We start from the raw sequence: 57,671 nt of genomic DNA, 5'->3' as shown, positions 1-57,671 counted from the left end.
AATTTCTAGCACCGTTTTGACCCTCAAAGCGACAGGTTTGTTATCTCTGGTGACAGATGAACTACCATCCCGTCTGGTTGATGATTTTATGCAGGTTTCCAACGCAATCCGTAACCGGGAAATTTATCTGGATGATAATGCACCGGGAATTAACGGTGTGTTATGGGATATGAACCGAGTTGATATTACTAGTCAGCAAGGAACTTGGGAACGTTGGCTCGTGAATACATCCTCCCCGCAACCGTTTCATATTGAGGGTGTACAGTTTAAGGTTATTAGCAACAATGGGGTGGTGCCTCAACCACAGGATTACGGTTGGAAAGATACTGTCTGGGTTGATGGTCGGGTGGAGTTGCTGGTTTATATGAACCAGCCATCTTATGAGCATTTTCCGTTTTTATATTACAGTCAGATCCTGGAAATGGCAGATCGTGGTTCTGTTGGGCAGTTAGTAACTATACCCATCAATTAGGTAAATGAAAGCTGAGGTTGGCGATAATGACCAAGCGAAATCGAAGCGCGGTATTGAGGCCGCGCAGGTTCTAATCCTTTTGCTCATTATCACCATATGACTTTTTTAAGTTAATTCTTAGCGTGGATCAATATAATCAAGAAGGTGACTGAATTCACTGAAATCAACGAATGTGTCGGGGGTTGGTCCCAAGCGTTTGCCGATATCCAGAGTAGTCATAGCGGTCAAATCTTCTTTTTCTAGTTTGAAATTGAATATATCAAAGTTCTCTTTAATTCTTGATAGTGTGGCAGATTTGGGGATCACAATCATACCGTTATCAATGTGCCAGCGGAGAACGATCTGAGCGGGTGTTTTACCGTACTTTTGTGCCAGATGTTGAACCAGTTGATTATCAAATACGTTTTCACCACCTTGTGCCAGTGGACTCCAGGATTCGGTAACGATATGGTGTGTGGCATTCCAGGCATGAAGCTGACGTTGCTGGAACAGCGGGTGTAGCTCAATCTGATTAATGACAGGGTGAACACCAGTTTCATTGATCAACCGCTGGATATGTTCAGGTTGGAAATTAGAAACACCGATACTACGAATAAGTCCCTCTTTTTGTAATTCAATCAATTGCTGCCAGGCACTGACATATTGATCCTGTGGTGGTGCCGGCCAATGAATGAGATAGAGGTCGACATAATCAAGTTGTAATTTTTCTAAACTTTCTGTTAGCGCAGCGCGGACATCATTATGTCTGTCATTCCACAATTTGGTTGTGACAAAGATCTCTTCACGGGGAATGTCTGTTTCTTGCAGAGCTTTACCTACCCCTTTCTCATTATTGTAAATAGCGGCAGTGTCAATTGCTCGATAACCTACATCCAGGGCGGTGTGGATTGCTGTAACTATTTGCTGGTTATTTGCGGCCCATGATCCCAGTCCCAATTGTGGCATATGGTTTCCATCAGCAAGTTTGATAATAGGTTGATTATCCATTACTACCTCCTAAAAAAAGATAGACAGTTAAAATATCAGCTAAAATGTATCGTTATAAATAATGGTGGTTGATATTAAGTTGATATTAAGAGTAATTGAAGAAAGTAATACAATTGGCGTGATCTAAGCCATGTATTGATTTTGTGGAGCATCAAGCACAGAAACATCATTTGGTAACTGAGCTGAAGTCCACATGCTGTTGGTTCGAAATTAAGTTAAGGATAAAAACCCAGTCTCGGTTTGTAAACCATGATGACTTTTATTTACGTTTTACCGTAGAGGCTCTGCGGTGGCGCCAATACATCAGCAGAGATGCACCCAAGCCACTTAGCAATAGTACGATGGGTAAAATCACCAGAATGGTCATAACTAGATCCTGATGGTTTTTAATAAACGGGATCTGATTGAGAAGATAACCAAAACCAACCACCGTAATGACCCATAATAAGCCACTTAGCCAATTAAACATTTGAAAGCGTTTACTGTTGAGGCCAGATATACCTGCAAGTGTAGGCAATAGCGTTCGGACAAAAGCCAAAAAACGACCAAGCAGCAGAGCAGCCAGACCATGTTTGAAAAATAGCACGTTAGCCCGTTGGCGGTACTGAATGGGAAGTTGTGCTAACCAACCTTTAACCCGTTTAGTATCACCAAGCCATCGTCCTTGAAGATAGCCAAGCCAGCAACCGATACTGGCTGCTGCTGTCAGTATAAAAACGGTTGGGATAAAGTGCATCACTCCTTTGGCAATTAACGCACCGGTAAGGATTAACAATGTATCACCGGGTAAAAAAGCGGCGGGTAATAAGCCATTTTCCAGAACCAGCGTTATGAACAAAATGCCATAGATAATCCAGAGAATATCAGGGTTGGCAAGTTTGGAAAAATCATGCTGCCATAATGCCCGCATAATCTCGTGTAGCACTTCCATTATTTATCCTATGACTGTTGTAGGTAAATTTATTACGTTTGTATATATCAAGTCAGTTTACCGTAAAAGTTTAAGTATGGCTTGGTCTTATCCATCTTAACCTTACAAAGGGTAGTACTCCTGCCGACATAAAGCGGGAGGGGAATTTGGACGGGCTCGAAAAGCCCGAAGAATCATCAGCCACGCTGATGCTGAATATATTGTTTAACCCCTTCCAACGGCGCACCAAAGCACGGCTTTTCCGTCTGCACCACGCCAGTCCAAAAATTCATGACGCAGACGCTGGGACGTGACCGCCTTGAGTGAGTTGACCCACACGGAAAGCTGAACAGTCGGCGGGGACTCAATCAGCATGTGGACGTACTCAGATTCGCCATTGCGTGCCGGGAACGATTGATTGGGTATTTTTGCATTGAAATTAAACGGATATGCCGTAGGATAGTGAACAAAATGACGACATACTGAATGCTCATACTTATCCTGGAAGCCTACAAATTCAGACTCGAATCCACAGTAGCAGCGTCTGCGGCAGTTGTGCGGTTGTGCCCGTTTTGTCTGGAATTATGGGCTTGCCGAGACGCAACGCATTCTGGGAGCGGGTGGCAGGCTCCCGTCAGCCTTTGAGCTGAACCGGATGCTCACCGTATGGAAAACAATGCCGGGGCATGCCTTCTTACAGGCCGCCTACACCGATAATCTTCAGCAGAAGCTCAAAGACTTACACGGTGCATGGCAGCGTTGTTTTGATAAAACACTGGCGGCAAAAGCCCCTGTATTTAAAAGGAAAAATGACGGTCGTGATTCGATCCGTTTTGTTAACTTTGAAAAATATTGTCGGCTTGAGCGCCGACGTGTCAAGCTCCCGGCGGGTCTTGGCTGGATGAAGTTCAGGCCGTCACGGGAGGTCAGCGGGAAAATCAAAGCAGTCAGGCCGCCCGTTGAAGCAGAAATCGGACACTGAGCAATCAGCAGTCACCCACTAACGGGAATCCCCTCCTGAGTCACGAAGTGCGAAGGGGGGGAGGATGTCAAATTAGGAAAGATTTATGGTTGGTGTTCATTAAGAAGTTCAGCTAAGTGTGGTGATTCAATTGATTCCTTTAAAAGAGAAGTCCAGTCATCTGGTGGGCGTCCAGCGTTAAGCATTTCACCAAATACTTTGTAAGCATCACGTTGATCACCATATGCCCTTTTTGTTCTGTCATCATTTACCCAGCCAAAGATAATAATTTTACTCTCGGTGTGAAAACGGAAGAAAAGGCGATATTGTTGGAAAAATTTTGCTCTGAACCAGTGTTTTCTTTTTCCGCCTAATGTGTAACCCAAACGAAAGGTTATATTAGCGGGGTCACTGGGAATAATTTCAGTAACAAGTTTTATGATTGCAGCTAAGCGTTTCGTATCATTTTTTTTCAGATAGTCATTTGGATATTTCTGCTGAAGTTGTTCGACCTTGTCTATTATTTGTTTCAGTTGTTCTATAAAGCACGGATGGGCAAAAAGAACCCATCCGTTTATTACACATACTCGATCGTACATAGTCCTTTACTCATCGTCGGCAGATAGTGGATTATTTAGATCTATGTCTGTCCCAGCAGTAAGTGACTTTGCTCGGTTAATGAGTTGTTCACTTAATTGTTGTATTTGTTCAGGATGTTTTTTAATGTCTTTTTCCAGAAAGTTCAGAAATGATTCTATTACAGGATCTTTTTCTTCTTCGCTGCTTTTACGACTGATAAGTACATCACCAGAAGATAAAATCTTATATTTGATACTATCATGTCCAGGTCTTAGTTTAAGAGCTTTACGGACTGGCGTTGGAATAGTTGTTTGGCTGCGACGGGTAAGTTTGGATTCTGCTCCAACATCGAACTCAACACTTGATGATTCGTGCATATTTCGACCTTATTTGTTTGTTTAATAATCTTTCGACAAAGTGTAATGCAAATGCATTGTAATAACAATTTATTTGTCTCTAGGTGTTGAAGTTTTCAGTTTGTTATATTTTATATTAAGTAACTATAAGATTAATCAACAGAAATTCGATTAAACCCCTCGGCTAAATCATCAATCAAATCCTGAACATTCTCCAACCCGATATGCAGGCGGAACAGGGTGCCTGTTTTTTGTGGGATAGGATATTGGCGCATCATTTTTATCTCTTCTGGTTGATAACCCAGAATCAGAGATTCAAAACCGCCCCAAGAGAATGCCATTTTAAAATGGTGAAAATTATCCAGATAATCGGTGAACTGTTGAGATGTTAATCTCTCTTTTAACCGGAAGGAAAACAGGCCATTACAGCCACTAAAATCACGGATAAAATTATCGTGACCGGGGCAGGAGGGGAGAACTGGATGATAGACTTCTGCAACTTCGGTTCTTTGTTGCAGCCAGCGAGCTATTTCGATACTGTTTTTTTCATGTTGTTTTAGGCGAATCGCTAAAGTACGCAATCCGCGACTTGCCATATAAACCGTATCGGCATCGGCCATTTGTCCCATTAAATAGGAATTTTCCCGTAGTTGTGCCCAACAACGTTCGTTAGCTACGGCAATACCCAACATAGCGTCGGAATGACCAATAATATATTTGGTGCCGGATTGAATAGAAATATCGATGCCAAACTCTAATGCTTTAAACAATACACCCGCAGCCCAGGTGTTATCTATCATGATGACAATATCTGGATTGACTCGCCGTACAGCACGGACGATAGCCGGAACATCTTGTACTTCCATGGTGATGGAGCCAGGGGATTCAAGAAACACCACTTTGGTATTGGGCTTAATGAGTTTAGCTATCTCCTCACCAATCATAGGATCGAAATAATCGGCAGTAATATTCATTCGTGACAATATCTTGTCACAAAAGGCTTGTGTTGGATCGTAAGTCGAACCGGTTAACAGAATATGATCACCGGTTGCCGCAAAAGAGAGAATGGCATTACTGATTGCGGCGACACCAGAAGGATAAAGCATACAACCGGCGCCACCTTCCAGTTCAGTCATCGCTTTCTGAAAGGAGAAATGAGTTTGTGTACCACGACGGCCATAAAATAGCTCTCCATTGGCACAATTCTTTGTCGCCTGCTTTTTAGATTCCACAGAATCGAAAATTACAGATGATGTTCTCTGAATGATTGGGTTTACTGCGCCTTGGGTAAATTTATGGCTTCTGCCGGCACTGACTAATGAAGTTTCCAATTTTTTTTCTGTCATGATCCATTGTCACCTTATTTCGATTTTTGAAATGGTGTGAAAAACATGGTTAACACGTTAAAAGATTTAGTCCTTTTTGTACAAAGGGATTAGAGCAACTTGACGAAAATTCAATCTGGTAACCTGTGAGTAGGGTTTCTTTGACTTTATTTTGTGAAGGGGTAACACTTTTTTATTAAACAATAATGATAATTACTATCAAACCACTTAATGTCTGATATTATCAGCTGGCATTTTTACTCATCTGGTGAAGATGAGTGAAGACTCCGGGTAAATTAAGGTTAGCGAGATGACGAAAGGCAATTTACAGCTAAATAAAAAGGTTTATACCCAATGGATTTCAAGATGCATCGCGACGGCCAGGGAGCGAATCCCCGGGAGCATAGATAACTCTGTGACTGGGGTGAGTGAGTGCAGCCAACAAAGAGGCAACTTGAAAGATAACGGGTATATAAAGAAAGGGAGCCAAGGCCAACTGATGCGTAATTTGACTGCTTCAATAATATTAGCGTTCGGACTGACAGGTTCAGCACTAGCTGATACAGCACCAGCATCCGCAACAGACAATAATCCCACGGCAAAAACCGCACAGGTTGCAGCGCCTGCTCCGACAGCTATCCCCGCAACTTCTGATACGACGGCACCACAAGCAAATCAGGTCGTTCCACAAACTGTATCTGCTACAGAGTCTACCCAAGTTACTCCAGTCGCAACTGATGCTGGTTTATCAAACGATCCAAAGGATGGCGCTAATCTCTCCAGTGGCTTTGCTACCGATCTGTCTATTTGGGGCATGTATCAGAACGCGGATGTCGTTGTGAAAACCGTTATGATTGGTTTGGTAATTGCTTCTGTTATTACCTGGGCTTTATTCTTCTCAAAAGGTGCTGAATTGTTGGCTGCTGGTCGTCGTTTACGTAAAGAACAACTGGCATTGGCAGAAGTTAAGAGCCTTGATCAAGCTGCTGAAATGGCAGAAGGTTTTAGCAAACTCAGTATCAGTCGTATGTTGTTGAGCGAAGTTCAGGCAGAACGCCAGCTATCTTCTGAGAGTCTTGATCTGAATAGTACTAAAGAACGCGCTTCTTTCCGTTTGGAACGTTCAGTTGCGGCTATCAGCCGTCATATGGGGCGTGGTAATGGCTATCTGGCAACAATTGGGGCAATTTCTCCTTTCGTTGGCCTGTTTGGTACGGTGTGGGGCATCATGAACAGCTTTATCGGTATTGCTCACTCTCAAACAACTAACCTTGCAGTTGTTGCTCCGGGTATTGCCGAAGCGCTATTGGCGACCGCACTTGGTTTAGTGGCGGCAATTCCTGCTGTTGTGATCTATAACATCTTCGCTCGTATGATAGCGTCTTACCGCGGTCAGGTTGGTGATGTGGCGGCACAGTCATTATTACTACTTGGCCGTGATCTGGATTTGGCAAATAGCAAGACAAGGTGATTTTATGGCAATACGTCTTAATGAAGATTTAGACGATAGTGGCGAATTGCACGAAATCAACGTCACACCGTTTATTGACGTGATGTTGGTGCTGTTGATTATCTTCATGGTGGCAGCACCACTGGCAACCGTTGATATTAAAGTGGATTTACCTGCTTCGTCGGCAAAACCGCAGCCACGTCCAGAAAAGCCGGTATTCTTGACGGTTAAGGCCGATCGCCAGCTTTATGTCGGTGATCAACAGGTAGATCATGATACTTTGGCGGCGGTATTGGATCAGACAACTCAATCTAATAAAGAGACAACCATTTTCTTTCAGGCTGATAAAACTGTGGATTATGAAACACTGATGAGTGTGATGGATTCTCTGCGTAAATCGGGTTATTTGAAAGTGGGATTGGTGGGGATGGAAGCGGTTTCATCGGGTTGATTTTTCCACTAAGCAACCGCGCTGGAAAGCGCGGTTGAGATAAAACGAATTAGTGTTACCTGACAGAGTGAATCAGCTGATGGTCGTCAGATGTGCTGTAACGCCCTGTCCCTCTATACATTTAACAGTCGTGCTCATATCCCAATGATATTCGGGGAACATCAGAGCCGCATTCTGGACTCTGGTCAGCCAAAATGCGCCTGATGCTGGGAGTTAGGAACTGACTCTACAATAAGGCTCGTCGCCGTAGTCTCGGGTTATTTACCAGTTTCTTCCTTATAATATTTAGGTAAGGTATCTGGTAATCTTTATCAATATATACCCTTCATCCTTCAAGTTGCTGCTTTGTTGGCTGCTTTCACTCACCCCAGTCACATAGTTATCTATGCTCCTGGGGATTCGTTCACTTGCCGCCGCGCTGCAACTCGAAATCTATTGGGTATAAGAATCTTGTACGTTTATCTCATCAGGCTATTTTATTTGTTGTTCTTTATATTAAAAAAGTGAACTTGATCACAATACTTATTATCTGTCTATCTACCAGCAAGATAATAGTGAATGATGGGAAGCTTAAATGTTAAAACATCTAATAGAAATTGCCTCTCTGAATATCAGAAAGGTTTCCGATATTTTGGAGGCAATTTAATCAAGCAGTCTTTTTATAAAATTATGGTCTGGCCATAATGCCAGCACCAATTACATTACCACTTTGTTGTGAAAAGTGGTTGTATTTTTCGTTTTCTTCTTTAGTTTGATGCACGGCTGCTTTACTGGAGACTTGAATCAAATCTATAATTAATTCGTGATATTGCTTTTGAAAATCTTTTTGCACATTGGCATCTTTAGACTGTACAAATTGCTGTAATAAAGCCACTATCTTTTGGGCTTTGGCTTGAAGATCTGGATTCTCGAAGTCAGCACTTGGCACACTGTTACCAAAATAATCTGTTATGGAGTCACTGTTTGCAGCAACATTGATAGTAGCTTGGGGATTAATTGGCTCGCCGGCTTCATTATGATAAAAGGTTAAAAATTCTTTTTTATTAAAGCACTTAGTTTCAATTGAACCAACGGATTTTTTGTCCCAAGATTTAATTTCATCTGGGAATGGCGTACCAATTGGGTAAGTGCAGCGAAAGAAATTATTATCAATAAATACTGCATTGGTACTGTGGATGGGACCTTCGTATACTTCGCCATTGATGACAACTTGATTGATGGGAGGAGAAAAGTGATTCGCACTATTCTCATTTGTTGCATAAACCATACTGTAGGTGTAGTACATATCTTTGTTTGGATTAATAATACCGCCTTTATTATTCGGATACACCATAAATGGAGTTTGTTGCCCGTCGGCAGTTTCCATAACATGTTCGCCTACTTTTAAATCAACTATCCCAATTTCATCTTCTTTTAAATTAAAGGATTGGTCATCAATTTTAAATTGTAGTGGCGTGTTACCTGAATTACTAAAGTAGAACTTACCGGCTTCATCATCAAGATCTTTAATTAAATCACAAGCTGTTAGCGCGAAGAAAAAAGGGATCAGTATCGTAGGATAGAGTTTAGAGGTCATAAGACAATTTTTTAACCTATTTGGAATTAAATTAATTAACTGGTTTCAATGCCAGATAAAGATAACACGTTAATAGTAAATGTGTAATGTGTTTTTGTATATTACACAAACGGCTTAATTGTTTTTTGCATACAAGTTAAGCTAGGCAGGCTGTTTAAAATTTCTTCAATCAGTATGGTATGCGTTTTAACATGATAATTGGTTGAATTAGGATGTGTGAATTACAGAATTGCCGGAGATACTTTTTCATATATAGTCAATAAGTAGAAAAGTTTTGGTCGAATTTATGTGATTAATGAATGTAGCACCAATATAATAATGTCACTTTCTACCAATTTATAAATATCACTTTTTACGGCATAAAAGAATATACCCAATAGATTTCGAGTTGCTGCTTTGTTGGCTGCTTTCACTCACCCCAGTCACATCGTTATCTATGCTCCTGGGGATTCGTTCACTTGCCGTCGCGCTTCAACTCGAAATCTTTTGGGTATATATGTTCTTTGATACTGATTTTGTTAAATAAATCACGGGATCGATTATGGGTGGAAACAACTATATCCATGTAATTATTGATTGCTGTAATAAATTAAAATTAATAGATGGTAATTTTAAAACATAGTTAAAAGTGATATTTAATTATTATCTGATTATTTGATTCATTTATTGTTGTTGAGTTTCTATAGAAATATATTTATTCTTCTATATTGTTTTTGATTTATAGCAATATCATTCATTAATGAATATAGAGGTTTATTATGACTAAGATTTTTTCATTTAATAAAAATCACCGAGATTTATCAGCAGGGCATCGCTCATTGCTTAAAGAGGTTAATGGTTTGAATGGTGTTCCTAAATCTTTGATGCCGGGTTTCCCTGATTTAGATGATCAATTTAATCAGATGGGAATTACACATATCCGGCTTCATGATGGTTTTGGTATTGGTGATATGGATAATTATGTCCATGCGGATCGGGTCAATGATAACAATCAAATTATTGTTAATGTTCCAGCAGAAAATAAACCAGCGGCTAAAAAATTATTCGCTGATATTTCAAATGTTAGAACCATATTTCCCTATGCAGCTGTCGGGATGAGAAATAATGATATTAGTCTTGCATTAAAAGAGGCTAATTATAAAATGACGGATGCTTATCTGCGTGACATTATGAATAATAACGCTGAACTGAACCCAGATAATATTCAGCGACAGATAATGTTTCGTATTGGGCGTTCCGTTGATGGTGGTTATGAAATACCAGAAGATTTTGATATTTATGCAATATTAGTTAGCACGTTGGTGAATCGCTACGCTTTAAATTATGCCAGAATTGGGCTGCCAAGAAAAATAACCTACTGGCAGGTTTGGAATGAACCTGACATAAGTTTTTTCTGGAATAATGATGATCCTAAAAAGTATTATGAATTATATGAAAAAATTGCAAGAATAATTAAAGCTGTTGATCCTTCGGTTAAAGTAGGTGGTGCCGGCATTACGTTTGTTTATAAATCAAAAGAAGATTATTTTGAAGGATTTTTACGATATTGTAGAGATAATAATGTACCGTTAGATTTCTATGCCTGGCATGGATATGTTGAAACTGGAGACCCACAAAACATTATTGATGTGGGGAATACAGTTCAAAAGGGCTTGGATACTTATGGTTTTACCAATGCAGAGAGTTTTTGTACTGAATGGAATTCCTGCCCTATTGCGACAAAAAATACGTATACAAAAATACAGAGCATTAAAAATGCGGCATATATTGCTTCCACATTTATTTATATGCAATATATAAAAGCCGACAGAGCTTATTATTATCGGGGAGATGGTTCATCTTTTGGTTTATTTAATAATCAGCCTAATCCTAAAAAACCAAGTGTTAAAAATTTTTGTACTTATTCGGCTCAATCCTTTTACCTGTTTGCCAGAATGTTCGAAACACCTTATATCTTAAGTGGCAATAGGGATTTCTCAACAGGATTAACGGTTTTGGCAACTGAGAATACTGAAGGCAATAAGATTAATATCTTAGCCGCAAATTATAAAGTTGATCAGGATTTTGCCGATGGTAATGTGGCTCCTGATTATTTATATCAACAATACTATCTGGATACTGTGCGATTACTGGATCAATTAACGGATAATTGGAGTAAGGATAAATGGTTTGGTGGCGTTGATCCGACAACAATCCATGTTGATAATGCGGTAGTGCAACATGAGCCGGCTAAGCCATTTCCGATTAATCAGTTGAAAGGTAAAAGTCGTGATTATACTGATAGCGACCATGGCATTACTGTAGTCATTAATCATATCAATTATAAAAAACTTAACGTTAAAGCTTATCGTATTCAAGAAGGTGGATCGCTGGAACAAATGACACCACCAGAAGTCACTAACCAAATTGATATATCTATCGCTGATAATAAATTAACATTAGTAGATAAAGGAGCAACTCCTTCAACGGTGACATTGTATTCATTAGAGTTAAGTAATAATTAATTTTATACCTGTTATCTTTCAAGTTGCCTCTTTGTTGGCTGCACTCACTCACCCCGGTCACATAGTTATCTATGCTCCCGGGGATTCGCTCCTTTGCCGTCGCGATGCATCTTGAAATCTATTGGGTATATATACCCTTCATCTTTCAAGCCGCTGCTTTGTTGGCTGCTTTACGCACCCCAGTCACATAGTTAGCTATGCTCCTGGGGATGCGTTCACTTGCCGCCGCGCTGCAACTCGAAATCTATTGGGTATATGAGATAAAAACATTATAGTAAATTGTTTTTCTTATTTTTTGATAAATAATTTGTTGTAATAATATTGACTGTGGCGTGATGAGATATTTATTATTTTTTTAAATTCAATCCTTTTTCTGTCAAACGATATCGTTGTAATGGGCTGCTAGGTTTTTCTGGATGGCTCATTTCAATGAATCCGGCTTTGAGTGCGGGTTGTAAATAGCGCTGACGGAATGAGTTACGGTCTTTTAATCCAAGTGCTAATTGAAGTTGCTCACGGTTCATTTCTCCTCTCAATACCATGATTAATTGTTTAACTTGTTGGGTAGCCTGATGGGTAGCCTGATGGGTAGCCTGATGGGTAGATGTCAGAATTGCATCACGAATCATGTGCAGCATAAATTCGATAAATGGCGCACAATCAATTAATTGGCTACTGAGATTAATTGCTCGGTAATAATGAGCTTGATGTTCGTAAATCAGGCTTTCAACGGGAATAAATTCAAATAATGGGTTCCAATGATTTAAAATTAATGTCTGCCACAACCTGCCCATTCTGCCGTTTCCATCTGAAAACGGATGAATGAATTCAAATTCATAATGGAAAATACAGCTGGTAATAAGTGGATGAATATCAGTAGAACTTAGCCAGTGAAAAAGGTCACCCATGAGCTTGGGAACTCGGTTTGCTTGTGGTGCCGTATGGAGGACTTTTTCCCCATCCATTACACCGACGCCACTGTATCGGTAACTGCCAGCATTATCTATTAATCCTTTCATCAGAATAGAGTGGGCTTCCAATAAGTTTTGCTCTGATGTGAAATGCCAGTGATTGAGCTTTTCATAAGCCAAGATAGCATTACGTGCTTCTTGTATTTCACTGATTGGGGCAATGACTCGCTTTCCTTCAATAATTGCTGTGATTTGGCTTGCATCAAGTAAATTACCTTCTATTGCCAGTGAGCCGTGAATTGTTCGTATCCGATTTATTCGTCTTAATCGCAGGGCTGTTATTTGTTCTTGTTCTGTACTTAACCGCCCGATATTCTCACTGATTTCAGCAACTAATTGGATCATTTTAGTTGTAATTGAGAAAGGGGGTTGATAGCCTTTTTTGCCTGGACTCATTGGATGCCTTGATTGGATTGATAGGGTTACCGTAAATCGTTTTAACGTTATTATTGGTTCTAAAATAGGTAGATATTATCGCCAGTAAAGGGTAATGAGCAATAGACTGGCGATGATCGTATGAGTTGTCTGATTATTTTCCTGCTAGCACACTGTACATTAGCGGTATACGGGGCATGCCTTCCGGTTGCGCTAGTTTGCCGCCACCAATGTGACGCATGCCTGCAAGGCCACTCCATCCGTTGGAATAAGGGTATTCATTGAATTGCTCAATGCGTAATTCTGCTTGTATCAGTGCATTTAGGACTTCGTGAATTCCCCAATAAAACTCATAACTGGGATGAGGATTCTGGAAATCGGTAATGCCTTTTATAATTTCGTTTAGACAGAGTGTTTCAGCACAATCAGCAACATAATCCACGACACCCTCCGCTTCAACGACTGAATTTTCTCCGAAATAGTCGTTACAAGGTTGCCATTGTGCATTAAGGCATAAGGTAACTGGATGAAATTCAACGAGTATAAATTTCCCCTCCGGTGCTAATAATTGTGAGATAAGTTTGGCCCAATTTTTTAGATCAGAAAGCCAGAACAATACACCATAAGAACAGAAAACTCGGTCAAATTGCAGATTTTTTGTAATAGCTTGCTCCATCCAATCGAAAATATCGGCTCGGTGAAATTGTGCTGGAATGTCACTGTCGGCGGACAATTGACGGGCGAAATTAATAGCCTCATCAGAAATATCAACTCCGGTTACATTGGCTTCATATTGAGCCAAACTCAAAGTATCCTGACCGGAATTACATTGTAGATGTAAGATATTGAGACCTTTTATGTCACCTAATAATGATAATTCCTCTGGATAGAGTGTATTACCTCCTTGCTTGAAAAAAGCAGCTTGATCACCTTTATGGCTGTTATGGGCAATAGTGGCAGCATTCCATGATAAACGGTTGGCTTCGTGAAATTTCTTATTCATCTGTTTTTTTACCTTTTATTATTTTTTACCTTTTACTAAATTGAGTAATATTGTTTACTATGATTTTTACGGTTTTATTTTAAATCGTAGAGCTGTATTCTTTAGATGAAAGATCAATGGTAGCTTATAATCTGCTTAGTGCTATCATTCAGATGAGGTATTTTGGTTTATAATTTCTAATCAGATCAAATTAATGAAATTTATGGTTGTTATCGATAACTATATTCCTGGTATAATAGTTCTCATGTGGGAATATTGTGTTTATACCCTTCATCTTTCAAGTTGCTGCTTTCACTTACCTTAGTCATAGAGTTATCTATGCTCTTGGGGATGCGTTCATTTGCCGCCGCGCTGCTACTTGAAATCTATTGGGTATATATTATTATTGGGAGAGAAACGATTTTTTATGGAATTAAAAACATTGATTTTTTCAATTCGGTAAGAGAATAAGAAAGGATAATAATGAAAATAAGATGATGTTATATAAACTATTTTTAATTTAAATGAGTTGTTCTATTGCTGTAAAATTGGCAATTTATGTAAATTTAGTGCTGTTTTTTATGGTTATTCAGTTACTAATTATCTGCCAGTTAAATGCCGCTTTGAAAGACAATTCAAAGCGACAAATAGCATTAAAGATAACGGTTATTTTTCTGCTTCGCCGCCTAGTGCTTCAATGGTGTTTTTAATTAGTGCGCTTAATTCACCTGTCATTAAAATAAAATCAGCATCAAATCGTTGGGCAAAATCTTCCCGGTCAATGTCATCATTTTGTTCTCGCAACGTATCACTGAATTTTATGCGTTTAAAAGCACCATCATCTGACAACATAAACTGAATACGTTCTTCCCAATCAAGAGCCAATTTAGTCACACATTTTCCTGCTTCTATATGGGTGGCAATTTCATCAGAAACCAAATCTTGTTTTTTACAACGGATGACGCCACCTTCTTCCAGAATAGCTTTTAATTCGGCTTCATCCATTAAAGCAAAACCGGTCGGTAAATCGCCGGAACGTACCCATTCTGTCAGCGTCAATTCTATCGGGTTTTTAAATGTTAGGGGAACAACTGGTAAAGAACCGAGGCTTTTCCTCAGCAATGCCAAATTATCTTCAGCCCGTTTAGCACTGGCAGCATCAACAATAATCAGATTATTGGCGATATCGATCCAAATATAAGTTTGGCTGAATCGGCTAAACGCCCGTGGTAACAGAGTGTGCAATATTTCATCTTTCAGAGAATCTTTCTCTGTTTTTTTAAGTTTGCGATGTTGTTCTCCTTCCAGTTTTTCAATTTTTGCCTGTAGTGCTTGCTTGATAACCGGTGAAGGCAACATCTTTTCTTCTTTGCGGGCACAAATCAGGATTTGATTATTCGCAACATGAGTGAAGGCGTCGCTGTACGAACCCATTGGCGGTACCCAGCCTGTTTTCGCCATATCCTGACTACCGCATGGGGTGAATGCTAACGGACTCAATTGTTTTTCCAGTTCATCCGCAGAAAGTGAAATTTCCCGGTTTAAACGGTAAATCATTAAATTTTTGAACCACAACATGAAGTTACCCCATATTTTTGCCCATTTAATCGGGTGAGCATCTCAAACATAAGGCAGCATGATAGCGAATCGCAGAGTTAAGCCCTAGTATCTTGTGTCAATTTATCCTGAATGACTGTCGGCCTTAGTGTAGGTAATGCGGGTGGCTCTCCGTGTAATGGAAATGCGAATACCTTTAATTATAAAAAACAAGCTTACCTTGTTGGTTTAGATAAACGTTTTTCAGTTTCTCAGTACAATAGCCTGCGTTTGTTCGTTGCAACGGAATATGATGATGCGTGCAGTGACAATCCAGCTTATGAGCATAAAAACAGACTATTTTGGCAACAGAAGCGTGTCTGTACTTCTAAGTTGAAAGGAAAGTTATCAAGGCTCTCCTGCATTAATCTAAAAAGAGGTGTGAAATGGTTAAGAGTGTGTCAAAAGTCTCAATGTTAGCCTTATTGGTCGCATTCAATCTAAATGCTGCAACAGTTGATTTGCGGGTAATGGAAACATCTGATGTTCATAGTAACTTGATTGATTTTGATTACTTTAAAGATAAACCCACTGAACAATTTGGTTTGATACGTACAGCGAATTTAATTAAAGCAGCCAAAACAGAAGCTACCAACACCATTCTGGTCGATAACGGTGACCTGATTCAAGGCAGTCCGCTAGCAGATTACATGGCAGCCAAGGGCCTTAAAAAAGGAGAATCTCATCCAGCGCATCAGTTAATGAATACGATGGGTTATACCGTGGGTAACTTTGGTAACCATGAGTTTAATTTTGGCTTGGATTATTTGAAGAAGGTTATTGCCGGTGCGAAATTCCCGTATATCAATGCCAATATCATGGATGCTAAAACTGGTAAGAACTATTTCACGCCTTATATTATCGTTGATACACCGGTTAAAGATCGGGATGGTAAAGTTCACACCATTAAGATCGGTTATATCGGCTTTGTGCCGCCACAGATTTCTATTTGGGATAAGGTTAATCTGGACGGAAAGGTCGTGGTTAACGATATTACTGAAACGGCGAAAAAATTTGTTCCTCAAATGAAAAAAGAGGGCGCAGATTTGATTGTCGCGATTCCTCATTCTGGTTTTTCTAAAGATCCATATAAAGCCATGGCTGAAAACTCTGTCTATTACTTGAGTCAAATCACTGGCATTGACGCGATTATGTTTGGTCATGCGCATGGTGTATTCCCGAGTAAGGAATTTGCAGGCATTAAAGGCGTTGATGTTGCCAACGGTACTATTAACGGTATTCCGTCGGTTATGCCAGGTCAGTGGGGAGATCATTTGGGCGTTGTTGATCTGGTTATTAATAATGATGGCGGGATATGGAAAGTGACGGAGGCAAAAGCGGAAGCACGTCCGATTTACGACAAAATAAATAAAAAGGCATTGGTTGAACGCGATGGTGAATTAGTCAAAATTATCGATAAAGCCCATCAGGGAACTCGGAGTTTTGTTGGCAAATTTATTGGTAAAGCTTCTGCCAATATGTACAGCTATTTGGCTTTGATCCAAAGCGATCCTACTGTGCAGATCGTGAATGATGCCCAGGCAGATTACACTCGGCATTTCATTCAGGGTGATCCTGATTTAGCCGATATGCCTGTTTTGGCAGCATCGGCACCATTCAAAGTCGGTGGTCGTAAGAATGCACCCGCAGATTTTGTTGAAGTTGAAAAAGGCGATCTGACGTTCCGTAATGCAGCGGATTTGTATCTGTACTCAAATACGTTGGCTGTTGTGAAGGCAACCGGTGCAGATGTGATTGAATGGTTGGAATGTTCTGCCGGCATGTATAACCAAATCGATCCAAATTCAACTCAACCCCAGTATTTATTGAATTGGAGCGGTTTCCGTACTTATAACTTCGATACGATTAGTGGTGTGAATTATAAAATTGATATAACTCAGCCAGCTAAATATGACGTGGACTGTCAGGTCATCAATCAAGGGGCTAACCGTATCAAGGATGTGACTTATCAAGGTAAACCAATCGATCCTAAAGCTAATTTCCTGATTGCTACCAATAATTATCGTGCATATGGCGGTAAATTTGCGGGTACAGGCGAAAACAATATTGCATTTGCATCACCAGATGAAAATCGCACTATCCTGGCTTCTTACATTGTCAAAGTGTCTAAAGACAAAGGGATAATAGAGACCAAAGTGGATAATAATTGGTCTATTATGCCGATCAAAACTGACAAGAAACTGGATATCCGTTTCGAAACGTCTCCCGGAGAGAAAGCAGCGAAATTCATCAAAGAGTTTTCCCAATATCCAATGAAATATCTGGAAAATGATGATGTTGGTTTTGCGGTGTATCAAATTGATCTGACTGAAAAAAAATAATTTTAATAACCACCTGCCCTCTATTTGGGCAGGTTTTTGCTTTTTTACCCACAGCAGGGGAATGATTTCCCGTAAGGAATATGATGCGTTTCTTTAACTTATTGTCGGTAGTATTCGTTTTGTTGGTTGTTGGTTGTGCGAAGCAACCAGCAGTGATTGATTCTTTAGAATCACAACTGGAGGGAGAGGTTTCTTGTTTACTGCCAGCTAGTCCACCGACAAATTATGATCACATTGCAAAAAATGACCGTTATGGGCAGAACGCAACAGCAGCTACAGATTACTTCAAACTAGCGATTAATTATTCTCCAGCATTCTGTGACAACAAAAAGAATGAGATCAAGCGCCTGCAAAAGAGTAATAAGATTGCCAAATCACAGCGTGAATATGAAAAATTTGAACTGCAATGTTTCTCAGAAAATAAATTTGCCTGGATACTTCATGGCTTGTGGGCGCAATCCTGTAACGGCAAAACGATGGATCAGTGCCGTGACTGGTCTGATGTTCGTAAGCATCCACGTCTGTGCAAGGGGGATTTGCCACAACTGGATTATCAGGTGATTAAACCTTATTTGTGTACTTCTCCGGGTGCAGATTTACTGCAAGGCGAATGGGAAAAGCATGGAGTTTGCGCGTTTGAAACGCCAGAGCAGTTTTTCAGTAAACAGCAGGAATTATTCAATGGATTGGTATTACCAAATAGTCGTCTATCTAACGAGCAATTAATTCAGTTTCTCCAGGAAAATAATCCGTCATTGAAGGGTAAAACCATTCAGATCAACCGCGATGAATTTTACATTTGCTATAGCAAAGAATTCGAAGTAATTGATTGTCCGAAGCGTGAGTCTAATGCCAAGGTGTAACATCATGGATTATAAATATAAATTGTTTGTTGTTGCAGTTGGTAGTGCTTTATTGGCAGGGTGTGTTACTAAACCCCGTCATGATGAAGTTGGTGTGGTTGATGTTCGTATCCTGGCTGTTAATGACTTCCATGGTGCGTTGAAGGCGCGGGGTCCAAACGGGCCGGGTGGCATTGAACATATGTCCACGCTGATTAAAGAGCTGAAGAAAGAAAAAGCTAACAATATCATGGTTGGTGCCGGTGATATGATTGGTGGAAGCCCGTTATTGTCTTCTTTATTTCATGATGAACCAACGATTGAAACTCTGTCTCTGGTCGGTTTGGAAGCGACAGCTGTTGGTAATCATGAATTTGATAAAGGTAAAGATGAGCTGTTGCGTAAACAGAATGGGGGCTGTCATCTGGTGACTGGCTGTCAGGGACCAAACCCATTTACTGGGGCGAAATTCCAGTATCTGGCAGCAAATGTAACAGTTAACGAAACGGGCAAAACTCTGTTCCCTGAGTATGTCATTAAAAAGTTCGAAGGGGTTCCAGTTGCCTTTATTGGCTTGACTCTGGAAGGTACGCCCGAGATCGTGATGCCAAAAGGAACTGAAGGTCTAAGTTTTGCTAATGAAGTTAAGACCATTAACGTATTAGTCCCTGAGTTACAGAAAAAAGGTGTTAAAGCAATTGGGGTGCTAATTCATGAAGGTGCAGCACAGAAATATGGTGGTGGCAATATTGATGTGAACGCCTGTAATGGTATAACCGGTAAAGTGTTGGACATTGTTAACCAATTGGATAAGGAAGTTGACTTCATCATTACTGGTCACACACATCAGGCATATAACTGTGTGATTAACGGTAAACCAGTCACTTCTGCACAGGCTAATGGTTCGTTAATAACTACTCTGGATTTGAAGCTGGATAAAACAACTAAAGATATTGTTGATTTTAAAGCGAAAAATATTTGGGTCGATAACCTTAAATATGAGAAAGATCCAGAAGTGACTAATATATTGGATGCGTATGAAAAAATAGCTACGCCGTTGGAAACCCGGGTGATTGGTAAATTAGAGCGCAATCTAGATAGGAAAATTAACAGTGCTGGTGAGTTTTCTCTGGGCAAAGTGATTGCAGATGCGCATTTGTATACTGCGACACCAAAAGAGAGCGGTGGTGCCCAAATTGCATTTATGAATAGCGGCGGTATTCGTGCTGACATGATTGCCGGTGATGTAACTTACAATGCTATCTACACTGTTCAGCCGTTCTCCAATGTGCTGTTGACCCAAACTCTGACGGGTGAGCAAATTAAACGCTTGCTGGAACAACAATGGGATCGTTCAAGTCCGCAGGTTTTGGCAGTTTCTAACAGTTTCCAATATCAATGGGATAGTGCTAAACCAACTGGCGATCGTGTTATTGTCAGCTCCATGAAAATCAACGGTAAACCCGTTGAATTAAGTGGAAAATACCGCGTGGTAGCTAACGAATATCTGGCAATGGGGGGAAGTAGTTTCTCTGTATTTAAAGAGGGGACAGATCCTGTATATAGTGTGCCGGATGTTGATGCGGTGGTGAAATATTTCGCTGAGAAATCACCGGTTGCTTATCCTACACAAGCTCGCATCGTTAATGTTGATGTAAGTAAAAAATAATCAATAGCCCTTTTGTCAGGTTATTTTGTTAATGATACCTGCTGAGATAGGCTTTGAATGAAAACGATAATATAGGAGTAATTTGAGCAAACAGGATTTCATTTCTTCCCTGTTTGCTCACCTGAGTACCTTGCTCTTTTTTACTCACTGTCTGGTATAACGAAACTCAGGTGCGAGTTTACTTATCCCAAGTCCGTTAATTTTTTTCACTTTAATCTGTACTGGTATCCGTTCTTTCATGGCTTCGACGTGGCTTATGACGCCAATCGTTTTCCCGGAAGCATTCAGACTATCCAAAGCATCGAGAGCAATATCGAGGGTTTCTGGATCAAGTGTGCCAAAGCCTTCATCCAGAAACAGTGAATTAATACAGGTTTTATTGCTGACCAAATCAGACAACGCTAAAGCTAGTGCGAGGCTGACCAGAAAACTTTCGCCGCCGGAAAGTGTTTTAGTATCACGGATAGCATCGGCTTGCCAGGTATCAATAACTTGCAGTTCAAGTCCGTCACAATTTTTGCGTTGCAAATAGTAGCGTCCGTGGAGTTTTTCCAATCGTTGATTAGCAAGATGAACCAGATGATCCAGAGTTAGACCTTGGGCAAAACGGCGGAATTTAGCGCCATCTGCTGAGCCAATCAGGTTGTTAAGGTAGCTCCAGTCATCATAATTTTGTCGGCAATGATCGATTTCTTCCAACAAAGACTTTTGCTGTTGACGGCGTGTTGCATCATTACTAAGCAGGTTTCTCAATTCCCCTTGTTGTAATGTGTTTTTTTTCAATTCTTCAGTGCTATTTTTCAACTGTTCAATGAGTTGTGGTTTTGTATATTGATCAAGCAACTTGGGCCGATTTTTCATGTGTTGTTGCAAGGTTTCTGCTGCTTTCTGACACAAGGTCTTAGCCTGTACTTGCTGTTGTTCAAGTTGTTCTTTGAGTTGTCGTAACTCCTTGCGTTGTTCTGGCGGTAATAGTGCGGCTTCAAAAATACTCTGATTGGCAAATATGCTTTTCTCTAACACAGAATTGAAGTTTTGTTCTGCCAGTTGTCTTTGGTACTCAGCTTGGCTACGGTTTTTTTCTGTCTCATAAATTGCCCCCGTGAGCTGGTTAATATGAGATTGTGCTTGTTGCAAATGTGACAACGCCTGCTGGTATTCTTCTTCTAATTTCTGAGAATGTTGCTGTAGTGCCTGAGTTATTTTTGCAACGGATTGCTCACCAAATAGTGCTTGGCGCTGTTGTTGTGCCTTTTCGAGTTGCTGTTTTTGTTGCTGCTCTTTTTGATGAAGTATGTTTAAACGGGATGCATATTCTTCTTTCTGTTTATTCAACGATTCAGTCTGATTTTGAACGACAGCTTGCTCTTTTTGGAGCTGTTGCCAGTTTTCCCGGCAGTTTTGATATATCTTCCACTCATGCTTACGTTGTTGTAGCCAGTTTTCAGCATCATTCAGCATGGGCAATAGTAAATCATATTCTTGTAATTCCGAGCGTATTTTTTCGATAACATCAGTTAGCTTGCACTGCTGTTGTTGTATCTCTGGTTGCAGTTCAGATAGATATTTTTTCCGGGCATCATATTGTTGTTTATCCAGTTCAACTCTGCGCTCAATTTCTTTAATGTGTTCTTTATGAACTGTCAGTGTTTTTTCTGTTTTTTGATACTCCTTTTCTGCTAGTTCAAATTCAGTTAATTGAGTTTGGGAAAGCTGATAAGCAGATTGGTTCTGCTGCACAAATGCTTCAAGTGCTGGTTTATCTAACGGTGAAATTTCGATTTGTAATATTTCACAAATTTGTTGCCATTGTTGAGCCAATGAATTTAGTTGTGGTTCAGCATCTGCAATTTCTTGCAAAATATGGTTGTATTGTTGTTGTTGGAATTCTTTTTTATTGACCAGCGATATTTTGGTCGTTTGCAGCTGTTCAGATTGTTGACGTAAATCTTTTAGCCGTTGTTCTGATTTTGGCAATTCAATATGTTGGTAAGCTTGAATAGCAGGATGATGTTCAGAGCCGCAAAGAGGGCAAGGATCTCCTTCCTTAAGTTGTGCACGTTCTTTTTCCAGACTGACAATCTTTTGTTCTAACTGGATACGTTGAGAAAGATCTTCCAGATGTTGCTGTTTTTCTGAAAGTTGTTTATTAACAGCTTCAATTTGAATAGGCAGTTCTTTTAATAATTTTTCCGGTTGTTGTAAGCGAAGATTGTTATTGGCAATAGTTGCTTGTAATTGCAGGATCTGCGGGGACAATACCTCTAATTTGTGTTGTAGAGTCAGTTTTTGCTGATATTCAATGAATTGTTTTTTGAGTTTTTCCTGTGAATATTGCTTTTGTAGATTAAAGAGTTGTTGTTCTGCTTGTTCAAACGCCAGTTTCAGCGGTTGGCTATTTTCAATCTGTTGTTTTAGATCTTTTTGTTGCTTATTCAGACTATCGTTGAATTGTGTGAGTTCAGTCGTGAGTTTATCTGCTTTTTGGGTCCACTGATTAATATGTTGTTGCTGTTCTTGCAACCAGGAGAATTGGTGTTGCCAAAAAGTCATTTTTTCACCGAAATATTGATGATGAGGTTGTTGCTCAAAATAATTTTCCAGTTGTTTTCTTTGGCTGGTTAATGACAGGGAATGTTGGTTTGCCGCGTTGTATTGCTGATTAGCTGTTTCGAATTCTGCTTTTTGTTCATTGATGTGTTGTTGAGTAAGATTAAGATCTTTAATCTGAATATCAATTTGATGATCCAATGGAATCACTTGTTCTGATATCAGTGTTTCTTGTTGTTGCCGATGTTGCTGATGTGCTTCTCTGACAGAGTCTGCATTAGTCACTTTTTGCTGTATCGGGGTGAGAATCTGCTGCTGCTGCTGAAGTTGCTGACGCATATCTTCCAACTGTTTGCTGATTTTCTGGTGTTCAGATTGAGTTCGGTTTTTGTCATCTAATAATGGACGAAGTGCTTCTGCTGGTTCGCTGTTTGCCAGTTTTTGGAGTTGCGGTTCTGCATGGGTGAGTGCTTTTTCTGCCTGTTGCAAAGAGGCATTATTTTCAGTCAAAAATTTCTGAAGCTCTTCTTCACGAGTTAACCATTGCTCTGAATATTGTTGTGTTTTTATCTGCTGATTCAGTTGTAATTCACAATTAGCGAGTTGTTGTTGTTGTTCCAGATATTGTTGATGTTGTTCTTTAGTTAGCAAATCAATGGCAGATGCCTTGACTTGCAAAATCTCTAGCTCTGATTGTGCTTCTTTATGTTGCAGGTAAATTTGCTGGGATAAAACACCGTAAATTTCAGTACCGGTTAATTCTTCCAATAAATCAGCCCGTTCATTCGCTTTAGCATTGAGGAAAGCGGCAAAATCACCTTGGGATAACAACATAGATTTGGTGAAACGGCCATAATCCAAGCCGGTGATTTCTGTGACTTTCTCTTCCTTATCCTGAATTTTATCAGCTAGGATTTTGCCGTTCTCTTTGTATGCGAGTTCGACTTTGGGTGTTTGCAAGTTACCGTCCGGCTGATTACGTGCTCGCCGTTGACTCCAGAAAGCACGATAGGCGACGCCTTTCACTTCAAACTCAACTTCAGCCAGTGATTCTGCTGTGTGGCGGGTCATTAATTCATTTTGTGAGGTAGAAATCGTCATCAGGCGTGGTGTTTTGTGATAAAGCGCAAGACAGATAGCATCCAGTAAGGTGGTTTTACCTGCCCCGGTAGGGCCGGTTATTGCGAATAGACCATTACTGGCAAACGGCTCTGTTGTGAAATCAATTTTCCATTCACCTTGTAATGAATTAATGTTTTTTAGCCGTAGACTCAGTATCTTCATGTCTGTTCCTCCTTGTTTCTATTCTGATATACCCGTCATCTTTCAAGTTGCCTCTTTGTTGGCTGCACTCACTCACCCCGGTCACAGAGTTATCTATGCTCCCGGGGATTCGCTCCCTTGCCGTCGCGATGCATCTTGAAATCCATAGGGTATATACCCGTTATCTTTCAAGTTGCCTCTTTGTTGGCTGCACTCACTCATCCCGGTCACTATGTTACCGGGGATTCACTCCCTTGCCGTCGCGATGCATCTTGAAATCTATTCGGTTATAGATTTCATTCAGTGTTTGTTCGAAAAGAGTGGTCAGACGTTTTTTATGTTCTTCATCGTTAAGTTCTGTTTGCTCAAGCCGCCGGGCAAAAACTTCGTTAATGCTGAGTTCTGTTAGGGTTTCTCTGTTTTCTTTTGTCAGTATATTTTGTCGTTGTATTTTAGCTCGCCGTAACAGAATGACTTCTACCGGAAGTTCTGCAACCATGGATTGAATCCGTTTTTGGATATCATGGAGGTAATCTTGCGTTGCAACTTCAATATCCAGCCAAACAGGTTGCTTACCTTGATAATCATTAAAAGTCTGTAACTGTTGCTCAATTTGTTGCAGGTTGCCTCTGATAAGTTGCATAGGCTGATATTGAGGAACGGGTAAAAGTTTAATGGATTCCAGCTTGCCTTGAGCAAATTCTACTAAACAGAGACTTTTCTCCTGTCCCACTTCATCAAAACTGAGTGGAATGGGGGAGCCGCTATAGCGGATATGTTCAGATTTCGCGACGATTTGTGGCCGGTGAATATGCCCGAGTGCAATATAATCTGCCGGTGGAAAAGCTTGTGCAGGGAAGGCATCAAGTGTACCAATATAAATATCCCGGACTGAATCTGTGACAGAGGCGCCAATAGTGGTCAGATGCCCGGTAGCAATGACAGGTAAGGGTATATTTAGTTGATCACGTAATTCACAGGCTTGCCGGTATAGTCGATTATAGTGTTCTGCAATGGCTTCCTGTAATGCCAACTGTTTTTGTTCGCCTGATTGACCTGCCTGGCTAGTCATAATATCCCTTGGTCGCAGAAAAGGGATTGCACAGAGGATTGCACCAGCATTGCCTTCCTGAGTGTTGAGTATTTTTATCTGTTTTTGTGGATTTTCTTCAGCATTAGCAATAACGGTGGTATTCAGGCAGGAGAGTAGTTCCTTTGATTCGTTCAACGTTGCTACTGAGTCATGATTACCGCCAAGGATAATTAACTGACAGCCAGTAGGTTGCAGTTCAACAACAAAGCGATTGTACAATTCACGGGCGTAGCTAGGTGGTGAGCCGGTATCAAACACATCTCCAGCAACAATCAATGCATCGACCTGGTAATTTTTAATCTGTTCAACCAGCCAATGCAGAAAATGTTTATGTTCAGCGGCTCGGCTTTTTGTAAAAAAATATTGGCCAAGATGCCAGTCAGAGGTGTGAATAATGCGCATAATTCCCCGCAATTCGTTAAGGTGAAAGAGGATTATAACGACTGTAATCTGGATATCATTCTTTAATCTGATTTCGTGAATATATCTCCGAGCCGCTTCCCATTTCTTATGAAATATGAAGATGGTTAAATTAATTATTGCGAAACAGATTGCAGGTGAGGGATAACGGAGGCAGGATTTCATAAATCTGTCATAAAACTGACGCATAATACTTTTTAAATTAAGTAGCGCTTATCTCAAGAAATTAACAGGATTGACCATGACAAGACGTATTCTGGTAGTTGAAGATGAAACTCCAATCCGTGAGATGGTTTGTTTTGTATTGGAAAAAAATGGATATCAGCCAGTGGAAGCGGAGGATTATGATTCCGCGCTGGCATGTTTATCTGAACCCTACCCTGATTTGGTGTTACTGGATTGGATGATCCCTGGTGGTTCTGGTTTGCAGATAATAAAGCAAATGAAACGAGATAATAATGTCCGAGATATTCCGGTGATGATGTTGACGGCCCGTGGTGAAGAGGAAGATCGAGTTCGTGGTCTGGAAATTGGGGCAGACGACTATATAACCAAGCCTTTCTCTCCTAAAGAGCTGGTTGCCAGAGTTAAGGCGGTATTGCGGCGTATTTCACCCATGATGATAGAAAATCTCATTGAAATGGATGGCCTGATTTTGGATATAACTTCTCATCGAGTGACTAGCCAAGATCAAGTACTGGATATGGGGCCGACTGAATTTAAGTTACTTCACTTCTTTATGACTCATCCGGAGCGGGTCTACAGTCGTGAACAGTTGCTCAATTATGTTTGGGGGGCAAATGTTTATGTTGAAGATAGAACTGTCGATGTGCATATTCGTCGTTTACGTAAAGTATTAGAAGTCGGCGGTCATGATAAAATGGTGCAGACCGTTCGTGGTACTGGTTATCGTTTTTCTACCCGTTACTGAATCCGCGCACCGGAGAAACTGACGTGTTAGAACGTTTATCTTGGAAGAAACTGATTTCAGAACTGTTTCTTTTCTGTTTACCTGCCTTAATTTTATCGATGTTTATTGGGCACTTAGCTTGGTGTTTGTTTACTTCGGTACTTTTGGTGCTGATATGGCATGGCTATAACTTACTGAAACTTTCAGATTGGTTATGGTTGGATCGCAGTATGTTGCCACCTTCTGGAAGAGGAGGGTGGGAGCCCATTTTCTATGGTATTTACCAGATGCAGCAACGAAATCGGAAACGACGCCGTGAACTGGCTCTTTTAATCAAACGTTTTCGCAGTGGTGCTGAGTCATTGCCAGATGCCATTGTTATGATGACAACTGAAGGTAATATTTTTTGGTGTAACCGTTTAGCACAACATTTACTTGGTTTCCGTTGGCCTGAAGATAATGGGCAGCATATTTTTAATTTACTCCGCTATCCTGATTTTAACCGATATGTGCTTTCCAGGGATTTTTCACGCCCGTTATCGATCGAATTAAATAATGGCTTTACTGTTGAGTTCCGGGTTATGCCTTACTCTGAGGGGCAATTATTAATGGTTGCCAGAGATGTAACGCAGAAACGAACACTAGAAAATGCTCGCCGTGATTTTTTTGCAAATGTCAGCCATGAAATGCGAACTCCTCTGACTGTATTGCAGGGTTATTTGGAAATGATGCAGGATCAGGATGTGAGTGGTTCGCTGAATAAGAAAATGTTAAATACCATGCAGGAGCAAACCCGGAGGATGGACAGCCTGGTAAGGCAATTATTACAGTTGTCTAAAATCGAAGTCGCGCCTCAGATTGATATGAATGAAATAGTTGATGTGCCTTTGATGCTTAAGGTATTGCGTCAGGAAGCGACGGCGCTTGGTAATGAATGTTATAAAATTAATTTCGATATTAGTGAGGAATTAAAAGTTTTTGGTAATGAAGAACAGCTACGCAGTGCAATGTCGAATCTGGTCTATAACGCTGTTAACCATACCTCAAAAGGGACTCAGATTGATGTCAGTTGGAAAAAGAATTCCCATGGTGCTGAGTTCATAGTGAAGGATAATGGGCAGGGTATCAGTGCTGAACATTTGCCTCGTTTGACTGAACGTTTCTATCGGGTAGATAAGGCTCGTTCCAGACAAACAGGAGGAAGCGGTCTTGGTCTTGCGATTGTTAAACATGCCTTACATCATCATCATTCTCATCTTGAAGTCTCCAGTGAAATAGGGAAAGGGGCAATCTTCAGTTTTACTTTACCGATAGGATTGATTGTATCGACAAAAATAACCGGTAAAAGAGATAAGGATAGTTTGATTAAAAGCAATAATTAATCTTTGCAATTAATTATTAGCTTTACAGGTTAAAAAAAACGCAAATCATATAGTGTGTATTCAGTGATAGCTAACAGCAATCACTGAATTTAAAAAAGAGTGTGGCATATAGTTCTGCATTCTGGTTTATCTATTGCCTTCTGGCACTATAAAAGTTTTACTTGTGGGTAGTTGCTGGCAATTCTGTCTATAATAGTCCTTATAATTCTGCATTTAACAGATACCAGTGCATATTATTTCGATAATAAATCGTTAAATTAGGGTTCAATATTGCCAATTATATGCCTAACTATTGGTGATATTTATACTATTCAAACCGTTAAAATGGTAAAAAAACATTAATAATCATTATGACACATCGTTTATCATCTAAGGATATTTGGGCATTAGGGTTTATGACTTTTGCCCTGTTTGTGGGCGCGGGGAATATTATTTTTCCGCCTATGGTGGGATTACAGTCGGGTGAATATGTTTGGTTGGCGGCATTAGGCTTTCTAACCACGGCGGTTGGTCTACCAGTAATTACAATCATCGCGTTGGCAAAAGTAGGCGGAGGTATTGAAGAGCTGAGTTCACCAATTGGTAAAGCTGCTGGTTTGTTGCTTGCTACGGTTTGCTATCTGGCTGTTGGTCCTTTATTCGCAACGCCACGTACTGCAACGGTCTCTTTTGAAGTGGGGATTGCTCCTCTTATCGGTTCAGGCGAATTACCGCTTTTTATTTATAGTCTGATTTATTTTGCTTTGGTGATTGCTGTCTCGCTTTACCCAGGCCGTTTACTTGATACTGTTGGGCATGTGTTAGCACCAATTAAAATGCTAGCGCTAGGCATACTGGGTGTTGCCGCTTTACTTTGGCCTGCGGGTAGTTCAATTCCTGCAATTGATGTTTATCAGAAAATCCCATTCTCTAGTGGTTTCGTTAATGGTTATCTGACGATGGATACCCTGGGGGCTATGGTATTTGGTATTGTTATTGTTAATGCAGCGCGTTCAAGAGGTGTTGCTTCATCTTCATTACTGACTCGTTATGCGATGTGGGCAGGACTGATTGCCGGGATTGGTCTGGTGCTGGTTTATCTGTCTCTGTTTAAACTGGGTTCGGGTATTGGTTCATTAGTTCCTCATGCAGAAAACGGCGCTGTAATTTTGCATGCCTATGTTCAGCATACTTTTGGTAGTGTGGGCAGTATTTTCCTGGCAGTGCTGATTTTTGTTGCCTGTATGGTGACTGCAGTTGGGTTAACTTGTGCTTGTTCTGAGTTTTTCAGTCGTTATTTGCCCCTGTCTTATCGTTCACTGGTGTTGATCCTTGGGGTGTTCTCCATGTTGGCTTCTAACCTTGGTTTGAGTTATTTGATTAAGATTTCTATACCAGTACTGACTGCTATTTATCCACCGTGTATCGTTCTGATTGTGCTGAGCTTCACTTTTGGCTGGTGGAACAATTTCACCCGTATTCTTGCTCCAGTTATGTTAATTAGTTTGTTGTTTGGAATTTTAGATGCCATCAAGTCATCTGAAATGCTGGTGCACTTATTACCAGATTGGGCAACGCGTTTACCGTTGGCTGATCAAGGGTTGGCTTGGTTAGCACCATCCCTGTTGGTTCTGATTATGTTTGGTATTTATGACCGTGTTCTGGGGCGTCCTGGTACACGCGAGAGTCAGATCCATCAATGATGAACTGCTTTATCTGACTGTTTACTATTGTCAGATGTTTAAGGAAAGTATGGGATGGGATTACTGAGAAAAGGATATCCCATCCCGATATTTTGAAATTTTTTCTCTTACATGGCTTGCTTGTTGCCTGAATTATTGGTCATTAGTAACCAATAGCAGCACCTGCTGGACGTCTAACATCATTGGCACCATAGAAATGTTTTTCACGTACCTGACCAGATACGGCAGCATCGTTACCTGAAGAATCAGTATTTGAACCAGTAGCTTTCGGTAAACCAACCATAATCACCTCAGCTGCACCCCATGGTGTTTGTTCCACCATCTTATATCCCATTTTTTTCAGTAGATTCAGTGAATCTTTAGAAATACCACGTTGTTCATAATACACTTCATCTGGTAACCATTGATGATGAATACGTGGGCTATTGACTGCTTCTTGAGGTGGCATACCGTGTTCGATGATATTCAGAGCCGTTTGCAAGGTGATGGAGATAATACGGGAGCCACCTGGGGAGCCCAATACAAGGAATATCTTATTGTCTTTAGTGACAAGTGTCGGGCTCATTGATGATAGTGGGCGCTTACCGGGGGCAATGGAGTTCGTTGCTCCCTGAACGAGTCCATACAGATTCTTCTCGCCGATTTTAGTTGTAAAATCATCCATTTCATCATTAAGGAAGAAACCTGTTCCTGGTGCGATAACAACTGCTCCAAACAGCCCATTAATGGTATAGGTGGTTGAAACAGCATTACCTTCACTATCTACAATTGAGTAGTGTGTGGTTTCTGGTTTCTCATGTGGTCCAACACCGGGCTGAACGTTTTCTGATCTTGTTGCTTCTCCCGGTCTTATATTTTTACGTAAAAATTCAGCATAGCTCTTGCTCAATAAGCGATCGATTGGGTTTTTAATAAATTCTGGATCGCCAAGGTAAGTATTTCTGTCCATATAGGCATGACGCATTGCTTCTGTCAGTGTGTGAACATAATTAGCAGAATTGAATCCCATTTCTTTGAGGTTATAGCCTTCCAGAATATTCAGCGTCTCACACATTGTTACCCCGCCTGAACTTGGTGGAGGTGAAGAGATAAATTTATAACCACGATAGCTACAGGTGATTGGTGCTGTTTCTGAGATTTTATAGTTGGCAAAGTCAGCTTCGGTAATGATACCTCCTGATTTTTTAGCCGCTTCTGCGACTAATTTAGGAATATCTCCATAATAGAAAGCTTCCTGCCCTTTTTTAGCAATTAACTCCAGTGTATTTGCTAAATCGGTTTGTTCCAATCTATCACCCGGTTGGTAAGGTGAACCATCTTTACGCAGGAAGATGCGGGCTGCTTCTGGATCTTTGCGGAAGCGTTCAATGGTAGTGTCCAAAATATCGGTGTCTGCGCGGGTCAGTATAAAACCTTCACGCGCTAGCTTAATCGCGGGTGCCATGACCTGTTCACGGCTTAGTTTGCCGTATTTTTTCAGAGCGCTATCCAGGCCCATGACTGTTCCCGGCACACCAACTGACAGATAGCCATATAAGCTGGCTCCTTTAATAACCTTGCCTTCTTTATCTAGATACATATTTGCGCTTGCTGCACTTGGGGCAGTTTCGCGGAAATTAATAAAAGTATTAGTGCCATCAGCTAAATGAATTGTCATAAAACCACCGCCGCCGATATTGCCGCAGCACGGGTTGACAACGGCTTGGGCATAACCAACAGCAACAGCTGCATCAATTGCATTTCCACCTATTTTGAGAATATCTACACCAACTTGTGAAGCAAGATGTTGCGCTGAGACAACCATGCCATTTTTAGCTTCAACGGCGGGTTCTGAAGCTGCATAAAGATGGGGAGAGATAAGTAAAGATATTATAGCCAGTGGTGTTTTCCATGTTTTGAACATATTGTGAACTCCTGTCATTTTGGGGTTGTTTTTATAAGTGGAAGTGCTGGTTTTATTTACACTGATTTTAATGTTAATCATTTGTAAATTTAAATTATAGAGTTGTGATAGTAATCAGGCGTGTTGATTTTTGTGCGCAAGGTGGCAAAACAAGGAATTTCAGATATAAAATCTATGGTCACCCCCGTTTTTGCAACACAAATTTTGATGTATGGTGGGCTTGCGTAAATCTATTCGGCGTCTGGTGAGCAGTCATGCCCGCGCCACGATGAGTTCCGTGCCTGCCGAACCTTAAAAACCGGTCGGCTTCAGAGAGCCATTTTTTATATCAGGTTCATCAGCAGGCCGATATGCCGTTCATGTCATCAATTATCTGTCGTCGCAAAACCAGATGGTAACTGCTTAACTTACTGAGCTAATGCCGTTTTTGAAGTGACCCCCAATAGTTGGACAACCACTTACTGGGGGTTTTTTTATGTCTAAATATAGTCGTGAACTAAAAATCATTATTGCTAAACGATGTCTAGCAGGTAACACATCGGATAAGCTATCAGCGGAATATTCAATCTCTTCTCGACAAATTCGATACTGGGCTCAAGTTGTTGCCATTCATGGCGATAACGCCTTTTTGCCAACGTCTCACTCTCTTTGTGCTGTAACAAAATTCCAAGCTTTAAAATTAATGTGGACACATGATTGGTCTCTCACTCACACTAGTGCAGTTCTCAATTTAACGACTCCAGGTACCTTATCAGTCTGGCTTGATAAGTATAATGAAACCGGTATCAAAGGACTCGAAAGTCATCAGCGAGGAAGACCCCCAATGAAATCCCGACCTAAAACCCCGCCGAAGTCTGATGACGAAATGACAGTTGAGGAACTTAAAGAAGAATTAGCTTATTTGCGTGCAGAAAATGCTGTCCTAAAAAAGTTAGAAGAGCTGGAACAGAAGAAACGCCCACTAGCAAAGAAAAAGCGTTAATTGTTTTAGCTCTTAAAAAGAAATATCCATTAAAGCACTTACTTTGTGCCATTAATCTTGCAAGAAGCATGTTTTACTATCAATGCCAAGCGCTTAAAAAAACGCGTGCTTATGAACAAGAAATAGAGATGATTAAAACTATCTATCATGAGCATAAAGGTCGTTATGGCTATCGCCGCATTCATTTAGCATTGAGAAAAAATGGCTTTAAAATCAATCATAAAACAGTCCAACGATTAATGGGGCAATTAAACCTAAAATCCACGGTAAGGCCGAAGAAATATCGTTCTTATCGTGGGGAAGTTGGAAAAACAGCACCGAATTGGTTGGCAAGAGATTTTCGCGCGACAAAACCTAATGAGAAATGGGTAACGGATGTGACGGAATTTAAAGTGAATGAACAAAAAGTCTATCTATCACCTATTATTGACTTATTTAATCAAGAAGTTATCGCTTACAACGTGGCGAAAAAGGCGAGTCTGCCTTTAGTGACAGAGATGCTAAAAGGGGCATTAGATGGGCTAGATGCTCACTCTAAGCCACTCATTCACAGTGATCAAGGTTGGCAATATCGGCATAGGGCTTATCAAAAGCAACTTGCTGATAAAGATATTAAACAAAGTATGTCGAGGAAAGGGAACTGTTTGGATAATGCGATGGCAGAAAACTTTTTTGCCTTACTCAAAACAGAAATGTATCACCAGCAGCACTTTAAAAGTGCGGATGAACTGATTGAAAAAATAGAAGAATACATTGAATATTACAATACAAAACGGATCAAGGTGAAATTAAAAGGCCTAACTCCGATAGAATATCGAAACCAGGCCTTACACGCCGTTTAACTAAAATGTCCAACTTTCTGGGGTCAGTTCATTTTCGTTGGCTCTTTTATTTAATGAACACCGTCTGATGTGCCGTAACGGCCCAGGCTATTCGGGCCAGTTTGTTCGCCAGCGCGCACGCCACAACGTTCGAGTGATGGCGGGCAAGCTGCCTGTTCACCCACTCTGCCAGACGCCCTGGATTATGCTCCAGCCGCTGCATAAAGGCCCTGGCACACTGCACCAGCAGCCGTCTCAGATTTTTATCACCCCGCTTGCTGATGCCCATCAGTGTCGTTTTTCCACCCGTGCTGTACTGGCGGGGAACCAGCCCTGTTGAAGCCGCAAAGTCACGGCTGCAGGCAGAGTTTTTACCGTCCCCCAGCCGCATGGCTAACAGACTCGCCAACGCCAGGAATGGTCAGCAGGCGTTGCGCGGTTTCATCTTCCGCCAGATGCGTTTTCAGTTCCTTATCGACTTCCTCAATTTCTCCGCTGAGGTAAACATAATGACTGTGGAGTCTGCTCAGAACCCTTGCCAGATAAGGCGGAAAGTCATTTTCTTCCAGCATAGCGGCCAGACGTCGTATCACGGCAATACCGCGCGGCAGACTGACGCCGAACTCCAGCAAAAAAGCGTGCATCTGATTGGTGGTTTTAACGCGTTGCCGTATCAATGCGTCTCTGACGCGATGGAGGGCGGCCATCGCCTGTTGGTCCTCTGTGCGGGGGGGCACAAAGCGCATGGAGGGCCGGGAAGCTGCCTCGCAGATAGCTTCAGCATCGACAAAATCGTTCTTGTTACTCTTAACAAAAGGACGGACGAACTGCGGAGAAATCAGCGTTGCCTCATGGCCTAAATCAGCGATCCGGCGAGCCATAAAGTGCGCCCCACCGCAGGACTCCATCACTACGGTTGCAGCCTTGCAGGAACCGAGAAAATTAATAAGCTGAGTGCGGGAAAACTTCTTACGCAGCAGGGTGTTACCCTGCCTGTCCTGACAGTGGACATGGAAGGAATGTTTACCGAGATAGATACCAATAAGCGTAACGTTTTGCATGATGGTTCCCTCTAAAATAAAATACCCTGCTAGCGTACCTCTCACAGGATGGGGGTGACCATCTCATTAACCAGCTGGAATAAACCAGCTGGTCTGAATATTAGTAACGTTTAAACTTACAGTTTAGCAGCGTTTTGGGACAGGTATTTAGCTACGCCGTCTGGAGACGCGCTCATACCTTCTTTACCTTTTTCCCACTGTGCTGGGCATACATCACCGTGCTCTTCGTGGAATTGCAGTGCATCAACCATACGCAGCATTTCGTCAATGTTACGACCCAGTGGCAGGTCGTTAACAACTTGGTGACGAACAATGCCGTTTTTGTCGATCAAGAAGGAACCACGCAGCGCTACGCCTGCATCTGGGTGCTCAATACCGTAGGATTTTTGAATTTCGCGTTTAGTATCAGCAACCATAGCATATTTAACTGCGCCAATACCGCCTTTTTCGATGGAGGTGTTACGCCAAGCGTTGTGAACGAATTCAGAATCAAAAGAAATACCAACGACTTCAACACCACGTTTTTTAAATTCTTCGTAGCGGTGGTCGAATGCGATCAGTTCAGAAGGACATACGAAAGTAAAGTCCATCGGCCAGAAGAAGATAACGGCAGGTTTACCGTTCAGATGATTTTTCAGGTTGAAATTTTCAACGATTTCGCCATTACCGAGAACAGCTGCTGCTGTAAAGTCGGGGGCTGGACGGGTTACCAGAACCATAATTTACTCCTGTAATTTTGATCGGGGTTTGTGTAAAAATTGGATAGATAATAAGGAATTAGCGTACACCAATAAAGAGAAAAATACTAATTTTTGCAATAGATTTTACCTATCAATACTTTATTTTTATTTTCTTTACTTTAAGAAAATAGGGTTATTTTTGCAAAGGTTTAGCTGAATTCACATTTATATAGGCTATATTTATTGATTTATTGTTGTAATAATAACGCTTATTGAGCTAGACAATAGAAATCCTTATTTTCCGCTTTATTCATCATATAGGGATAAAATTGCCAGAAGAGCGCTTCTAAATCAGAATAATGTTGCTCTATATCCTGAAATGACCCAGATAAGGCTGATAACTTGGGATGTCTTCGAGCCATTCCTGTTAATACATTTGCGATGAACGCAAGATCTGCATAGCGGATCAGCCAGTTTTGTGGCCATAAAAATTCATTCAGTTCCTGAAATCTTTCAGGGGTTTTATAAAGATGGGGTTCTATCTGATTGCGGGCATGGTGAATAAATGCGGGTAATGAGTAAGTAGGTACCAATTTATTCCAATGCAGGGAAAGGAAGTGATCCCAGATGATATCCAAAGTAATCGGTGCGACCCGTCGATATGGCGTACTGAACAAGTGACGGGCTTGAATAACCAATGGGTGAGTATCTGTTAATACGTCAACACGCCGATGCATGCGAATACCCGCAGCTACATCGGCATCGTATTGTTCCTCTGGATTACCGCGAACAAAGTCCGCCATTAAGTTCCCTAACAGGGAGCTTTCAGCCAGAGTAGCTAAATGGAGGTGAGCGAGAAAATTCATTCGGTAATTATAATATAAATCAGAGAAGTTATGTGCTTATTTGTTGCACCCTCAGAGTTGTGGCACTAGACTAGTCCGCTTGTTTTTCTGAATGATTAAATATAATGCGTGTCTCCGATTTTACTTTTGAACTTCCTGACGAAATGATTGCTCGTTATCCTCAACCACAACGCAGTAGCTGCCGTCTGCTTTCTCTTGACGGTGCAACAGGAGCGTTAACGCATGGTGTTTTTACGGATGTTCTCAATAAACTGAATGCTGGAGATTTGCTTGTTTTCAATAATACCCGGGTAATACCTGCGCGTATTTTTGGCCGAAAGGTTACTGGCGGTAAGCTGGAAGTTCTGGTTGAACGAATTCTGGATGACAAGCGGGTACTTGCACATGTGCGTGCTTCCAAAGCGCCGAAAGAGGGAACTGAGTTGCTGCTGGGGGATAATGAGAGTATTAAAGCAACCATGCTGGCACGCCATGATACCCTGTTTGAAATACGTTTTGATGATGAGCGTGATGTGTTGTCCATTCTGGATGATGTTGGTCATATGCCTTTGCCTCCTTATATTGATCGCCCTGATGAAGAGGCGGATCGTGAGCTATATCAGACGGTATACAGTGAACGTCCTGGTGCAGTAGCGGCGCCAACAGCGGGTCTTCATTTTGATGAGCCATTATTGAATGCTTTGCGTGAAAAAGGCGTGGAGATGGTGTTTGTTACATTGCATGTAGGCGCAGGTACTTTCCAGCCAGTGCGTGTAGAAACAATCGAAGATCATGTTATGCATTCTGAATATGCTGAGGTACCCCAGAATGTGGTTGATGCTGTTCTGGCATGTAAAGCGCGAGGTAATAAAGTTGTCGCTGTCGGCACAACTTCAGTCCGTTCTTTGGAAAGTGCAGCAGCAGCTTGTAAAGATGGATTAATTGCGCCATTTTTTGATGATACACGGATTTTTATTTATCCAGGTTTTGAATATCAGATTGTTGATGCCCTGATTACTAATTTCCATTTGCCGGAATCGACACTTATCATGCTGGTTTCTGCATTTGCTGGTTATAAAAATACGATGAATGCTTATAAAGAGGCCGTTGCAGAAAAATACCGTTTCTTTAGTTATGGTGATGCCATGTTTATTCATCGTAACCCATTTGCTTTTGAGGAAATAATTTCTTAATTCATTGTAATAATGTATGAAATCATAGGAGTGTGTCGTTGAGAATTCCTGAGAAGGATATTCCTGGATATCGTTTGATGGGAGTCTCTGTGTATCCGTCAATGTCAACTCTTCTGTTCTGGTTTCAAACGTTTTTTGAGTAACAGCATCAGACTGTTTATCTGATGCCTGGAGGTTAAGTGAAATTTGAATTACAAACTACCGATGGTCAAGCCCGTCGAGGTCGCTTGGTTTTTGAGCGTGGAGTGGTAGAAACTCCGGCATTTATGCCTGTTGGTACTTATGGCACAGTAAAAGGAATGACGCCGGAAGAAGTGAAAGAAACTGGCGCGCAAATCCTGCTTGGTAATACGTTTCACCTGTGGCTGCGTCCCGGTCAAGAGATAATGAAGCAGCATGGTGATCTGCATGGATTTATGCAATGGCATGGTCCAATCCTGACAGATTCAGGTGGTTTTCAGGTATTTAGCCTTGGCGCAATGCGTAAAATCAAAGAGGAAGGTGTACACTTCCGTAACCCAATTAACGGTACACCGGTTTTCCTTAGCCCGGAAAAATCGATGGAAATCCAGTATGACTTGGGTTCCGATATTGTCATGATTTTTGATGAATGTACTCCATATCCTGCTAACTGGGATTATGCGAAACGTTCGATGGAAATGTCTTTACGTTGGGCGGCTCGTAGTCGTAAGCGTTTTGATGAATTACAGAATAAGAACGCATTGTTTGGTATTATCCAAGGTAGTATTTACGAAGATTTACGTGACATTTCAGTAAAAAGTCTGGTAGATATTGGCTTTGATGGGTACGCTGTAGGCGGTTTAGCGGTAGGAGAGCCAAAAGAAGATATGCACCGTATTCTTGAGCATGTCTGTCCGCAAATCCCGCAGGATAAGCCGCGTTATCTTATGGGGGTAGGGAAACCAGAAGATTTGGTCGAGGGGGTTCGTCGTGGCATTGATATGTTCGATTGCGTGATGCCAACCCGTAATGCTCGTAATGGTCATCTTTTTGTTACAGAGGGTGTCATTAAAATTCGTAATGCCAAACATAAAGAAGATACTTCACCGTTAGATGAACAGTGTGATTGCTATACTTGCCGGAATTATAGCCGTGCGTATCTGCATCATCTTGATCGTTGTAACGAAATCCTAGGTGCAAGGCTGAATACTATCCATAATTTGCGGTATTATCAGCGCTTGATGGCTGGACTCCGTAAAGCCATCGAAGAAGGTAATCTTGAGCAATTTGTTGAAGATTTTTATCAGCGGATTGGTAAACCGGTTCCGCTATTAAATGTTTGACTTGTAACCTGTCCCAATCGTGGAAGTGTTGCATAAATCGTTAATGGGATAGGCAGTTAGTAGTAATTGACTGGTTTCGGTGTGTATAGCATATTGCGGCTGGTTTTTGATTACTATCGATTTTGATAACAATGAGGGAAGTTTAATGAGTTTTTTTATTTCTGAAGCAGCGGCATCTGCTGGCGCACCGGCTCAGGGAAGTCCATATTCTTTGATCATCATGCTGGTTGTTTTCGGTCTGATCTTCTACTTCATGATTTTGCGTCCACAACAGAAACGTACCAAAGAACATAAAAAGCTGATGGATTCCATTTCCAAAGGTGATGAAGTTCTGACCAATGGTGGCCTGATTGGTCGTGTCACGAAAGTTTCTGACACGGGTTATGTTGTTGTAGCGCTGAATGATACAACTGAAGTGACCATTAAACGTGATTTCGTCGCTGCCGTTTTACCGAAAGGTACAATGAAAGCTCTGTAATTTCTGATTTTCCCGAAGGGAACTGCCGTGCTAAACCGTTATCCTTTGTGGAAGTATCTGATGCTGATCGCTGCGATCCTCATCGGTTTGCTTTATGCACTTCCCAACCTTTATGGTGAGGATCCGGCTGTACAAATCACTGGCGCGCGAGGCATTGCCGCCAGTGAGCGAACGCTGGACCAAGTCCGTAATGTTTTAGAGAAAGATCAAATCACGAGTAAATCTATTGTACTGGAAAATGGTGCAATTCTTGCTCGTTTCAATAATCCTGATATTCAGCTTCGTGCCCGTGAAATATTGATGTCCGCATTAGGCGATCAATATGTGGTGGCATTGAATCTGGCACCAGCAACGCCAACTTGGCTGAGTAAGCTTGGTGCAGAGCCAATGAAGCTGGGCCTTGACCTGCGTGGTGGTGTGCACTTCCTGATGGAAGTGGATATGGAGACCGCGTTAGGCAAACTGCAAGAGCAGAATATTGATGGCCTGCGTACTGATTTACGTGAAAAAGGCATTCCTTACTCCACTATCCGCAAAGCTGATAATTACGGTGTAGAAATCCGCTTCCGTGATGAAAAAGCTCGCTCTGATGCGGAGAGCTATCTTACGGGTCGTCACCGTGATTTAGTGTTCAGTGTTGGAGTAAACAATACCCTGAAAGCGGTGATGAGTGATGAGCGTCAGCGCGAAGCTCGTTCTTATGCAGTGCAACAGAACATTACCATTCTGCGTAACCGTGTTAACCAGCTGGGTGTTGCTGAACCGTTGGTTCAGCGTCAAGGCGCAGATCGTATCGTGGTTGAGTTACCGGGTATTCAGGATACTGCCCGCGCTAAAGAAATTCTTGGTGCGACAGCGACATTGGAATTCCGTTTAGTTAATTCTAGCGTTGATGCTACAGCGGCTGAATCAGGCCGTGTACCGGGTGATTCTGAGGTGAAAAATACCCGTGATGGTAGTCCGGTTGTGTTATATAAGCGCGTTATTCTGACCGGTGATCACATTACAGATTCGACCTCTGGTACGGATGAATACGGACAGCCAGAGGTGAATATTTCACTAGACAGTGCTGGTGGTACAGCGATGTCTAATTTCACTAAAGATAATGTTGGTAAACCAATGGCAACGCTGTTTGTGGAATATAAAGACAGCGGTAAGAAAGATGCTAATGGTCGGGCTGTGTTAGTCAAAAATGAAGAAGTGATTAACATTGCTAATATCCAGACCCGTTTGGGGAATAATTTCCGTATTACGGGTATTTCCAATGCAACTGAAGCCCGTCAGTTATCTTTACTGCTGCGTGCCGGTGCTTTGATTGCACCGATTCAGATTGTGGAAGAACGCACTATAGGGCCAACTCTTGGCTTGCAAAACATTGAGCAAGGTTTGGAAGCTTGTTTGTGGGGATTAATTGCATCAATCCTGTTTATGGTGATTTACTATCGCAAATTTGGTTTGATTGCGAGTAGTGCACTGTTGGCTAACCTGGTGTTGATTGTTGGTGTGATGTCCCTATTACCGGGGGCTACGTTAACCATGCCGGGAATTGCAGGGATTGTTCTGACATTGGCGGTGGCAGTTGATGCTAACGTATTGATAAACGAACGTATTAAAGAAGAATTGCGTAACGGTCGTACTATACAGCAAGCGATACATGAAGGTTATAAAGGTGCTTTCTCCAGTATTGTCGATGCTAACCTGACCACGTTGATTACTGCTGTCATTCTTTACGCTGTTGGTACCGGGTCAATTAAAGGCTTTGCGATAACAACGTCAATTGGTGTCGCCACTTCTATGTTCACTGCTATTGTCGGTACTCGGGCTATCGTGAACCTGCTATATGGCGGTAAGCGCATTAAGAAGCTGTCAATTTAAGGAGCTCGTTGTGGCACAGGATTATACTGTTGAACAATTGAACTACGGTCGTAAAGTCTACGACTTTATGCGCTGGGACAACGTTGCTTTCGGGATTTCGTTGCTGCTGTTGGTGGCTTCTGTTTTTGTGATGGCAACCCGTGGTTTTAACTGGGGCTTGGATTTTACTGGTGGTACGGTAATCGAAATTAAGCTCAGTAAGCCTGCTGATCTGGATAAGATGCGTGATAACCTCGCGAAAGCGGGTTTTAAAGATCCCCTGTTGCAAAACTTCGGTAGTAGCCGTGACGTGATGGTGCGTATGCCACCGGTTACAGGTGCTGCTAATGAAGAGCTGAGCAAAAAGGTGATTAAGGTTATCAATGACACCGTGGATAAAGATGCGAGTGTAAATCGTGTTGAAATTGTTGGGCCGAGTGTCGGTGCGGAACTCGCTCAAAATGGTGCCATGGCGCTGTTGGCGGCGCTTATCTGTATTTTGATTTATGTTGGATTCCGCTTTGAATGGCGACTGGCATTGGGTGCGGTTCTTGCGCTTGCGCATGACGTCGTCATTACGTTAGGGGTACTGTCGTTGTTCCATATTGAGATTGACCTGACAATTGTGGCATCGCTGATGTCCGTTATTGGTTACTCGCTGAATGACAGTATCGTGGTTTCTGATCGTATTCGTGAAAACTTCCGTAAGATCCGTCGTGGCACGTCGTATGAAATTATGAACGTGTCGCTGACTCAAACGCTGAGTCGTACCATCATGACTTCTGCAACAACCTTACTGGTCGTGCTGATGTTGTATATCTTCGGTGGCGCAATGCTGAAAGGGTTCTCACTGGCGATGTTAATCGGTGTTTCTATCGGTACGATATCTTCTATCTATGTTGCTTCTGCATTAGCGTTGAAACTGGGTATGAAGCGTGAGCACATGATCCAGCAAAAGGTTGAGAAAGAAGGGGCTGATCAGCCATCTTTGTTGCCTTAATTATTTTGCTTGATGCTGTAGACACCCTGTGAGCATCGGGCTGGCAGGGTGTTTTTTATTCGGATTAAAGATAGACTAAACTTAGTTCAGATTAACCATCAGGAAACGATATGCATTGCCCATTTTGTGCTGCTGTTGATACCAAAGTAATTGACTCCCGTTTGGTTGGGGATGGTTCGCAGGTGCGTCGGCGGCGCCAGTGTCTTGAATGTCATGAACGATTCACCACTTTTGAAATGGCTGAGTTGGTCATGCCAAGAGTCATTAAAAGTGATGATATCCGGGAACCATTCGATGAAGAAAAATTACGGCGCGGTATGCAAAAAGCACTGGAGAAACGTCCAGTTAGTTCTGATGATGTAGAAATGGCAATTAGCTATATTAAATCTCAGTTACGTGCTACCGGTGAACGGGAAATTCCATCTAAAATGATTGGTAATTTGGTAATGGATGAGTTGAAGAAATTGGATAAAGTCGCCTATATCCGTTTTGCTTCCGTCTACCGCAGCTTTGAAGATATTCGTGAATTTGGCGAAGAGATTGCTAAATTACAGGATTAATAAGCTAGTGAATAGAGATGAAAAATATATGGCGCGCGCGCTTGAATTGGCGCGTCAGGGATGTTTTACCACATCACCTAATCCCAACGTTGGTTGTGTCATTGTGCGTGATGGACAGATTGTTGGGGAAGGTTTTCATTTACGTTCTGGTGGTCCACATGCTGAAGTTCATGCTTTACGGATGGCCGGAGATAAAGCTAAAGGTTCAACCGCTTATGTCACTCTTGAGCCATGCAGTCATCACGGTAAAACACCTCCTTGTGCTGATGCCTTGATTGCTGCTGGCGTCAGCCGTGTGGTTACAGCGATGCAAGACCCTAATCCGCAGGTAGCAGGAAGAGGGCTTTATAAACTGCAACAGGCTGGTATTGAAGTAGAACATGGACTCATGATGGCGGAAGCGGAATCCCTTAACAGAGGGTTTCTGAAGCGGATGCGTACAGGGTTCCCGTATATTCAATTGAAGATGGCTTCTTCTCTTGATGGGCGGACAGCGCTGGCTTCCGGAGAAAGTAAATGGATTACATCATCACAGTCTCGTTATGATGTGCAGAAACTCCGTGCTCAGTGTAGTGCTATTCTGAGTTCTAGCAACACGGTTCTGGCTGATGATCCTTACTTGACGGTTCGCTGGAGCGAATTGGATGCAGAAACTCAGGCGGTTTATCCTGAGGAAAATCTTCGTCAGCCAGTGCGTGTCATTGTTGACAGTCAGAACCGTGTTGTTCAGCAGCATCAGGTCATACAACAACCCGGTCATTGTTGGTTGGCTCGAACCAAAGCGGATGGAGATAACTGGCCTGAAAATGTGGAGCAGATACTGCTGCCAGCTCATGGTGTTGGTGTGGATTTAGTACTACTGATGATGCAACTGGGCAAACGTCAGATTAATACTGTTTGGGTGGAATGTGGTCCATTATTGGCTGGTGCATTGTTGACTTTGGGGCTGGTGGATGAGCTGGTTCTTTATGTTGCGCCAAAAGTGTTGGGTGATACCGCTTGTGGCTTGTTTACTATTCCTGAACTTAAGAGTCTGGTGAAAGCGCCAGAGTTTGACATTTTTGATATACAGCAAATTGGGCCGGATCTTCGTCTGCGCCTGCGGCCTGTATACTGATTAAATGTGTGAGTATGGGTTAGTCGGTCTGTTTTTATACTTTGTTGCTAAATCGGCAGGCGCAGCTAACAAAAGAATATGATAGAATCCGCCCCCCTGCGGATATGAACAGATAAAGGAAGGCTATGAACGTAATCAAAGGTATTGTTGCCGCTCCACAAGCTCGTGTGGCGATTGCTATTGCACGTTTTAACAACTTCATTAATGACAGTCTGTTAGGCGGCGCGGTAGATGCGCTTGAGCGTATCGGTCAGGTTGCTTCGGAAAATATTACTGTTGTCTGGGTTCCCGGTGCATATGAATTGCCGTTGACGGTGAAAACGCTGGTTGAAACTCAAAAATATGACGCAGTTGTCGCGCTGGGTACAGTTATCCGCGGTGGTACCGCTCACTTTGAATACGTTGCTGGTGAATGCAGTTCTGGTCTGTCTAATGTGGCAATGACCAGTGAAATCCCAGTGGCATTTGGTGTTCTTACTACAGAAAGCATTGAACAGGCGATTGAGCGCGCTGGAACTAAGGCGGGTAATAAAGGTGCAGAAGCTGCATTAACCGCCTTGGAAATGGTCAACGTAATTAATGCCATTAAAGGCTGATTTTAGTTTTAATTAAGGGGAATCTTGTGAAACCTGCTGCTCGTCGTCGTGCTCGTGAGTGCGCTGTTCAGGCTATATACTCATGGCAGTTATCTGGCAATGACATTGCTGATGTTGAATTACAGTTTCTGTCGGAGCAGGACGTCACTGGTGTTGACGTAACCTATTTTCGTGAGTTGCTGTCAGGGGTAGCTGTGAATGCAGTTAAACTGGATGCTTTGATGGCTCCTTATCTTTCCCGTCAGCTCGAAGAGTTAGGTCAGGTAGAAAAAGCCATTTTGCGTGTTGCTATGTTTGAACTAAGTTATCGTGATGATGTCCCTTATAAAGTGGCTATTAACGAAGCTATAGAATTGGCAAAGGTCTTCGGTGCTGAAGATAGTCACAAATTCGTGAATGGAGTACTGGATAAATCTGGTCCAGCAGTACGTAAGAGAAGAAGGTAACTGCTCGCCGGGTTTTTCCCACCGTAGACGATGATTTGTAAGGCCGGTATCCCCGGCCTTATGTTCATAATCATCAGTAACTTTTCGGGATTTTATTATGGCATGTGGCGAATTTGACCTCATTGCACGTTATTTTGATCGGCAGGTAACTAATCGGCGTGATGTTAATCTTGGTATTGGTGACGACTGTGCATTGATGACGCTAGCCGATAAACAGCAATTGGCTGTTAGTACTGATACCTTGGTTTCAGGCATTCATTTCTTACCTGGTATTTCTCCTGAAGATTTAGCTTATAAATCTCTTGCTGTGAATCTTAGTGATCTGGCGGCTGTCGGTGCTGATCCTGCCTGGCTTTCATTGGCATTAACATTACCGGAAGTGGATGAAAATTGGCTGAGGCGGTTCAGCGATAGTCTGTTTGAACAATTGCATTATTATGGTATGCAACTTATCGGTGGAGATACCACCCGCGGCCCAATGAGTCTGACGTTAACGATTCATGGTCTGGTTCCCGCAGGTAAGGCATTGCGACGTACTGGTGCAAAAAATGGCGACTGGATTTATGTGAGTGGATCGTTAGGGGATAGTGCGGCGGGTTTGGCTCTGTTACAGAACCGTTTGCAAATCGCTGATCCTAAATCCTGTAATTGGTTGATTCAACGTCATCTCAGGCCGCAACCTCGTATTTTGCAAGGCCAGGCATTGCGTGGACTGGCAACATCAGCAATTGATTTGTCTGATGGATTAATTTCCGATTTGGGGCATATCCTGAAAGCCAGTCGGTGTGGGGCCAGAATAAATTTGGATGCGATTCCTTACTCTGATGCGATAAGCCAATATATTGCACCACAACAGGCTCTGATGTGGGCTTTGAGTGGTGGGGAAGACTATGAATTATGTTTTACCGTTCCGGAAAGGAATCGCGGTGCTTTGGAAATCGCCTTGTCTCATACTGGGGCTAGTTTTAGTTGTATCGGACAGATTATGCCGGAATCGGAAGGAATTCGTTACTATAGCAATAGTAAAGAGATTAAATTGGATCTGAAAGGGTTCGATCATTTTATTACGGAGGAAGCCCATGGATGAAGCAAAACGTCGTTTACGGATGAGTAATCCCTGGCATTTGTTAGCGACCGGTTTTGGTAGTGGGTTATCGCCAATAATACCGGGGACAATGGGATCTGTGGCTTCTATTCCATTTTGGTTATTATTGATGCAATTTCCAGAATGGATTTGCTGGCTGGTTATTATTGTTGGGATGTTGTTTGGGATAATGATTTGCCAGCGTACTTCTGATGATATGAAAGTACATGACCACGGTAGTATTGTTTGGGATGAATTTATCGGTATGTGGATCACATTGATGGCAATTCCAGTTATTAGCTGGCAGTGGATCTTGACTGGTTTTATTGTGTTCCGTATTTTTGATATGTGGAAGCCGTGGCCAATTCGCTGGTTTGATCGCTATGTTCACGGTGGATTAGGGATCATGTTGGATGATATTATCGCAGCTGTATTTTCGTTCGTGATTGTCTGGCTATTGGCGTTCTACCAGGTTTTTGCTTTCTGATATGCGCTAATGAGATTGATACTAAGTTTGGTGCGCTGCATGAGTGTAGCGCATATTTTTCCTATTTATACCCGTTATCTTTCAAGTTGCCTCTTTGTTGGCTGCACTCACTCACCCCGGTCACATCGTTATCCATACTCTTCATCTTTCAAGCTGCTGCTTTGTTGGCTGCGTTCACTCATCCCAGTCACATAGTTATCTATGCTCCCGGGGACTCGCTCCCTGGCCGTTGCGATGCATCTTGAAATCTATAGGGTATATGTTATGACAATTCAACGGGTTTATTTGTTAAACTATCGTCAAGCATATTCTTAAGTTGCTGTAAAACAACCTCTTGCTCCAATAATTTTTTCACAATCCAATAGTTCTCTGACTTCAATATACATAATTCTGTTGCCAGACATCCCATCTGATTTTTATAATCATTTTTTTTACACATTATATTTTCTCTGCTCATATTTAATTTCGACATTTCTTTTGCCAATATGTCTTTATTTACCCATAGCTGGATTAAATGATTTACACATAAATAAAATTGGCAATATAACCTTATGGCCTTAAATGTAACATTGAACTGTCGATAGCATCATTAACTCTTCAAGAAGCTGTGTAGAGGTTCTAAGCCAGCCACTATTGATATTTTTTTAGATAATACAAAGTTAAAAAACAAAATCAACAAAAAATCGGCAACAACGATCATAAATCAATTATTGATAGGTTTTAACAATCAATAATTAAAACAACGATCGATGAGAACATTTTTATATCATGATTAAATTAGAATATACTATTGGCAATTTTTTTATTTTTAATAAAAAAATAAAAAAGTGCTTAAAAAATTTAAAAACGGTGGTTTCAATTTTTTAGTCGTCACACTATCAATTTCTTTTTCTGTCGTCCTCTCCTATTTATTATATTAGTAAATAATTCTTGGTAAAAATTTAAAATATACCAGAGGATAAATTCAACATAATGGAGTTAAAACTAACACTGGAGGGATAAAAATAATATTTAAATTCCGTATGTAATCTTATGTAAATATTGTTGTTATTATAATATATAATAATACATTGAATTCGTTATTTTAAATAGAGAGTAAATTATGTTACTAAATATTGATTTTGATAGTGAGTTACAGGGTTTTTTATATCCCAATATCCATGCTTTATTGGTTTCCCAGAATGATAAAATAATTTTAGAGAAATACTTCTCTGGAGAAGATGAATACTGGGGTGAAAAAAACGGTAAAGTCACTTTTGATAAAGACAAGTTACACGACATAAGGTCAATAACAAAAGGCATTTTGGCTATTTTATATGGGGCGGCGATAGAACATCATCAGGCCCCAAAACTCCAAGATGCATTAATTAACGTATATCCTGAATATAGGGAAAGTAATTCATATGATAAATTAAAAATAGAGCATGTCATAACAATGACATCAGGTATGGATTGGAATGAAAGCTATCCTTATGATGATATAAGAAATGATGAGATCGCAATGGAGAATTCACCAGACAGATATCATTATATATTTTCCAAGCCAGTCGTTAATATTCCGGGCAAGAAATGGAACTACTCAGGAGGATGTTCAGCATTATTGGGTGGCATAATTGACCGGACTTCTGGGCATAGCCTATCTAATTTTGGAGATAAAATCTTATTTACCAAGTTAGGGATAAATCAATTTCATTGGTATAAAGGTATGGATGGTGTTGACTCAGCGGCATCTGGGCTCCGCTTAACAGGTCGCGGGCTGTTGAAAATCGGGCGATTGATGCTAGATAAGGGGTCGTATAACGGTATTGATATTATCTCCTCAACTTGGATAGAAGAGATCTTTAAGGCCCGGGTAAAAACAGATGATAGCGATTATAAGTGTTACGGATATCACTGGTTTATTGGCGGTTACTATTCTTGCGAGTTGAATAAATATTTTAAATGGTTCTCTGCCATAGGAAATGGTGGTCAGGTTCTGTTGATATGTCCGGAGTTAGATGCTGTCGTTGTCATATTCAGTGGAGAGTATAATAAAGATAGCATCTGGGTTAATATTAGAAAATTGCTCGATAACTTTATTTTCCCATTATTATCAGCGAGATATTTTGTACCCAATGGATTTCAAGATGCATCGCGACGGTCAGGGAGCGAATCCCCAGGAGCATAGATAACTATGTGACTGGGGTGAGTGAACGCAGCCAACAAAGCAGCAACTTGAAGGATGAAGGGTATAGATAATTCTGTGACCGGGGTGAGTCAGTGCAGCCAACAAAGAGGAAACTTGAAAGATAACGGGTATAAATAATAAATATTTGCCATCAGGTATATAGTTGGTTTACTGATTGAATTAAATTAATAACATCACTCTCTCCTGAGCAATGTGCTTAAAATTGTCTGTATATATACGATAACAGGTATGATACTGATAATGCAGGCGATATTTCCGCCTGCATTAATATTAATGATTTTTGCTTATCTGGGACTATTATTACTAATAATAAGCAGAAATGCCGTGCAAGTTCCTGCCATTATCCAGTTATTCGTATGGCATAACTGGCGCATCTTCATAGTATTTAGTTTCATGTAAATAAATGGTATTTCCTTCAATTTTACTCACTCCAAAGCACGCTTTTGGTGAGTATAAAACTTCATTTTCACCACCATTGTTAAATTGCAGGCCATAATCAACACTTAAACTCCTACCACTGTTACCTTGCACAACAAATAATATCGCACGCTCTCCCCTTCCGGCAACACTAAATCCTTCTGCTACAGATTTAGTTTTTGACGTTGAGAAAAACTGAGCAGCCTTGAATACTGGAATTTGCTCTGGATTATTCCTTTTGATATTTTTAAAACTCTTTACTAATTTATTATAACCGGCTTCTGTAATACCTTGTCCCCGATAAGTCTTTATTATTTTTCCTTGGGGCTGATAGAGATCATCTGCCGCAGCCTGAACTATGTCTTTTGTATTTCCCCGACAACTTTGCTCTATCAATAATTTCACATTCTGCCATTCTTTTGGTCGATAATTATCATTATGGGCTTTGTAGTATTCATTATAGATTGCTTTACTGCTGATGCCTGGTAAATCACTAAGATTATTTTTTCGATATATCTCTCTTGCTGCTTTATTTAATACTGAGCATCCAGCATTAGATTGGTAAATACGTCCGAATTCTAACAACCTTTCGCTAGCTTTTTTATGATACTCAACAAGTTTAGCTTCTAACTTAATCTTTTTAGATTGAATATTATTTAGCTCCTTCTCAAATTTTTCTAATTCCATTTTCTCTGATTTATATTCCAATGCGATCTTTTCTTTCAGCGAAGAGTCCTTTTTATCTAATACCTGCTTCTGATTTGTTAATTCATCTATTTCCTTCTGAATAGGTTTTATATCATCTTTTAATTTAGATATTTTACTTTCAAATTCAGTAATATCTTTTTTTGTGGATTCTATTTTGTGTTTCATAAAGTTTATCGAAAGATTGTTATCCCCCGAATTATATTTATCTTTCGCTTGTGCTTTTTCTTCTGCGTAGCGATTTTTGTGAATAATATTTTTAATACATCCTGTATTGACTGGTTTAAGCTTTCCATTTTTTAGCCTTAATTCAGTTTCTCCTCCCAAATTTTTTACATTGCTTAAATTTTCCATAGCTTTTGTGAGCTCGGAAATATCTTTGTTATCATTTTTTACCCAATTTTGAAGTCGGTTGATCTGATTTGATTTTACATTCACATCATCCTGGAGTTTTGTTGAGTTATTTTTTATAACAGATAGTTGAGAGCTAATATTTTTACGCGCTTCTAAATTTTCAGGTGTGTTTTTTATTCCGTTGATTTTTCCTAAAAGCAGAAACTGTTTTTTTTCCAGCTCACTAGCTTTTGCTGACAAGCAACTTATTTCGGAATTGATTGTATTAATATTAATACTGTTGTATATTTTCAAAACATAACTCTCCATATGAAAAATTAAAAATATTAATTAAAAACAAGTAGTTAAAAGATAAATGGTTATTTAAGTTCAATATCAGCCATTGAACAGGGTTTTACGCTATCTATAGTAAAAATTTTCAGTCATGACTTCCCTCGGATAAGCCTTCCTGTATATCATTTGTATGTAACAAAAACAGCACAACGTTATCAAAACATGTATGATTTAAATTTCTGGTCATTTGAAATAGCTTCTTAATGGTTTTTCCATTCCATTGTTCCTGAAACCCCAATAACGCTTTATGATTGAGAAGTATTGGCGATTGTTGTCATAAAGGTCCTTAATATTATCTACTCATTATTTTCATATTCCAAATTAACCTTTTTTAAAGGCTGTCCCTGGGTTTAAATTTCTGTTGAAAGCATGTCCACATATCTAGTGGTCAATTTTTAATTTTTTACGAAGGTGCTCATCAATGAAATAATCACACTGTTATAGTGATGAATAAAATGAAAAAAAGTGAAACTTTATTCATCACTTTCTTTCCAGGCCGCAACGGTGGCCGGTTTTATTTGACTGTTACAAGTTACAATATGAAAAATATATACCCTTCATCTTTTAAGATGCTGCTTTGTTGGCTGTTTTCATTCATCCCAGTCACAGAGTTATCTATGTGACTGGGGATTCGTTCACTTGCCGTCGCGCTGCAATTCGAAATCTATTGGGTATGGAGTTGATAGGATCACATGTCAGTGGCATATACGTGGTAAATGGGGTTAATTGGTTAAAATTTTACTATATCCAGTGATAAAATTCGGTATGACATTACATAAATATTTAACTGGTAATTAATGAAAGACATTGGGCTGATTAGATTCATATTTTAATTATGACAAAAGTCAGATATTGAATATCTGTTTACAAAGATAAATGGATCAATTGAGAATATAAAATGAATCATCAAAAGTTAGAGCCAATGCTTGGCACTATGTTTTCGGAAACTTGATTTGTGGAACCAAAGCATTGTGTTTGAGCATACAACTACGCCAGGCGCTTCCCGGATCTCCATTATCCAAGGTAGTCGCGGTAAAATAGGGAATTCCAGTTGTTACAGATTTGGTATAGTTACTGTTACCAAGTGGTTCAGATTTTGAACTCACATAGAAGGCAAATGTAAAAACATGTTTCCCCTCGTTCCCTGTTATTTTCTTAGAAAGTTCGGTTACACAATCTTTAGCTGAACTATTAATTTGGTTGAACTTTGTATCAGTCTGATTTTCTGTAGATATTTTTGTCGTACATCCGGTAATAAATATAGCTGGAAAAATTGAAATAATTAGACCGAATCGCATATTTCCCATCCTGGTGTTTGATTTACTTGGAAAAATATTTTTAGAGTAACTTTTTTAAAATTTATGAGTAGAAAAATTTATTTGGGTTATTGAGTGATTAAGTATACTCAGGGCGCATTAGAATGAAAATCTATTTAACATGGTCGTATCTTTGTTGGCCTATATGGCACCTTGAGACACATTGATACCTATCATATGACTCAAGAAATCTGAATTTCACATTTAGTAAGGAGAAAATTTAATTGTGGTCATTTTGAATCAATTGCAGTCGACAAAATGAATGGTTGGAAGAGTGAGAATTGAAAGATGTACGGCCAATTGGTGCTGTTAGGTGCGGCTATGTCAGAGCCAGTAATGATTTTAACTGTATGTTTTTTTATATTTTTATATTAAAAGCTAAGCATGATTGTTTTCGTATTCAGTCAGTTAACAGAGAATGCACGAGGGACGTTCCTAGGGCTATTTCATGTTTGTGATTTTTTCTGATTAGCCACATAAAATCAAAAAAACTGAGTCTTTTTTTTTCACTGGTGGTTTTACGATGGTATGGGTAGTCTTGTGCCTCGAATATAGCGCTATTAACTGTATTCAATAATCTACTTCAGTACGAATGAAACGAATCGTAAAGTAGAATTCTATTTTTTATAAAGAGGTTATATCTAATGGCTGGGACAGTAAGCAAACCCAATTTAACAGATGGTCGACTGACTACGATTGATGCTGCTGGCACATTTCAGGAATTCATTAAAGTTGCAGATACAGCAATTGAAGAGTTTCTAACAGCTCATACCGAAGAAGGAGGGGCTTTAAACCTTTCATCTGCGGACTCATTAAAGCTTCAGCAATTGATGTCAGATCAAAGTATTGCCGCTCAAACAGGGACATCCACGTTAAAAGCGGTAAAAGATAATATCGTAGCGGCAGCACGTAATATCTAATATTTGCCTTGAAAAAAGGGTAGTAAAATATATTTTTAACATAGAAGAGTCTTTAATGGTACATTTGTTGAGTCCAGAAAATGCTTACTCTGGTGTGAACCTGGTAATATTGCTTTGCCTAGTGCTTCTGTCAGCTGTTTTTTTCATCTGCTTTTCGGGCTTTGTTAAGTACAATATTGTCCTGAATATTTTGAAAAATGCTATGGGGACTCAACAAATACCGCCATCTATTGTTGTGAATCTATTAGCTGCCCTTTTAGCATTAAATAGTATTTGGGGAGATTTAGAACCAGGTTTGGAAAGAATTAAGCCATATTTTACTGATACGTATGATAAATCAATACCGATAATTGATCCTATTAGCGGATTAGGGCTTAGTAATAATGAACTGAGCAAATCAGGTGATGTGACTATGTATCATTTGGTTTCACGTATTGACGAATACTTCCCTGAAATAATAGCGAGAGCTGAACGTAAATCTCTGGAATTAGAAAAGTTATTTACTCTTCCCATAGCGTTTAATGATGGGAGTGGCAGTGTGCTTAAACCGTTGCTTGGGGGGCTAATACTGGATTTATACAAAGGGTTCGAATTGGGAATTAAACTCTATATGATATTTGTCAGTATAGATTTCTTGATTGCTGTTGTTCTTAGTGGTGTTGGTATGAGCATGTTATCGCCTACAGTCATATCAATACCGATTAAATTGGCTGTATTTTATTTTTCCGACGGCTGGACTATTTTGTTCAATACATTGGACGGATGATGGAAAATTTTCTCTTCCCCAGTTGGTTAAGCTATGCTGCCTTCTTTTTATTTCTGAAAATATATAATCCAACCCGATTGTTTCTTGACAATATAACGATCACTGCAATATCAATATTTTTTGCTGTTTATGTGAGTTCTCAGGATTGGGGAGGAGTACCAGACTACTTTTGGGTTGTTAGGGCTGTAGTATTTGCATTGTTTGTGTCAGTTCCTTTTTGGTTGGGTAGTATGGTTGGTAGTATTATTCAGCAACTTTTGTTACTCAATGAACAATCCGTTCAGGATAAACGGTTTACTGAAGAGTCTGAAGCATTAGCCAGGATGAGTGGTTTATTATTCGTTATGTATGCTTTGGATAACGGTGCGTTATTTACACCTATTATTAACTTACTAAATGGTGACATCAGTATTGGCACTGGAGAGTACAGTGATATGGATTTTCAACGACTGTACTTTTTAATCGTTGGTTATCTGAAAATGACGGCAATAGTGGCAAGTAAATATATGATTGTCATCATATCTATTTCGATTTGTGTGGTAATGGTAGATTTATTTTTTAAAAAATCCTCATTATCAATATTTGTTACTGCCGACCTAAAAACAATACTCGTGATTATCCTTTTAAATACATGGTTTTTTAATGACCAATTGTATCTATTCCAGAAAATGACCGGGGTTTCCAATGAATGAAATATCAATTCCTTCACTTCATTTTGCTATACCAAATGAGTCTTCAGATTTTCAGGAGATGATGACAAAAATAGGTCAAGAGGAGGAGTCAACTAAATTGGTATCAAATAAGTCGATAAAGCCTGATACAGATGATGAGATAATCCCTGATGAAGAGATGGCTGAAATTATAATTCAATATATGATAACTAATAATACAATTAAGATGTTAAAACAACATCAAGAAGCAATGAAGGAAATTTTAGATGAAGAGTAAGGCCGTATTTTTTTTCTTGCTATGCTTGATAAGCGCTACAGCTAATGCACAAGTTATGCTGAAAAAAGATGAAATGAACCTCAAAGAGGCTTTAATTGCTATTGCGAAGGATGAGCAATTAAAACTGGTAGATGGTCTGGATGATAAGACAAGTCGACAGCCGTTAACTCAGGTACTGAGAGGAGAAGGTACAGAATTATTGGCTAAACTTTCGGATGTCTATGATTTTGACTGGTATATTTATGGTGGGACGATAAGCGTACAGTCAGGGCAGTCTTATATAAATTATACCTATAAACCGAAGAATATATCTCCCGAAGTCCTGTTAACCGAGCTTGAATATGCTTTCCAAACTAATAGTACGATAAAGATAAAATTGATAGAAAGAGGAAACTCTTTGTTATTTTCCGGGCCTCGTAATTTTATCAATGATGTTCTGTCATATTCGAGCATGACAGATAACAATGAATTTTTGGAAAACGGTAATGACCTTGAAATTGCTAGGATAGAGTTTAACTATCTATCGGTTGTCGACCGTAATATCAATACCTTTGGTGGGTCGGTTAATTTCCCCGGGGCAGGTTCACTTATTTCTGGCGCTCTTTCAAATATGGGTCAGTTTGAAAACGTGAATGATGGTGAAATGTTGGAACGCGCCTATAAGGTAAAATTAAATGAGGGTGATAAGCAAAAATTAGAGGAGGCGGAAAAAACATCAAAAGTTCAAGTTATTCCCGGCACGAATGCCTTATTAGTACGTGGTACCCCGGGTGAAATTACATTAGCAAAACGCATTGCTTCGATGATTGATGTTAAAGGCAAGCAATTGATGTTTTCCCTGAAAGTGTATGATGTCGCTGCGGATAGAACAGAGCACTTTGGTGCCGACAGCTCAATGCTGAATGGTTCTACAGGAATATATGACATATTGACTCTGCCTTATTCAGCGACCAAGGATTTTTTAAATAACTTTCAGGCCATGTATAGTAATGGATTAGCACGAAGCGTTTATTCTACTAACCTACTTATATTGGAAAACCATCAAGGGCATTTTGGCAAGAAAGATACGATAACGGTGAATCTGGTTTCTAATAAAGAGGTCGAGAGCCTGAAGATAGAAGCGGATAATAGCCTTTATGTTACTGGTCGTGTACTTCCTTCCGGTGGTGTTCAGGCTAAGCTTGAATATATCGAGGAACACTTTGATGATGATAAAAGTAGTAACCAGAATGGCGTTTCCCAGCCGCCAAAGATCAGCTCGCAATCATTATCTTCAGAAGCATTTATTAAACCAAATGAAACGATTATTTTGGGCGGTTTTGATAATATAGAAACGTTATCTTCTGAATCAGGCGTGCCAGTTTTGTCGAGTATTCCGTTATTAGGTGAGATATTTAAGAATACCAAGTTAACGAAGCGTAAATACAAACGATATATTGCGGTTTCATTTCAGGTGATTGATTAATGTTGCAACGGTTTTTTAAAGTCAAAGAATCCTATCAGGATATGGTTATCTGCTATGTGAATATTGATACATTTGTGGGGCAGGAATGTCTGGTACATACCGTTGATGGGGAGCGCATCCGAGGGGAAATTATGAAAGTGGCCGGGCACCAGATAGAAATAAAACTACTACAACCGGGCACTGTTCTGCGTAATGGAAAAGTTGAAATTCCATCTCGTCGGTTTTGTTTCCCGATGAATGAAGATGCACTAATAGGGAAGGTCATTAATTGCTATGGTGAATCACTTTATGGTGATGCCTACCTTGAAATGAATAAGGAATATTTTGACTTACCTATTTCGATTGAACCTATTCCTTTGAAAAATCGGGCTTCAATTGAAAAAGTATTTCCGACCAAGTTGAAAATAATTGATGGCCTTTTTACTATCGGAGAAGGGCAGCGAGTAGGGTTGTTTGCCCCAGCAGGGGCAGGAAAAACCACGACTGTTTCTATTATGGCCAATAATATGGATGCAGATGTTGTCATCTTTGCCATGATTGGTGAGCGTGCTCGTGAAGTCGTTGAGTTTTTGGAAGGCGAAATAGGTCCAGAAGTCATTAGAAAAGCAATAACAATTGTGTCGACATCCGAAGCAAATCCATTAGAGAAAGTTCGTTCTGGTTTGGTCGCTGTTTCTATTGCCCGTTACTTTATGGAGCAAGGGAAAAAGGTAGTGCTTTATTTTGATTCTTTGACTCGTTTTGCCAGAGCTCAAGCAATGCTGGATGGAACTCCTATTCAGGGAGGAATACCTATCGGTGTTTCTCTCGCCTTGTCACGATTAGTTGAGAGTTGTGGTAATTCCGTTTATGGTTCGGTTACCGGTATTTTTACTGTGTTAATTGAAACTGATATTGATAGCGATCCTATTGCACATGAAGTTAAATCTTTAATTGATGGGCACCTGGTTTATTCAACGATGATTGCATCTACGGGAAGATATCCCGCAATAGATGTACTGAAAAGTAAAAGTCGATTGCAGAATAAGATTCAGGACAAACGTTATGTACAAATGTCTGAACGGATTAAAGATATGGTATATCGTTACTTTGATGTTGAATTATTGATTCGTGTAGGAGAATACGAGAAGGGTAACGATTTATTGACCGATAATGCAATAGAACTCTATCCAGAAATTATGAATTTTCTAAAGCAAGGGTATGAAGGGGTAGAGTATGAAGAAACCCTCCAAGAGATGGAAAGAATTCTGTCAGATTATTAGCATTATCGATATTGGAATTGGTAAGCAGCAAAGGAAATTAAAAAAACTTAATAAACAACATGATATGTTGAGAATGACGATTACCGATTACTGGCAAGATGTACAAACAGCACAAAATAAACTGAAAATGTTAAATATTGAAGATGAGGTTGATGCGCTAAAGTTTTTTTTTAGGCGCAGAGAGAATATTAGATCATTAATAGAATCTTTGGTATTTGATGTATCCGTCGTTCAGCAAGAGTTAGAAAAAATAGAAACAGAAATAGCAAAATCAGAGTCGGAAAAACTGAGGTTAGAGAAGCGGAAAGATGTATTGGATGAATTAAAAAAACAATTGACTTAGTGGGGCGGTAATGAAAATAGAGTTAATCAGTATAGATGAGCCTGAGTCTTTGAATTCGGATGATGCAGATCAGGGTTTTAAAAGTGTTCTTAAAGAAACAATGAATGATGTTAAATTTGTTAAAGAGATAAAACGAATGTCATCAATTCATAAAGATAAAAAAAGGAAGGTGAAAAAAAAAGAACCGGATAATCTTTGTTTTTCATCTTTCCAAGCCTCATCTAATTTACAGTTTAATGCTGACAGAGCGCCAACTAATGATAAAGTGAGTATAGGGGGGGAACTTTCACTGCAAGGATTAAGTGATAACGCTAGATTGGGTAAATATAATAAAGTTCTGCTAGGTAACACTCGAGTTCAGCGGGAAGGTTTCCAGACAGAATCTAATTTACGGTTTAATGTTGACAGAGCACCAACTAATAATAAAGTGAATATGGAGGGGAAACTTTCACCGCAGGGGTTAAGTGATAACGCTTATAATAAAGCTCTGCCAGGTAACACTCGAGTTCAGCGGGAAGGTTTCCAGACAGAATCTAATTTACGGTTTAATGCTGACAGAGCACCAACTAATAATAAAGTGAATATGGAGGGGAAA

The 57,671-nt window shown here is 40.4% G+C and carries 49 protein-coding genes and 3 pseudogenes (2 of these 52 running past the window's edge); 33 read left to right on the top strand and 19 right to left on the bottom strand.

What is annotated here, in order from left to right; translation table 11 throughout:
• On the top strand, positions 1 to 472 hold the end of the coding sequence (ftsP, locus tag BDD30_RS07725) for a cell division protein FtsP (RefSeq protein WP_015835641.1). It extends 944 nt beyond the left edge of the window; 472 of the gene's 1,416 nt are visible here — the last part of the coding sequence; its start codon lies beyond the left edge, outside the window; it ends in the stop codon at positions 470 to 472.
• 117 nt (positions 473 to 589) lie between these two features.
• Here ftsP and dkgA read toward each other — a convergent pair whose 3' ends face one another.
• From dkgA to BDD30_RS07710, 3 genes and pseudogenes are all read right to left on the bottom strand, one after another.
• Positions 590 to 1,459 carry a 2,5-didehydrogluconate reductase DkgA gene (dkgA, locus tag BDD30_RS07720; RefSeq protein ID WP_015835639.1) on the bottom strand — a complete coding sequence of 290 codons (870 nt, stop codon included), beginning with the start codon at positions 1,457 to 1,459 and terminating at the stop codon, positions 590 to 592.
• A gap of 259 nt (positions 1,460 to 1,718) precedes the next feature.
• Entirely contained in the window at positions 1,719 to 2,390 is a 672-nt protein-coding gene (locus BDD30_RS07715; RefSeq protein ID WP_015835638.1) for a DedA family protein, read from the bottom strand.
• Between the two features lie 176 nt (positions 2,391 to 2,566).
• Positions 2,567 to 2,768 (bottom strand): annotated as a pseudogene (locus tag BDD30_RS07710) (transposase); the annotation flags it as partial.
• Between the two features lie 93 nt (positions 2,769 to 2,861).
• Between BDD30_RS07710 and BDD30_RS24880 the strand changes: the two are divergent.
• Positions 2,862 to 3,312 (top strand): annotated as a pseudogene (locus tag BDD30_RS24880) (helix-turn-helix domain-containing protein); the annotation flags it as partial.
• Between the two features lie 122 nt (positions 3,313 to 3,434).
• On the opposite strand, the gene BDD30_RS07700 reads toward BDD30_RS24880, so the two are convergent.
• The 3 genes from BDD30_RS07700 to metC all read right to left on the bottom strand — a co-directional run bounded on the left by BDD30_RS07700 (position 3,435) and on the right by metC (position 5,611).
• A complete protein-coding gene (locus tag BDD30_RS07700) occupies positions 3,435 to 3,929 on the bottom strand; it encodes a type II toxin-antitoxin system YhaV family toxin (protein WP_015835635.1) in 495 nt (164 codons plus the stop codon).
• A gap of 6 nt (positions 3,930 to 3,935) precedes the next feature.
• Positions 3,936 to 4,286, bottom strand: coding sequence for a type II toxin-antitoxin system PrlF family antitoxin (locus BDD30_RS07695; protein WP_015835634.1), 351 nt, complete (start codon positions 4,284 to 4,286; stop codon positions 3,936 to 3,938).
• Between the two features lie 131 nt (positions 4,287 to 4,417).
• Entirely contained in the window at positions 4,418 to 5,611 is a 1,194-nt protein-coding gene (gene metC / locus BDD30_RS07690) for a cystathionine beta-lyase (protein ID WP_015835633.1), read from the bottom strand.
• A 478-nt stretch (positions 5,612 to 6,089) separates the two neighbouring features.
• Between metC and exbB the strand changes: the two genes are divergently transcribed.
• Entirely contained in the window at positions 6,090 to 7,061 is a 972-nt protein-coding gene (gene exbB, locus BDD30_RS07685; RefSeq protein WP_041382976.1) for a tonB-system energizer ExbB, read from the top strand.
• Positions 7,062 to 7,065: 4 nt separating this feature from the next.
• Positions 7,066 to 7,491, top strand: coding sequence for a TonB system transport protein ExbD (gene exbD / locus BDD30_RS07680; protein ID WP_015835631.1), 426 nt, complete (start codon positions 7,066 to 7,068; stop codon positions 7,489 to 7,491).
• Positions 7,492 to 8,158: 667 nt separating this feature from the next.
• Here exbD and BDD30_RS07670 read toward each other — a convergent pair.
• Positions 8,159 to 9,067, bottom strand: a complete 909-nt coding sequence (locus tag BDD30_RS07670) for a hypothetical protein (RefSeq protein WP_015835630.1) — start codon at positions 9,065 to 9,067, stop codon at positions 8,159 to 8,161.
• 758 nt (positions 9,068 to 9,825) lie between these two features.
• On the opposite strand from BDD30_RS07670, the gene BDD30_RS07665 reads away from it, so the two are divergent.
• Positions 9,826 to 11,571, top strand: a complete 1,746-nt coding sequence (locus tag BDD30_RS07665) for a GH39 family glycosyl hydrolase (RefSeq protein WP_015835628.1) — start codon at positions 9,826 to 9,828, stop codon at positions 11,569 to 11,571.
• A 347-nt stretch (positions 11,572 to 11,918) separates the two neighbouring features.
• Here BDD30_RS07665 and BDD30_RS07660 read toward each other — a convergent pair whose 3' ends face one another.
• The 3 genes from BDD30_RS07660 to rdgC form a co-directional block, all read right to left on the bottom strand.
• Complete coding sequence (locus BDD30_RS07660) at positions 11,919 to 12,938, bottom strand: Fic family protein (protein ID WP_015835627.1); 1,020 nt, start codon at positions 12,936 to 12,938, stop codon at positions 11,919 to 11,921.
• 133 nt (positions 12,939 to 13,071) lie between these two features.
• On the bottom strand, positions 13,072 to 13,920 hold the full coding sequence (locus tag BDD30_RS07655; RefSeq protein WP_015835626.1) for a class I SAM-dependent methyltransferase: 849 nt from the start codon (positions 13,918 to 13,920) through the stop codon (positions 13,072 to 13,074).
• A gap of 645 nt (positions 13,921 to 14,565) precedes the next feature.
• The gene (gene rdgC / locus BDD30_RS07650; RefSeq protein ID WP_015835625.1) at positions 14,566 to 15,477 is read right to left on the bottom strand and encodes a recombination-associated protein RdgC; all 912 of its coding nucleotides are present in this window, start codon (positions 15,475 to 15,477) and stop codon (positions 14,566 to 14,568) included.
• Positions 15,478 to 15,881: 404 nt separating this feature from the next.
• On the opposite strand from rdgC, the gene BDD30_RS07645 reads away from it, so the two are divergent.
• The 3 genes from BDD30_RS07645 to BDD30_RS07635 all read left to right on the top strand — a co-directional run bounded on the left by BDD30_RS07645 (position 15,882) and on the right by BDD30_RS07635 (position 20,348).
• The gene (locus BDD30_RS07645; protein WP_015835624.1) at positions 15,882 to 17,837 is read left to right on the top strand and encodes a bifunctional 2',3'-cyclic-nucleotide 2'-phosphodiesterase/3'-nucleotidase; all 1,956 of its coding nucleotides are present in this window, start codon (positions 15,882 to 15,884) and stop codon (positions 17,835 to 17,837) included.
• An 83-nt stretch (positions 17,838 to 17,920) separates the two neighbouring features.
• Entirely contained in the window at positions 17,921 to 18,700 is a 780-nt protein-coding gene (locus tag BDD30_RS07640; RefSeq protein ID WP_015835623.1) for a ribonuclease T2 family protein, read from the top strand.
• A 4-nt stretch (positions 18,701 to 18,704) separates the two neighbouring features.
• Positions 18,705 to 20,348 (top strand): bifunctional metallophosphatase/5'-nucleotidase, encoded by a 1,644-nt coding sequence (locus tag BDD30_RS07635; RefSeq protein ID WP_041382380.1) that lies wholly within the window; start codon positions 18,705 to 18,707, stop codon positions 20,346 to 20,348.
• 144 nt (positions 20,349 to 20,492) lie between these two features.
• On the opposite strand, the gene BDD30_RS07630 is transcribed toward BDD30_RS07635, so the two are convergent.
• Together BDD30_RS07630 and sbcD are read right to left on the bottom strand one after the other, a co-directional pair.
• Positions 20,493 to 24,182, bottom strand: coding sequence for an AAA family ATPase (locus BDD30_RS07630; RefSeq protein WP_015835621.1), 3,690 nt, complete (start codon positions 24,180 to 24,182; stop codon positions 20,493 to 20,495).
• Positions 24,183 to 24,396: 214 nt separating this feature from the next.
• Positions 24,397 to 25,656, bottom strand: a complete 1,260-nt coding sequence (gene sbcD, locus BDD30_RS07625) for an exonuclease subunit SbcD (RefSeq protein ID WP_049795221.1) — start codon at positions 25,654 to 25,656, stop codon at positions 24,397 to 24,399.
• Positions 25,657 to 25,915: 259 nt separating this feature from the next.
• Between sbcD and phoB the strand changes: the two genes are divergently transcribed.
• From phoB to brnQ, 3 genes are all read left to right on the top strand, one after another.
• A complete protein-coding gene (gene phoB / locus BDD30_RS07620; protein ID WP_015835619.1) occupies positions 25,916 to 26,605 on the top strand; it encodes a phosphate regulon transcriptional regulator PhoB in 690 nt (229 codons plus the stop codon).
• 23 nt (positions 26,606 to 26,628) lie between these two features.
• Complete coding sequence (phoR, locus tag BDD30_RS07615) at positions 26,629 to 27,966, top strand: phosphate regulon sensor histidine kinase PhoR (RefSeq protein WP_015835618.1); 1,338 nt, start codon at positions 26,629 to 26,631, stop codon at positions 27,964 to 27,966.
• 350 nt (positions 27,967 to 28,316) lie between these two features.
• Positions 28,317 to 29,648 (top strand): branched-chain amino acid transport system II carrier protein, encoded by a 1,332-nt coding sequence (brnQ, locus tag BDD30_RS07610; protein WP_015835617.1) that lies wholly within the window; start codon positions 28,317 to 28,319, stop codon positions 29,646 to 29,648.
• 142 nt (positions 29,649 to 29,790) lie between these two features.
• On the opposite strand, the gene ggt is transcribed toward brnQ, so the two are convergent.
• Positions 29,791 to 31,551 (bottom strand): gamma-glutamyltransferase, encoded by a 1,761-nt coding sequence (ggt, locus tag BDD30_RS07605; RefSeq protein ID WP_015835616.1) that lies wholly within the window; start codon positions 31,549 to 31,551, stop codon positions 29,791 to 29,793.
• A 475-nt stretch (positions 31,552 to 32,026) separates the two neighbouring features.
• Between ggt and BDD30_RS07600 the strand changes: the two genes are divergently transcribed.
• Both BDD30_RS07600 and BDD30_RS07595 read left to right on the top strand, forming a co-directional pair.
• Entirely contained in the window at positions 32,027 to 32,533 is a 507-nt protein-coding gene (locus BDD30_RS07600; protein ID WP_015835614.1) for a helix-turn-helix domain-containing protein, read from the top strand.
• Entirely contained in the window at positions 32,443 to 33,375 is a 933-nt protein-coding gene (locus tag BDD30_RS07595) for an IS3 family transposase (RefSeq protein ID WP_121302531.1), read from the top strand. Before BDD30_RS07600 ends, BDD30_RS07595 begins: the two co-directional genes overlap by 91 nt.
• Positions 33,376 to 33,421: 46 nt before the next feature.
• On the opposite strand, the pseudogene BDD30_RS07590 reads toward BDD30_RS07595, so the two are convergent.
• The 3 genes and pseudogenes from BDD30_RS07590 to BDD30_RS07580 form a co-directional block, all read right to left on the bottom strand.
• Positions 33,422 to 34,415 (bottom strand): annotated as a pseudogene (locus tag BDD30_RS07590) (IS110 family RNA-guided transposase).
• A gap of 116 nt (positions 34,416 to 34,531) precedes the next feature.
• Positions 34,532 to 35,134 carry a peroxiredoxin C gene (locus BDD30_RS07585; protein ID WP_015835611.1) on the bottom strand — a complete coding sequence of 201 codons (603 nt, stop codon included), beginning with the start codon at positions 35,132 to 35,134 and terminating at the stop codon, positions 34,532 to 34,534.
• Between the two features lie 230 nt (positions 35,135 to 35,364).
• Positions 35,365 to 35,961 carry an acyl carrier protein phosphodiesterase gene (locus BDD30_RS07580; protein WP_015835610.1) on the bottom strand — a complete coding sequence of 199 codons (597 nt, stop codon included), beginning with the start codon at positions 35,959 to 35,961 and terminating at the stop codon, positions 35,365 to 35,367.
• A 104-nt stretch (positions 35,962 to 36,065) separates the two neighbouring features.
• Here BDD30_RS07580 and queA point away from each other — a divergent pair, with 104 nt between their 5' ends.
• The 11 genes from queA to pgpA all read left to right on the top strand — a co-directional run bounded on the left by queA (position 36,066) and on the right by pgpA (position 46,059).
• On the top strand, positions 36,066 to 37,133 hold the full coding sequence (gene queA / locus BDD30_RS07575) for a tRNA preQ1(34) S-adenosylmethionine ribosyltransferase-isomerase QueA (protein WP_015835609.1): 1,068 nt from the start codon (positions 36,066 to 36,068) through the stop codon (positions 37,131 to 37,133).
• A 179-nt stretch (positions 37,134 to 37,312) separates the two neighbouring features.
• Complete coding sequence (gene tgt / locus BDD30_RS07570) at positions 37,313 to 38,437, top strand: tRNA guanosine(34) transglycosylase Tgt (protein ID WP_015835608.1); 1,125 nt, start codon at positions 37,313 to 37,315, stop codon at positions 38,435 to 38,437.
• A gap of 145 nt (positions 38,438 to 38,582) precedes the next feature.
• Positions 38,583 to 38,915 carry a preprotein translocase subunit YajC gene (gene yajC, locus BDD30_RS07565; RefSeq protein ID WP_041382377.1) on the top strand — a complete coding sequence of 111 codons (333 nt, stop codon included), beginning with the start codon at positions 38,583 to 38,585 and terminating at the stop codon, positions 38,913 to 38,915.
• Positions 38,916 to 38,942: 27 nt separating this feature from the next.
• Positions 38,943 to 40,790, top strand: a complete 1,848-nt coding sequence (gene secD, locus BDD30_RS07560; RefSeq protein WP_015835606.1) for a protein translocase subunit SecD — start codon at positions 38,943 to 38,945, stop codon at positions 40,788 to 40,790.
• 10 nt (positions 40,791 to 40,800) lie between these two features.
• Positions 40,801 to 41,769 (top strand): protein translocase subunit SecF, encoded by a 969-nt coding sequence (gene secF, locus BDD30_RS07555; RefSeq protein ID WP_015835605.1) that lies wholly within the window; start codon positions 40,801 to 40,803, stop codon positions 41,767 to 41,769.
• A 110-nt stretch (positions 41,770 to 41,879) separates the two neighbouring features.
• Positions 41,880 to 42,329 carry a transcriptional regulator NrdR gene (nrdR, locus tag BDD30_RS07550; RefSeq protein ID WP_041382373.1) on the top strand — a complete coding sequence of 150 codons (450 nt, stop codon included), beginning with the start codon at positions 41,880 to 41,882 and terminating at the stop codon, positions 42,327 to 42,329.
• A gap of 7 nt (positions 42,330 to 42,336) precedes the next feature.
• On the top strand, positions 42,337 to 43,446 hold the full coding sequence (ribD, locus tag BDD30_RS07545) for a bifunctional diaminohydroxyphosphoribosylaminopyrimidine deaminase/5-amino-6-(5-phosphoribosylamino)uracil reductase RibD (RefSeq protein ID WP_121302609.1): 1,110 nt from the start codon (positions 42,337 to 42,339) through the stop codon (positions 43,444 to 43,446).
• A gap of 125 nt (positions 43,447 to 43,571) precedes the next feature.
• Positions 43,572 to 44,042 carry a 6,7-dimethyl-8-ribityllumazine synthase gene (gene ribH / locus BDD30_RS07540; RefSeq protein ID WP_015835601.1) on the top strand — a complete coding sequence of 157 codons (471 nt, stop codon included), beginning with the start codon at positions 43,572 to 43,574 and terminating at the stop codon, positions 44,040 to 44,042.
• 26 nt (positions 44,043 to 44,068) lie between these two features.
• A complete protein-coding gene (gene nusB, locus BDD30_RS07535; RefSeq protein ID WP_015835600.1) occupies positions 44,069 to 44,488 on the top strand; it encodes a transcription antitermination factor NusB in 420 nt (139 codons plus the stop codon).
• Between the two features lie 97 nt (positions 44,489 to 44,585).
• Positions 44,586 to 45,575, top strand: a complete 990-nt coding sequence (gene thiL, locus BDD30_RS07530; protein ID WP_015835599.1) for a thiamine-phosphate kinase — start codon at positions 44,586 to 44,588, stop codon at positions 45,573 to 45,575.
• The gene (pgpA, locus tag BDD30_RS07525) at positions 45,568 to 46,059 is read left to right on the top strand and encodes a phosphatidylglycerophosphatase A (RefSeq protein ID WP_015835598.1); all 492 of its coding nucleotides are present in this window, start codon (positions 45,568 to 45,570) and stop codon (positions 46,057 to 46,059) included. Before thiL ends, pgpA begins: the two co-directional genes overlap by 8 nt.
• Positions 46,060 to 46,321: 262 nt before the next feature.
• On the opposite strand, the gene BDD30_RS23090 is transcribed toward pgpA, so the two are convergent.
• The gene (locus BDD30_RS23090) at positions 46,322 to 46,531 is read right to left on the bottom strand and encodes a hypothetical protein (protein WP_147408126.1); all 210 of its coding nucleotides are present in this window, start codon (positions 46,529 to 46,531) and stop codon (positions 46,322 to 46,324) included.
• A gap of 696 nt (positions 46,532 to 47,227) precedes the next feature.
• On the opposite strand from BDD30_RS23090, the gene BDD30_RS07520 reads away from it, so the two are divergent.
• Entirely contained in the window at positions 47,228 to 48,226 is a 999-nt protein-coding gene (locus BDD30_RS07520) for a serine hydrolase domain-containing protein (RefSeq protein WP_170152952.1), read from the top strand.
• 369 nt (positions 48,227 to 48,595) lie between these two features.
• On the opposite strand, the gene BDD30_RS07515 is transcribed toward BDD30_RS07520, so the two are convergent.
• Positions 48,596 to 50,017: a coiled-coil domain-containing protein gene (locus BDD30_RS07515; protein WP_015835596.1), complete on the bottom strand. Its 1,422-nt coding sequence runs from the start codon at positions 50,015 to 50,017 to the stop codon at positions 48,596 to 48,598.
• A 971-nt stretch (positions 50,018 to 50,988) separates the two neighbouring features.
• On the bottom strand, positions 50,989 to 51,354 hold the full coding sequence (locus tag BDD30_RS07505) for a hypothetical protein (RefSeq protein WP_049795220.1): 366 nt from the start codon (positions 51,352 to 51,354) through the stop codon (positions 50,989 to 50,991).
• A gap of 662 nt (positions 51,355 to 52,016) precedes the next feature.
• On the opposite strand from BDD30_RS07505, the gene BDD30_RS07500 reads away from it, so the two are divergent.
• The 8 genes from BDD30_RS07500 to BDD30_RS07465 all read left to right on the top strand — a co-directional run.
• A complete protein-coding gene (locus tag BDD30_RS07500) occupies positions 52,017 to 52,292 on the top strand; it encodes a hypothetical protein (protein ID WP_015835592.1) in 276 nt (91 codons plus the stop codon).
• A gap of 67 nt (positions 52,293 to 52,359) precedes the next feature.
• Positions 52,360 to 53,058 carry an EscR/YscR/HrcR family type III secretion system export apparatus protein gene (locus BDD30_RS07495; RefSeq protein ID WP_249039923.1) on the top strand — a complete coding sequence of 233 codons (699 nt, stop codon included), beginning with the start codon at positions 52,360 to 52,362 and terminating at the stop codon, positions 53,056 to 53,058.
• On the top strand, positions 53,058 to 53,750 hold the full coding sequence (locus BDD30_RS07490; RefSeq protein ID WP_041382370.1) for a hypothetical protein: 693 nt from the start codon (positions 53,058 to 53,060) through the stop codon (positions 53,748 to 53,750). Before BDD30_RS07495 ends, BDD30_RS07490 begins: the two co-directional genes overlap by 1 nt.
• Positions 53,743 to 54,006 carry a hypothetical protein gene (locus BDD30_RS07485; protein ID WP_015835589.1) on the top strand — a complete coding sequence of 88 codons (264 nt, stop codon included), beginning with the start codon at positions 53,743 to 53,745 and terminating at the stop codon, positions 54,004 to 54,006. The genes BDD30_RS07490 and BDD30_RS07485 overlap by 8 nt, the downstream gene beginning before the upstream one ends.
• Positions 53,996 to 55,471: a secretin N-terminal domain-containing protein gene (locus BDD30_RS07480; protein ID WP_015835588.1), complete on the top strand. Its 1,476-nt coding sequence runs from the start codon at positions 53,996 to 53,998 to the stop codon at positions 55,469 to 55,471. Before BDD30_RS07485 ends, BDD30_RS07480 begins: the two co-directional genes overlap by 11 nt.
• Positions 55,471 to 56,733 (top strand): type III secretion system ATPase VscN2, encoded by a 1,263-nt coding sequence (gene vscN2 / locus BDD30_RS07475; protein ID WP_041382367.1) that lies wholly within the window; start codon positions 55,471 to 55,473, stop codon positions 56,731 to 56,733. The genes BDD30_RS07480 and vscN2 overlap by 1 nt, the downstream gene beginning before the upstream one ends.
• Positions 56,687 to 57,076 carry a hypothetical protein gene (locus BDD30_RS07470; protein ID WP_041382365.1) on the top strand — a complete coding sequence of 130 codons (390 nt, stop codon included), beginning with the start codon at positions 56,687 to 56,689 and terminating at the stop codon, positions 57,074 to 57,076. Before vscN2 ends, BDD30_RS07470 begins: the two co-directional genes overlap by 47 nt.
• 10 nt (positions 57,077 to 57,086) lie before the next feature.
• Positions 57,087 to 57,671 carry the beginning of a hypothetical protein gene (locus BDD30_RS07465; protein ID WP_015835585.1) on the top strand. It continues 600 nt past the right edge of the window, so only the first 585 of its 1,185 coding nucleotides appear in the window; its start codon is at positions 57,087 to 57,089; its stop codon lies off the right edge, out of view.

The sequence above is a fragment of the Photorhabdus asymbiotica genome (assembly GCF_003634575.1).
Classification (GTDB): Bacteria; Pseudomonadota; Gammaproteobacteria; order Enterobacterales; family Enterobacteriaceae; genus Photorhabdus; species Photorhabdus asymbiotica.
The sequence above is the reverse complement of the archived record's forward strand: the minus strand, read 5'-3'. Positions and strand labels throughout refer to the sequence as shown.

Bases quoted from the DNA above. Each gene is read 5' to 3' on its own strand.
- dkgA (WP_015835639.1), bottom strand. From the start codon at position 1,459: ATGGATAATCAACCTATTATCAAACTTGCTGATGGAAACCATATGCCA.
- BDD30_RS07715 (WP_015835638.1), bottom strand. From the start codon at position 2,390: ATGGAAGTGCTACACGAGATTATGCGGGCATTATGGCAGCATGATTTT.
- BDD30_RS07700 (WP_015835635.1), bottom strand. From the start codon at position 3,929: ATGTACGATCGAGTATGTGTAATAAACGGATGGGTTCTTTTTGCCCAT.
- BDD30_RS07695 (WP_015835634.1), bottom strand. From the start codon at position 4,286: ATGCACGAATCATCAAGTGTTGAGTTCGATGTTGGAGCAGAATCCAAA.
- metC (WP_015835633.1), bottom strand. From the start codon at position 5,611: ATGACAGAAAAAAAATTGGAAACTTCATTAGTCAGTGCCGGCAGAAGC.
- exbB (WP_041382976.1), top strand. From the start codon at position 6,090: ATGCGTAATTTGACTGCTTCAATAATATTAGCGTTCGGACTGACAGGT.
- exbD (WP_015835631.1), top strand. From the start codon at position 7,066: ATGGCAATACGTCTTAATGAAGATTTAGACGATAGTGGCGAATTGCAC.
- BDD30_RS07670 (WP_015835630.1), bottom strand. From the start codon at position 9,067: ATGACCTCTAAACTCTATCCTACGATACTGATCCCTTTTTTCTTCGCG.
- BDD30_RS07665 (WP_015835628.1), top strand. From the start codon at position 9,826: ATGACTAAGATTTTTTCATTTAATAAAAATCACCGAGATTTATCAGCA.
- BDD30_RS07660 (WP_015835627.1), bottom strand. From the start codon at position 12,938: ATGAGTCCAGGCAAAAAAGGCTATCAACCCCCTTTCTCAATTACAACT.
- BDD30_RS07655 (WP_015835626.1), bottom strand. From the start codon at position 13,920: ATGAATAAGAAATTTCACGAAGCCAACCGTTTATCATGGAATGCTGCC.
- rdgC (WP_015835625.1), bottom strand. From the start codon at position 15,477: ATGTTGTGGTTCAAAAATTTAATGATTTACCGTTTAAACCGGGAAATT.
- BDD30_RS07645 (WP_015835624.1), top strand. From the start codon at position 15,882: ATGGTTAAGAGTGTGTCAAAAGTCTCAATGTTAGCCTTATTGGTCGCA.
- BDD30_RS07640 (WP_015835623.1), top strand. From the start codon at position 17,921: ATGCGTTTCTTTAACTTATTGTCGGTAGTATTCGTTTTGTTGGTTGTT.
- BDD30_RS07635 (WP_041382380.1), top strand. From the start codon at position 18,705: ATGGATTATAAATATAAATTGTTTGTTGTTGCAGTTGGTAGTGCTTTA.
- BDD30_RS07630 (WP_015835621.1), bottom strand. From the start codon at position 24,182: ATGAAGATACTGAGTCTACGGCTAAAAAACATTAATTCATTACAAGGT.
- sbcD (WP_049795221.1), bottom strand. From the start codon at position 25,656: ATGCGCATTATTCACACCTCTGACTGGCATCTTGGCCAATATTTTTTT.
- phoB (WP_015835619.1), top strand. From the start codon at position 25,916: ATGACAAGACGTATTCTGGTAGTTGAAGATGAAACTCCAATCCGTGAG.
- brnQ (WP_015835617.1), top strand. From the start codon at position 28,317: ATGACACATCGTTTATCATCTAAGGATATTTGGGCATTAGGGTTTATG.
- ggt (WP_015835616.1), bottom strand. From the start codon at position 31,551: ATGTTCAAAACATGGAAAACACCACTGGCTATAATATCTTTACTTATC.
- BDD30_RS07600 (WP_015835614.1), top strand. From the start codon at position 32,027: ATGTCTAAATATAGTCGTGAACTAAAAATCATTATTGCTAAACGATGT.
- BDD30_RS07585 (WP_015835611.1), bottom strand. From the start codon at position 35,134: ATGGTTCTGGTAACCCGTCCAGCCCCCGACTTTACAGCAGCAGCTGTT.
- BDD30_RS07580 (WP_015835610.1), bottom strand. From the start codon at position 35,961: ATGAATTTTCTCGCTCACCTCCATTTAGCTACTCTGGCTGAAAGCTCC.
- queA (WP_015835609.1), top strand. From the start codon at position 36,066: ATGCGTGTCTCCGATTTTACTTTTGAACTTCCTGACGAAATGATTGCT.
- yajC (WP_041382377.1), top strand. From the start codon at position 38,583: ATGAGTTTTTTTATTTCTGAAGCAGCGGCATCTGCTGGCGCACCGGCT.
- nrdR (WP_041382373.1), top strand. From the start codon at position 41,880: ATGCATTGCCCATTTTGTGCTGCTGTTGATACCAAAGTAATTGACTCC.
- ribH (WP_015835601.1), top strand. From the start codon at position 43,572: ATGAACGTAATCAAAGGTATTGTTGCCGCTCCACAAGCTCGTGTGGCG.
- thiL (WP_015835599.1), top strand. From the start codon at position 44,586: ATGGCATGTGGCGAATTTGACCTCATTGCACGTTATTTTGATCGGCAG.
- pgpA (WP_015835598.1), top strand. From the start codon at position 45,568: ATGGATGAAGCAAAACGTCGTTTACGGATGAGTAATCCCTGGCATTTG.
- BDD30_RS23090 (WP_147408126.1), bottom strand. From the start codon at position 46,531: ATGTCGAAATTAAATATGAGCAGAGAAAATATAATGTGTAAAAAAAAT.
- BDD30_RS07505 (WP_049795220.1), bottom strand. From the start codon at position 51,354: ATGCGATTCGGTCTAATTATTTCAATTTTTCCAGCTATATTTATTACC.
- BDD30_RS07500 (WP_015835592.1), top strand. From the start codon at position 52,017: ATGGCTGGGACAGTAAGCAAACCCAATTTAACAGATGGTCGACTGACT.
- BDD30_RS07490 (WP_041382370.1), top strand. From the start codon at position 53,058: ATGGAAAATTTTCTCTTCCCCAGTTGGTTAAGCTATGCTGCCTTCTTT.
- BDD30_RS07485 (WP_015835589.1), top strand. From the start codon at position 53,743: ATGAATGAAATATCAATTCCTTCACTTCATTTTGCTATACCAAATGAG.
- BDD30_RS07480 (WP_015835588.1), top strand. From the start codon at position 53,996: ATGAAGAGTAAGGCCGTATTTTTTTTCTTGCTATGCTTGATAAGCGCT.
- vscN2 (WP_041382367.1), top strand. From the start codon at position 55,471: ATGTTGCAACGGTTTTTTAAAGTCAAAGAATCCTATCAGGATATGGTT.
- BDD30_RS07470 (WP_041382365.1), top strand. From the start codon at position 56,687: ATGAAGAAACCCTCCAAGAGATGGAAAGAATTCTGTCAGATTATTAGC.